The 55,709-nt window shown below is 60.4% G+C and carries 63 protein-coding genes, 1 tRNA gene and 2 pseudogenes (2 of these 66 only partly in view); 64 read left to right on the forward strand and 2 right to left on the reverse strand.

Going from position 1 to position 55,709, the window contains the following annotated elements; all coding sequences use genetic code 11:
• The 6 genes from K2Q04_RS09015 to K2Q04_RS09040 all read left to right on the forward strand — a co-directional run.
• Positions 1-93, forward strand: the 3' end of a protein-coding gene (locus K2Q04_RS09015) for a DUF177 domain-containing protein (RefSeq protein ID WP_291162168.1). Its footprint begins 426 nt before the window's first position; only the last 93 of its 519 coding nucleotides appear in the window; its start codon lies beyond the left edge, outside the window; its stop codon occupies positions 91-93.
• A 210-nt stretch (positions 94-303) separates the two neighbouring features.
• Complete coding sequence (plsX, locus tag K2Q04_RS09020; protein ID WP_291162170.1) at positions 304-1,389, forward strand: phosphate acyltransferase PlsX; 1,086 nt, start codon at positions 304-306, stop codon at positions 1,387-1,389.
• 2 nt (positions 1,390-1,391) lie between these two features.
• Positions 1,392-2,369: a beta-ketoacyl-ACP synthase III gene (locus K2Q04_RS09025; protein WP_291162172.1), complete on the forward strand. Its 978-nt coding sequence runs from the start codon at positions 1,392-1,394 to the stop codon at positions 2,367-2,369.
• Positions 2,370-2,496: 127 nt separating this feature from the next.
• Positions 2,497-2,802 (forward strand): integration host factor subunit alpha, encoded by a 306-nt coding sequence (locus tag K2Q04_RS09030; RefSeq protein ID WP_092868132.1) that lies wholly within the window; start codon positions 2,497-2,499, stop codon positions 2,800-2,802.
• A gap of 73 nt (positions 2,803-2,875) precedes the next feature.
• Positions 2,876-3,403, forward strand: coding sequence for a MerR family transcriptional regulator (locus K2Q04_RS09035; RefSeq protein WP_291162175.1), 528 nt, complete (start codon positions 2,876-2,878; stop codon positions 3,401-3,403).
• 25 nt (positions 3,404-3,428) lie between these two features.
• Complete coding sequence (locus tag K2Q04_RS09040; RefSeq protein ID WP_291162178.1) at positions 3,429-4,163, forward strand: phosphopantetheinyl transferase; 735 nt, start codon at positions 3,429-3,431, stop codon at positions 4,161-4,163.
• A gap of 28 nt (positions 4,164-4,191) precedes the next feature.
• On the opposite strand, the gene K2Q04_RS09045 is transcribed toward K2Q04_RS09040, so the two are convergent.
• Both K2Q04_RS09045 and K2Q04_RS09050 read right to left on the reverse strand, forming a co-directional pair.
• Positions 4,192-5,481 carry a hypothetical protein gene (locus tag K2Q04_RS09045; RefSeq protein ID WP_291162180.1) on the reverse strand — a complete coding sequence of 430 codons (1,290 nt, stop codon included), beginning with the start codon at positions 5,479-5,481 and terminating at the stop codon, positions 4,192-4,194.
• 8 nt (positions 5,482-5,489) lie between these two features.
• On the reverse strand, positions 5,490-6,848 hold the full coding sequence (locus K2Q04_RS09050; protein ID WP_291162183.1) for an amino acid permease: 1,359 nt from the start codon (positions 6,846-6,848) through the stop codon (positions 5,490-5,492).
• Positions 6,849-7,150: 302 nt separating this feature from the next.
• Here K2Q04_RS09050 and K2Q04_RS09055 point away from each other — a divergent pair, with 302 nt between their 5' ends.
• The 58 genes and pseudogenes from K2Q04_RS09055 to K2Q04_RS09330 all read left to right on the forward strand — a co-directional run.
• Positions 7,151-8,182: an alpha/beta hydrolase gene (locus K2Q04_RS09055; protein WP_291162186.1), complete on the forward strand. Its 1,032-nt coding sequence runs from the start codon at positions 7,151-7,153 to the stop codon at positions 8,180-8,182.
• Between the two features lie 199 nt (positions 8,183-8,381).
• Positions 8,382-8,459 (forward strand) — tRNA-Pro (locus K2Q04_RS09060).
• Between the two features lie 724 nt (positions 8,460-9,183).
• Positions 9,184-9,666: a hypothetical protein gene (locus K2Q04_RS09065; protein ID WP_291162189.1), complete on the forward strand. Its 483-nt coding sequence runs from the start codon at positions 9,184-9,186 to the stop codon at positions 9,664-9,666.
• Positions 9,667-9,737: 71 nt separating this feature from the next.
• Complete coding sequence (locus K2Q04_RS09070) at positions 9,738-9,977, forward strand: hypothetical protein (protein WP_291162192.1); 240 nt, start codon at positions 9,738-9,740, stop codon at positions 9,975-9,977.
• 14 nt (positions 9,978-9,991) lie between these two features.
• Positions 9,992-10,876, forward strand: coding sequence for a hypothetical protein (locus K2Q04_RS09075; protein WP_291162195.1), 885 nt, complete (start codon positions 9,992-9,994; stop codon positions 10,874-10,876).
• A gap of 104 nt (positions 10,877-10,980) precedes the next feature.
• On the forward strand, positions 10,981-11,403 hold the full coding sequence (locus K2Q04_RS09080; RefSeq protein ID WP_291162198.1) for a GNAT family N-acetyltransferase: 423 nt from the start codon (positions 10,981-10,983) through the stop codon (positions 11,401-11,403).
• 9 nt (positions 11,404-11,412) lie between these two features.
• The gene (locus K2Q04_RS09085; protein WP_291162201.1) at positions 11,413-11,709 is read left to right on the forward strand and encodes a helix-turn-helix transcriptional regulator; all 297 of its coding nucleotides are present in this window, start codon (positions 11,413-11,415) and stop codon (positions 11,707-11,709) included.
• Positions 11,710-11,781: 72 nt separating this feature from the next.
• Positions 11,782-12,207 (forward strand): hypothetical protein, encoded by a 426-nt coding sequence (locus K2Q04_RS09090; RefSeq protein WP_291162204.1) that lies wholly within the window; start codon positions 11,782-11,784, stop codon positions 12,205-12,207.
• Positions 12,204-12,536, forward strand: a complete 333-nt coding sequence (locus tag K2Q04_RS09095; protein WP_291162206.1) for an RNase adapter RapZ — start codon at positions 12,204-12,206, stop codon at positions 12,534-12,536. Before K2Q04_RS09090 ends, K2Q04_RS09095 begins: the two co-directional genes overlap by 4 nt.
• 56 nt (positions 12,537-12,592) lie before the next feature.
• Positions 12,593-13,477, forward strand: a complete 885-nt coding sequence (locus tag K2Q04_RS09100) for an aminotransferase class I/II-fold pyridoxal phosphate-dependent enzyme (protein ID WP_291162209.1) — start codon at positions 12,593-12,595, stop codon at positions 13,475-13,477.
• Positions 13,398-14,414 carry a hypothetical protein gene (locus K2Q04_RS09105; RefSeq protein ID WP_291162212.1) on the forward strand — a complete coding sequence of 339 codons (1,017 nt, stop codon included), beginning with the start codon at positions 13,398-13,400 and terminating at the stop codon, positions 14,412-14,414. Before K2Q04_RS09100 ends, K2Q04_RS09105 begins: the two co-directional genes overlap by 80 nt.
• An 8-nt stretch (positions 14,415-14,422) precedes the next feature.
• On the forward strand, positions 14,423-15,526 hold the full coding sequence (locus K2Q04_RS09110; protein WP_291162215.1) for a hypothetical protein: 1,104 nt from the start codon (positions 14,423-14,425) through the stop codon (positions 15,524-15,526).
• Positions 15,527-15,629: 103 nt separating this feature from the next.
• Positions 15,630-16,304: an XkdF-like putative serine protease domain-containing protein gene (locus K2Q04_RS09115; protein ID WP_291162217.1), complete on the forward strand. Its 675-nt coding sequence runs from the start codon at positions 15,630-15,632 to the stop codon at positions 16,302-16,304.
• Entirely contained in the window at positions 16,285-17,580 is a 1,296-nt protein-coding gene (locus K2Q04_RS09120) for a hypothetical protein (RefSeq protein WP_291162219.1), read from the forward strand. The genes K2Q04_RS09115 and K2Q04_RS09120 overlap by 20 nt, the downstream gene beginning before the upstream one ends.
• 36 nt (positions 17,581-17,616) lie before the next feature.
• The gene (locus tag K2Q04_RS09125) at positions 17,617-18,591 is read left to right on the forward strand and encodes a phage major capsid protein (protein ID WP_291162221.1); all 975 of its coding nucleotides are present in this window, start codon (positions 17,617-17,619) and stop codon (positions 18,589-18,591) included.
• Positions 18,592-18,674: 83 nt separating this feature from the next.
• A complete protein-coding gene (locus tag K2Q04_RS09130) occupies positions 18,675-19,211 on the forward strand; it encodes a hypothetical protein (protein WP_291162224.1) in 537 nt (178 codons plus the stop codon).
• Between the two features lie 3 nt (positions 19,212-19,214).
• Complete coding sequence (locus K2Q04_RS09135; RefSeq protein ID WP_291162227.1) at positions 19,215-19,793, forward strand: hypothetical protein; 579 nt, start codon at positions 19,215-19,217, stop codon at positions 19,791-19,793.
• A gap of 7 nt (positions 19,794-19,800) precedes the next feature.
• Complete coding sequence (locus K2Q04_RS09140) at positions 19,801-20,454, forward strand: hypothetical protein (RefSeq protein WP_291162230.1); 654 nt, start codon at positions 19,801-19,803, stop codon at positions 20,452-20,454.
• Positions 20,451-20,966 (forward strand): hypothetical protein, encoded by a 516-nt coding sequence (locus tag K2Q04_RS09145; protein WP_291162232.1) that lies wholly within the window; start codon positions 20,451-20,453, stop codon positions 20,964-20,966. The genes K2Q04_RS09140 and K2Q04_RS09145 overlap by 4 nt, the downstream gene beginning before the upstream one ends.
• A 94-nt stretch (positions 20,967-21,060) precedes the next feature.
• Positions 21,061-21,321 (forward strand): hypothetical protein, encoded by a 261-nt coding sequence (locus K2Q04_RS09150; RefSeq protein ID WP_291162235.1) that lies wholly within the window; start codon positions 21,061-21,063, stop codon positions 21,319-21,321.
• 32 nt (positions 21,322-21,353) lie between these two features.
• Positions 21,354-22,121, forward strand: coding sequence for a hypothetical protein (locus K2Q04_RS09155; protein ID WP_291162238.1), 768 nt, complete (start codon positions 21,354-21,356; stop codon positions 22,119-22,121).
• Positions 22,122-22,150: 29 nt separating this feature from the next.
• On the forward strand, positions 22,151-23,755 hold the full coding sequence (locus K2Q04_RS09160; RefSeq protein WP_291162240.1) for a hypothetical protein: 1,605 nt from the start codon (positions 22,151-22,153) through the stop codon (positions 23,753-23,755).
• Positions 23,756-23,912: 157 nt separating this feature from the next.
• Positions 23,913-24,266, forward strand: a complete 354-nt coding sequence (locus tag K2Q04_RS09165; protein ID WP_291162244.1) for a hypothetical protein — start codon at positions 23,913-23,915, stop codon at positions 24,264-24,266.
• A complete protein-coding gene (locus K2Q04_RS09170) occupies positions 24,266-24,589 on the forward strand; it encodes a hypothetical protein (RefSeq protein ID WP_291162247.1) in 324 nt (107 codons plus the stop codon). Before K2Q04_RS09165 ends, K2Q04_RS09170 begins: the two co-directional genes overlap by 1 nt.
• A gap of 60 nt (positions 24,590-24,649) precedes the next feature.
• Positions 24,650-24,838, forward strand: coding sequence for a hypothetical protein (locus K2Q04_RS09175; protein ID WP_291162250.1), 189 nt, complete (start codon positions 24,650-24,652; stop codon positions 24,836-24,838).
• A gap of 86 nt (positions 24,839-24,924) precedes the next feature.
• Positions 24,925-25,419, forward strand: coding sequence for a hypothetical protein (locus K2Q04_RS09180; protein ID WP_291162253.1), 495 nt, complete (start codon positions 24,925-24,927; stop codon positions 25,417-25,419).
• 20 nt (positions 25,420-25,439) lie between these two features.
• Positions 25,440-25,838 carry a hypothetical protein gene (locus tag K2Q04_RS09185; protein ID WP_291162256.1) on the forward strand — a complete coding sequence of 133 codons (399 nt, stop codon included), beginning with the start codon at positions 25,440-25,442 and terminating at the stop codon, positions 25,836-25,838.
• Between the two features lie 9 nt (positions 25,839-25,847).
• The gene (locus K2Q04_RS09190) at positions 25,848-31,439 is read left to right on the forward strand and encodes a phage tail tape measure protein (RefSeq protein WP_291162260.1); all 5,592 of its coding nucleotides are present in this window, start codon (positions 25,848-25,850) and stop codon (positions 31,437-31,439) included.
• A gap of 34 nt (positions 31,440-31,473) precedes the next feature.
• Positions 31,474-32,574, forward strand: coding sequence for a hypothetical protein (locus K2Q04_RS09195; protein WP_291162263.1), 1,101 nt, complete (start codon positions 31,474-31,476; stop codon positions 32,572-32,574).
• Entirely contained in the window at positions 32,574-33,782 is a 1,209-nt protein-coding gene (locus K2Q04_RS09200) for a DUF2460 domain-containing protein (protein WP_291162266.1), read from the forward strand. Before K2Q04_RS09195 ends, K2Q04_RS09200 begins: the two co-directional genes overlap by 1 nt.
• Complete coding sequence (locus tag K2Q04_RS09205; RefSeq protein WP_291162269.1) at positions 33,779-34,486, forward strand: DUF2163 domain-containing protein; 708 nt, start codon at positions 33,779-33,781, stop codon at positions 34,484-34,486. The genes K2Q04_RS09200 and K2Q04_RS09205 overlap by 4 nt, the downstream gene beginning before the upstream one ends.
• Positions 34,483-35,064 carry a phage BR0599 family protein gene (locus K2Q04_RS09210; protein ID WP_291162272.1) on the forward strand — a complete coding sequence of 194 codons (582 nt, stop codon included), beginning with the start codon at positions 34,483-34,485 and terminating at the stop codon, positions 35,062-35,064. The genes K2Q04_RS09205 and K2Q04_RS09210 overlap by 4 nt, the downstream gene beginning before the upstream one ends.
• A complete protein-coding gene (locus tag K2Q04_RS09215; protein WP_291162275.1) occupies positions 35,064-35,495 on the forward strand; it encodes an NlpC/P60 family protein in 432 nt (143 codons plus the stop codon). The genes K2Q04_RS09210 and K2Q04_RS09215 overlap by 1 nt, the downstream gene beginning before the upstream one ends.
• A 1-nt stretch (position 35,496) precedes the next feature.
• The gene (locus K2Q04_RS09220) at positions 35,497-38,067 is read left to right on the forward strand and encodes a phage tail protein (RefSeq protein WP_291162278.1); all 2,571 of its coding nucleotides are present in this window, start codon (positions 35,497-35,499) and stop codon (positions 38,065-38,067) included.
• On the forward strand, positions 38,064-39,710 hold the full coding sequence (locus K2Q04_RS09225; protein WP_291162282.1) for a DUF2793 domain-containing protein: 1,647 nt from the start codon (positions 38,064-38,066) through the stop codon (positions 39,708-39,710). The genes K2Q04_RS09220 and K2Q04_RS09225 overlap by 4 nt, the downstream gene beginning before the upstream one ends.
• On the forward strand, positions 39,710-40,771 hold the full coding sequence (locus K2Q04_RS09230) for a hypothetical protein (RefSeq protein WP_291162284.1): 1,062 nt from the start codon (positions 39,710-39,712) through the stop codon (positions 40,769-40,771). The genes K2Q04_RS09225 and K2Q04_RS09230 overlap by 1 nt, the downstream gene beginning before the upstream one ends.
• Before the next feature lie 10 nt (positions 40,772-40,781).
• Positions 40,782-41,837 carry a hypothetical protein gene (locus K2Q04_RS09235; protein ID WP_291162287.1) on the forward strand — a complete coding sequence of 352 codons (1,056 nt, stop codon included), beginning with the start codon at positions 40,782-40,784 and terminating at the stop codon, positions 41,835-41,837.
• Complete coding sequence (locus K2Q04_RS09240) at positions 41,834-42,142, forward strand: hypothetical protein (protein WP_291162290.1); 309 nt, start codon at positions 41,834-41,836, stop codon at positions 42,140-42,142. The genes K2Q04_RS09235 and K2Q04_RS09240 overlap by 4 nt, the downstream gene beginning before the upstream one ends.
• 106 nt (positions 42,143-42,248) lie before the next feature.
• The gene (locus K2Q04_RS09245; RefSeq protein ID WP_291162292.1) at positions 42,249-43,421 is read left to right on the forward strand and encodes a peptidoglycan-binding protein; all 1,173 of its coding nucleotides are present in this window, start codon (positions 42,249-42,251) and stop codon (positions 43,419-43,421) included.
• 17 nt (positions 43,422-43,438) lie between these two features.
• Positions 43,439-43,588 carry a hypothetical protein gene (locus tag K2Q04_RS09250; protein WP_291162295.1) on the forward strand — a complete coding sequence of 50 codons (150 nt, stop codon included), beginning with the start codon at positions 43,439-43,441 and terminating at the stop codon, positions 43,586-43,588.
• Entirely contained in the window at positions 43,585-43,875 is a 291-nt protein-coding gene (locus tag K2Q04_RS09255) for a hypothetical protein (protein ID WP_291162297.1), read from the forward strand. Before K2Q04_RS09250 ends, K2Q04_RS09255 begins: the two co-directional genes overlap by 4 nt.
• Positions 43,876-43,989: 114 nt before the next feature.
• Entirely contained in the window at positions 43,990-44,277 is a 288-nt protein-coding gene (locus K2Q04_RS09260) for a hypothetical protein (RefSeq protein WP_291162300.1), read from the forward strand.
• A 17-nt stretch (positions 44,278-44,294) separates the two neighbouring features.
• On the forward strand, positions 44,295-45,437 hold the full coding sequence (locus K2Q04_RS09265; protein WP_291162303.1) for a hypothetical protein: 1,143 nt from the start codon (positions 44,295-44,297) through the stop codon (positions 45,435-45,437).
• A pseudogene (locus K2Q04_RS22200) lies at positions 45,385-45,558 on the forward strand (dATP/dGTP diphosphohydrolase domain-containing protein); the annotation flags it as partial. The gene K2Q04_RS09265 and the pseudogene K2Q04_RS22200, both read left to right, overlap by 53 nt.
• Positions 45,559-45,679: 121 nt before the next feature.
• Positions 45,680-45,955, forward strand: coding sequence for a hypothetical protein (locus K2Q04_RS09270; protein ID WP_291162305.1), 276 nt, complete (start codon positions 45,680-45,682; stop codon positions 45,953-45,955).
• Between the two features lie 149 nt (positions 45,956-46,104).
• Positions 46,105-47,250, forward strand: a complete 1,146-nt coding sequence (locus K2Q04_RS09275; RefSeq protein ID WP_291162307.1) for an AAA family ATPase — start codon at positions 46,105-46,107, stop codon at positions 47,248-47,250.
• Position 47,251: 1 nt separating this feature from the next.
• Positions 47,252-47,740, forward strand: coding sequence for a hypothetical protein (locus K2Q04_RS09280; protein WP_291162309.1), 489 nt, complete (start codon positions 47,252-47,254; stop codon positions 47,738-47,740).
• A 147-nt stretch (positions 47,741-47,887) separates the two neighbouring features.
• Positions 47,888-47,980 (forward strand): annotated as a pseudogene (locus K2Q04_RS22205) (hypothetical protein); the annotation flags it as partial.
• 15 nt (positions 47,981-47,995) lie between these two features.
• Positions 47,996-48,385 (forward strand): hypothetical protein, encoded by a 390-nt coding sequence (locus K2Q04_RS09285; protein WP_291162311.1) that lies wholly within the window; start codon positions 47,996-47,998, stop codon positions 48,383-48,385.
• 68 nt (positions 48,386-48,453) lie between these two features.
• Positions 48,454-49,263, forward strand: coding sequence for a hypothetical protein (locus K2Q04_RS09290; protein ID WP_291162313.1), 810 nt, complete (start codon positions 48,454-48,456; stop codon positions 49,261-49,263).
• 160 nt (positions 49,264-49,423) lie between these two features.
• Complete coding sequence (locus K2Q04_RS09295; protein ID WP_291162316.1) at positions 49,424-50,788, forward strand: DEAD/DEAH box helicase family protein; 1,365 nt, start codon at positions 49,424-49,426, stop codon at positions 50,786-50,788.
• A 28-nt stretch (positions 50,789-50,816) separates the two neighbouring features.
• Positions 50,817-51,149 carry a hypothetical protein gene (locus K2Q04_RS09300; RefSeq protein ID WP_291162319.1) on the forward strand — a complete coding sequence of 111 codons (333 nt, stop codon included), beginning with the start codon at positions 50,817-50,819 and terminating at the stop codon, positions 51,147-51,149.
• Between the two features lie 66 nt (positions 51,150-51,215).
• Complete coding sequence (locus tag K2Q04_RS09305; RefSeq protein WP_291162321.1) at positions 51,216-52,340, forward strand: hypothetical protein; 1,125 nt, start codon at positions 51,216-51,218, stop codon at positions 52,338-52,340.
• Positions 52,333-52,689 carry a hypothetical protein gene (locus K2Q04_RS09310; RefSeq protein ID WP_291162324.1) on the forward strand — a complete coding sequence of 119 codons (357 nt, stop codon included), beginning with the start codon at positions 52,333-52,335 and terminating at the stop codon, positions 52,687-52,689. The genes K2Q04_RS09305 and K2Q04_RS09310 overlap by 8 nt, the downstream gene beginning before the upstream one ends.
• Complete coding sequence (locus K2Q04_RS09315; protein ID WP_291162327.1) at positions 52,686-53,063, forward strand: hypothetical protein; 378 nt, start codon at positions 52,686-52,688, stop codon at positions 53,061-53,063. The genes K2Q04_RS09310 and K2Q04_RS09315 overlap by 4 nt, the downstream gene beginning before the upstream one ends.
• 7 nt (positions 53,064-53,070) lie before the next feature.
• On the forward strand, positions 53,071-53,979 hold the full coding sequence (locus K2Q04_RS09320; protein WP_291162330.1) for a hypothetical protein: 909 nt from the start codon (positions 53,071-53,073) through the stop codon (positions 53,977-53,979).
• A complete protein-coding gene (locus K2Q04_RS09325) occupies positions 53,979-54,512 on the forward strand; it encodes a crossover junction endodeoxyribonuclease RuvC (RefSeq protein ID WP_291162333.1) in 534 nt (177 codons plus the stop codon). The genes K2Q04_RS09320 and K2Q04_RS09325 overlap by 1 nt, the downstream gene beginning before the upstream one ends.
• A 127-nt stretch (positions 54,513-54,639) precedes the next feature.
• On the forward strand, positions 54,640-55,709 hold the 5' portion of the coding sequence (locus K2Q04_RS09330) for a hypothetical protein (RefSeq protein WP_291162335.1). It continues 46 nt past the right edge of the window; only the first 1,070 of its 1,116 coding nucleotides appear in the window; the start codon lies at positions 54,640-54,642; the stop codon falls past the right edge of the window.

A 55,709-nucleotide genomic window follows, 5' to 3' on the forward strand; every position in this document is an offset into this window, starting at 1 on the left:
GACGCCGAGTTCAATTGGGAGGACCCGAAGGCCAAGGACCCCGACAAGGTGAGCCCCTTCGCGGCTTTGTCCAAGCTCAAGCCTCCCGGCTGAAGTGACCCCGTTTCGGCGCTGGGAGGCGGCCGAAGTGGATAAAATGTCAAGCCAAAACCGGGGGATATGAGTGCTTCTGTCACGAGGCGCGATTTCGCCTTGTGGGCGGGCTCCAAAAGGCTATGGTCTCGCCCGATTTCGGGGAAATATAAGGCCCATGCCGGGTCTGGCACCTCCTCAGTGCCAATATGGCTTCAACGGCAATCAAGAATGGCGAGTCCAAAGACTATCGCGCTGGACGCAATGGGTGGCGATCACGGTCCGGAGGTTGTCGTCCCCGGGGCGGCATTGTCCCTGGAGCGCCAACCTGCGCTGAGCTTCATCTTCTACGGCGACCAGCCGCGCATTGAAGCCGCTATCGCGCGACATCCCTCACTGCGCGCCAAAGCGCGTATCGTGCACACGGATCATGTGATCGCGATGCACGAGAAGCCGAGCCAAGCCTTGCGCCGTGGCAAGGGCTCCAGCATGTGGCTGCCGCTCGAAGCCGTGAAGTCCGGCGAGGCTGATGCTGCGGTTTCGGCAGGAAACACCGGCGCCCTGATGGCCATAGCGAAGCTGGTGCTTCGGCCGATCGCCGGCATTGAACGCCCGGCAATCGCAGCCATTTGGCCGACGATCAAATCGGAATGCATCGTCCTCGATGTTGGTGCCAATATCGGCGCGACAGCCGGCCAGCTTGCTGATTTTTCGCTGATGGGCGCCGCGATGGCGCGCGCCGTATTCCATATCGAGCGGCCGTCCGTCGGCCTCTTGAACGTCGGCACCGAAGAGATGAAGGGCAACGAAGACGTCAAGGCCGCACACGCGCTGCTGAAGTCGATCGACGCCCTGCCGCTCGAATACAAAGGCTTTGTCGAAGGCGATCAGATCGGTCGCGGCACGGTCGATGTCATCGTCGTGGAAGGCTTCGCAGGCAACATCGCCTTGAAAACGGCGGAAGGCACGGCAAAGCAGATCAGCAGCTATCTTCGCGCCGCCATGACGAGTTCCGTGCTGAGCAAGATCGGCGCCTTCCTGGCGCAAGGCGGCTTCCGCGTGCTGAAGGAAAAGATGGACCCGAGGCGCGTCAACGGCGGTACGTTCCTCGGCCTGAACGGTATCGCGGTGAAGAGCCATGGCGGCACGGACGCCTTTGGATTTGCGAGCGCGGTGGATCTTGCTTACGAAATGGCCGATTCCGGTTTGATCGCGCGCCTGACGGCGGATATCGACGTTTTTCATCATAGGCTTTCCGGCGCCGCCGGCGGTTCGCAGCCGCAGAGCGCGACGGGCAGCCCACTCGGAAAGGCATAGATTTGGCAGTCCTTCGTTCTGTCATTCGCGGCGTCGGCGCACATTTGCCGAAGCGCATTGTGACCAATGACGACCTCGCAAAAATCGTCGATACGAGCGACAGCTGGATTCAAGAACGATCCGGCATCGTCTGCCGCCATATCGCCGATGAAAATGAGTTGACGTCGGACCTCGGCGCCGCGGCAGCCAAGCAGGCATTGGTCCGGGCAGGGATCGATCCCGTCGACATCGACCTCATCGTCTGTGCGACGGCAACCCCCGACCGCACGTTCCCAGCAACGGCAGTCAGAATCCAGTCGATGCTCGGCGTCACGAAGGGCGCAGCGTTCGACGTACAGGCGGTGTGCTCGGGCTTCGTCTACGCCATGACCATTGCCGACAACTTCCTGAAACTCGGGCAATCCAAGCGCGCGCTCGTCATCGGCGCCGAAACCTTCTCGCGCATTCTCGATTGGTCGGATCGTTCGACGTGCGTTCTATTCGGCGACGGCGCCGGCGCGGTCGTGCTCGAGGCGCAGCCGCAGCACGGAACCAACGACGACAAGGGCATTCTCTCGACGAGAATTCGCTCGGACGGCCGCTTCGAGGATTTGCTCTACGTCGACGGCGGCCCGGGATCGACCAAAACCGTTGGCCACCTCCGCATGAATGGCCGCGAGGTTTTCCGGCATGCCGTCCAGAAGATTTCGGGCGTCATCGAAGAAACGCTCGTCGAAACAGGCTACGCAGCCGACGAAATCGATCTCTACATTCCCCACCAGGCCAACAAGCGCATTCTCGACGGTATTGCGAAAAAGCTGGGCGTTGCGCCCGAGAAAATCGTGATGACGCTCGACAGGCACGGCAACACGTCGGCCGCGTCCATCCCATTGGCTCTCAATGACGCCTTCGAGGCCCACCGCGTTAAGGAGGGCAGCCTCATCCTGATGGAAGCGATGGGTGGTGGCTTTACCTGGGGCGCCGTACTTGCCCGCTGGTAGGCAAATTGGTGCACTGCAGCGTAGAAAGTCGTGATTTTTCAGTCGCTTGTTCGCCCCTCCCGTTGACCCCGCGACCAACCGCCGCTACCATAACCGGTCAGAACGGATGTTCGGCTGGGAGAACAAAATGGCGGGCAAGACGTTGACGCGGGCAGATCTTGCTGAAGCCGTCGTCGAAAAAGTTGGGTTGCCGCGCAACGAGAGCCAGGATCTCGTTGAGCGTGTCCTGGATGAGATTTCGGGAAGCTTGGCGGAAGGCGATGCGGTTAAGCTTTCGTCCTTCGGATCCTTCGGCATCCGCCAAAAAGGCGAACGCGTCGGACGCAATCCGAAAACCGGCGAGGAAGTTCCGATCACGCCGCGGCGCGTCTTGGTGTTCCGCCCATCGAACATCATGAAGGACCGTATCAACAAGGGTCACGCGAAACGTTAGAGATCCGATTGCATCGCGACGGAACTGAGCGTTCAATCGTTCGTAGCTACGGTACTCGCGAGGGCACGATACCATGAACAAGTCTGCGGAGGCATTTCGCACGATCGGTGAAGTGGCTGACGAGCTGCAGATTCCGAAGCATGTTCTGCGCTTTTGGGAAGGACGATTCCCGCAGATCCGTCCGATGAAGCGCGGAGGCGGACGGCGTTATTACCGCCCTGAGGATATGGAGTTGCTGCGGGGCATCCGCGCGCTGCTTCATGCTGAAGGCTACACGATACGCGGCGTCCAGAAGATCCTCCGGGAACACGGCGTCGAGCAGGTCAAGGCCGCGGCTCACCGGGTTGCGGCAGCGCAGGCCGCGGCGGCTCCGGCCGAGCCGGCGAGCCGCAAGCGCGGAAGGAAGCCCGTAGCGAGAGCGACGGCAACGGCCGCACAACCCGAAGACAAAGGATCCGAAAAAACCGTCGTCCCGGTCAAAGTTCAGATTCTGGCTGCAATCCGCGAACTCGAAATCGCGCGCGCCATTCTCCGCGGCCAGCCGCTCAATGCAACGGATGGTGCCGACGATCTGAAGAAGCCGCGTGCAGGCCGGTCGTAAGCATCAAGCCGCGGTGCAAACAGACATGCCCGCTCATAACGAGGGCCGCGACAAGGCCCCCAACGATCTTGAGGTATTCTTCGTCGATCTCGTCAAATCGGCGGCGCTTCTCGAAGCCGAGGAAGAGGCGACACCCCGACTTTCCGCATCCGACGACGAACGCGCGAGCGCCATGGCCGATCGCGAGGCAGCGCGGCATTGGCGTGCCACGCGCATTGCGACCCGCATCGTGCTTGAACGCGCTGGAGGCGACGCGTTCCGGAGATTGAATTTCGAGATCGAAACCGGGGGCCGCCCGAGACTAGCCGGAGCTCCGCATTTCAACGTCTCTCACACCGGCGAAGCCGCACTCATCGTCGTCTCGAAAGAGATGCAGCCCGGCGTCGACCTCGAGCGAAGGGAACGTCGCCTCCGGATGTCGGATGAGCGACGGCAGCGGATCATCAGCGCCGCCCAACGAATGGGAGCCCGACAGGCATTGTCGCCGGCGTCCGACACCGACGTCATCGTGGCGTGGGTCCGCCTTGAAGCTGCCGCCAAGGCGCTTGGTTCGGGTATCGGCCGATTGCTGACGGAGCATGGCGTCGTCGGAGGCAGTCGCGCGGTCCACGCGCAAGACTCAGAATTTGATCTCCAGATCCGGGATCTGGTCGTCGGAGATCAGTTCGTGGCGGCAGTCGCAGCCCAACGTCTTCCTGAAAGAATAGACGTGACTTTGTTCCCGGCCGATAACCTCGGCGGGTTCATAAGCGGCAAATGACAGCCAGTGTCCGGAACGTGATCCGCAATCAGGGAGCGTAGCCGAATAGCTTCGGCCACGGATTGCTGACCGTCTTCTGCTCCCGGTTATGCCGGTTGCGTTGCCGGGGGGGAGTATCGGACTTCGACTCAGCCTTTGCATTCGTGACCGAACCGCTCTCGGAGTCCGACGCGCTCTGCTTGCCCGTCGCCGGAGCGGCCTCGAAAGCCGTCGCGGACGGATCTTTGACTGCGAGCAGGATGTTCGACTCCGTCGGCCGCCAGCGGTAGCCGAGGCTGAAATCGATCGGTTTCGCGTTCCCCTTTGCGAAAACGTCCTTGAGCCTCGCCTGATATTGCCCGCCGAAGAGGCTGATGGGACCCACGTAACGGCCGTAGGGATGAAGCTGCCAGCCTTGCGCGAAGAAGCGTATCGGGATGCCGGAGTCGTCCTCAAGCAGCGAAACGCTGTGCGAAAGCAGGAAGTCGCGCACGGTCGAGAAATGATCCGAGTGCATCAGGTACGACGCGCTCTTCAAGAAGCTGTCGCCGTGCCCGAGCGTTTCGCAGAAGGTGAGAAACCCGCTGCTCTTGATGCCGCTGTCGGACAAGTCCGTGCTGAAATAGTAGATCGTGCGTTTCTTGCCGACATTGGCGTCCGAGAATACGATCTTCGCGCCCCGGCCGGTGGCGTTCGCGATGTTCTCTTCGACCGGATGCAGTGTGCCGTCGCTCTGCAGATCGAACAGCGAGATGTCGTAGATCGTCTTGCCGGAGCGCGCCAGGAAGGTCATCAGCACAGGCAGTGTGCCGTTGAGCTTGGCGCGGCTGAAATCGACGCGCATGAATTTCGTCTGGAAGAAGCTGTAGCTCAGAACAGAGCTCAACGACGAGCGAAGGTCCCGGAGGGAACTCGCAATCTCGCCGCGGGAAAACTTGCGCAGATCCGGGATCTGGCCCGGAGGCTCGAGACCCGCCATCACATAAGTGTCGGCCGACGGAAAGAATGCGTCCGCATATAGAAAGTCCGGCCCGCTGAAGAGATAGAACAGCACCGGCTGAGGGTTATTGAAATCGCGCGCAACCATGGTGCGGATCTTCGACAGCTGGCGCCGCTCAAGTCCGTCCCAGGCCTCGTCGAAACTGCGGGAGTATTGCTTCCAATACCCTTCGTTCGTGTACGCCGTAAGGGGCGACCCCGCCGACGGTTGCAACCCGGCGATGAAACGGGCCGTATCGTTGATACTGGCGCTCGGTTCGGCCTGCGCGGAAAAGGGAATGATCGCGAACGCAACAGCCACGACGGCGGCGATCGCAACGGAGACGCGCATTCTAGCCATGTTTGGTCCTATTGAGGTCTTGCATCAACCAACGAACGCCGTTGCGAAAAGGCATAAACGGCCAAACCCGTCAGCATGATGGCAAGACCAGCCAGCGACTGCAGAGGACGCTCGACAACGAGGTAGTACATCATGAAAGCGGTCACGCCGAGGAAGATAAACGGCGTCACCGGATAGCCCCAGGTTCGATAGGGACGGGGTAGATCGGGTTCGGTCCAGCGCAGCACGATCACGCCGAGCACGGCCAGGAAAGAGCAAAGCGTGAGGCTGAACTGGATCGTGTCGAGAACAGCCTCAAAGCTCTGCGTCATGAGCAGCACAGTGACGATACCGAGCTGCAACAGAATTGCGGTCTTGGGAACGCCGTCGCTCGTCGTGTACGAAAGCGCCCGCAGCAGCGCATGATCTTTGCCCATCGCCATCGTGACGCGAGGTCCGATCCACGTCATGGCGCTGATCGAGGAAATGAGGCCGATGCAGATCAGCCCTCCGACGATCCGTCCGCCGAATTCGCCGAAAATGTGTTTGCCGGCGACCAGCGCGACGTCGAGCTGTCCGGCCATGGCTGAAATCGGCGTCGTGTAAAGGAACACGGCGTTGAGAGCGACATAGCCTGCGATGACGATCAAAGTCGCTGCAACGATCGAGCGCGGCAAACTGACGGAAGGTTCGCGAATTTCGCCGGCGATATAGGTCGCAGCGTTCCAGCCGGAGTAGGCGTACATCACGAAGACAAGGCTGACCGCGAACGGCGCGCTCGCGACATAGGTCCAGTCGTCGGCCGAGGGGGCGAAGGAAATGGGCTGTGGCGTCCCGTAGGCGAGCCCGGCGATGATCAGCGCAACGATGAGCGCGCCTTTGATCAGCGTCGAGATGTTCTGGAATTTGCTGGAGTGCTTGATGCCGCTGAGATGCACTGCGGTTACGATCCAGACGACGGCGAGCCCGAGAAAAAGCGGCGGAATGTCAGGCGAGATCGCTTTGAAGTAGACGCCGAAGGCCATCGCCGCGAGCGCGATTGGGGCCGAGAACCCGACTGTCGCGGATATCCAGCCTGCGAGAAAGCCGACGGCCGGATGATAGATGCGCGAGAGGAAATTGTATTCCCCGCCTGACCGTGGAAACGCCGCAGCCAACTCCGCATAGGCGAGGGCGCCACAAAGCGCCGCAACGCCTCCGACGATCCAGAGCAACAGCACCGAGAATGCAGAGGGAATGCTCGCGACCTGAAAGCCAAGGCTGGTGAAAACACCGATGCCGATCATATCGGCAACGGCGAGAGCGGTGGCGGTGACCGTGGAGACTGTCCGGATATCGAGACCGGAACCCATCGAAGACGGTGCGCGGATGCTGGCGGCAGATGTCATGAAATAGCTTAACCGTGGCCGACTCGGGGACAGTATTGACTCGGATGCACAGCAACAACTGCCGACAGAACATGTTGAATCCGCGTTGCTAAAATACATCTAGCGCGTTGCGCGCAAGAACCTGTGCGTGGATTCGCCAAGTGCAGCATAACGTCATCCCTTCGGCATTCGGGCCGGCGCATCTCACGAATTGAACAACTTTGGACTTTACAGCCACACGTCAATTCGTGGGCGAATCGTGGCTGACTCTTCTGTGCGAGGGTAAACGCAACTCTAATGAACGACGACGGAGTGTCGAGCGCATGGCGCCGGCGGCAATAAACGACGGGCGACGGAAATTTCTTGCGCAAGCTCTCGGCGCAAGCGTGGCCTGGACGCTGAATGTTTCGGATGCTGGCGCAGCGAGCAAGACGGGCAAGCATCCAGTCGCGCCTTCCAAGACTGAAGTGAAATCGAGAAGCGGCCCGACCAAGGCCGCAAAGACGAGCCTTGTGCCGTTCGATACGGCGCCCTTTCCGTATCATGGAACGATGCCGGGCTCCGCCGCACCGTTTCTGAATGTCGATGAAGGCGGCCGCAAAGGTCATCGCACGGGATCGGGGCGCGTCTATTGGGAAGATCAGACCTACAACGATAATCGTGTGCTGTTGCACATTCCGAAGGGCTTCGACATTCGCCGCCCCGCATTGATGATGGTCTTCTTTCACGGCCACGGCGCAACGCTTCAACGCGACGTTCTCGAGCGCCAGAAAGTTCCGGATCAGATCTCGGCATCCAACGCGAATGTCGTTCTTGTTGCGCCTCAGCTTGCGGTCGATGCCGCGGATTCGAGCGCCGGAAAATTCTGGCAGCCCGGCGTCTTCGGGCGTTTCATCGGCGAGGCCGGACAGCAGCTTGCGCGCATGCACGGCGACCGCAAATCGCTGCGAACTTTTGCGAGCATGCCGGTCATCGTCGTCGCCTATAGCGGAGGATACGTGGCGGCGGCTTCCGCGATCGAGCGCGGCGGTTTGAAGAAGCGCGTTCGAGGCGTCGTCCTTCTCGATTCACTCTATGGCGATCTCGACAAGTTCGCGCATTGGATAGAGGCGGATCCGTCGGCCTTCTTCGTAAGCGTCTATCTCGGCTCGACGCGCAATCAGAATGCCCAGTTCGAAAGTATTCTCGCAGCCCACGATGTCGACGTCAGCCCCGAGATAAATAAACGCCTTGCAACCGGCGGCGTTGCCGTGGTTCCGGGAGGCGACGTCCGCCACCGCGATCTCGTGACCCATGCCTGGGTCGAGAACCCGATCATCGATATCTTGAAGAGATTGCCCGAATATCGGCGTTGATGGCCGAGGTTTCGTGCTGTTCGCCGCCCGATACAACGTAATCAAGGGCCCCCGATTAGCCAAGATACGCGCCCGCCAGGTACATCCTCCTTGACGGGGGGGAGTGTTCCGGGTACCCAACGCCGAGATCGACCGGCCAGATCGACCGGGTGGCCCTCCTGACGCGAAGTTCAGGCTGGAGCCATCGAGATTTCCAAATCGGAGCGTAGCGCAGCCTGGTTAGCGCACCAGTCTGGGGGACTGGGGGTCGGAGGTTCAAATCCTCTCGCTCCGACCAATCTAAAGCCCTGAAAAACAAGAAGAAAAGCCGTTCTCCTGGGTGTTCTCCTGGGAGAACGGGACCAGAACAAAACCTCCAAAAAGTCCCGGAAAGTCCCGGACCGGGCACAAGAGTCCCGGAATAATCCCGGACTTTTCCCGGCCTCGAGCCGGCCGCAGCCCGCTTCATCCCGATCGCTGATCACCGTTCAACGAGGCGCGTTGACAATGGCTCTCCGTCTGAAAGGCTGCCCGCCTTGTCGCGCGTAATGGAGACGGAAATGGCTAAGTCTAAGGGACCTGAGAACGATGGCGTTCTGGCGTACGCTCGTAGGTGGTCCGAGCATTGGCAGAACCAAATCGATCTGTTCACGAGTGGTGTAAAGACAACCCACGAAGTGCGGAACGGAGTGCGAGTGGACACTACTGAGGAGAGCTTAGTCTTCGCGGTAGAGAAGCTTGGCGAGATGAATGCCCTGGCCGAAAGACAAGAGGCGCATCACAGAAAGTCCTAGCTGCGCCCGACTCGTGACCGCCGTGCGGAGCCATCCCCTGAAAAGGGGATGATTGCCTGACGCAGGCACGAGGGGTTGCCAGGCCGAGCGAAATTAACGAGCCAGAAAGGTGCGGAGCGGGAAACCACTCCAGACAGAAATGGTGCGGCCGGGAAGCCTGCGCCACCGAAAAAGGCCTAGGCACGCCCTCAAGAGCGTGCAATTAATTGCAGTTGTAGAGGGGGAGTCATGCTTGCGAACGAGACGCTTTTTGGTGAGAAACCGCAGCCTCCAGACGAAGGGCTTGCGAGCGAGCGGGTGAGGCTCGATCGTGTGCAGTACGCGGGGCAGTTCCGGGCGATATGGTCGTTGGCGCTACCGGGCCGGCATCCGGTCTGGGACGAGTATCTGATTTGCCTGTACGACTTACCCGCTTCGGGCGAGGTGCCCGTCATCAGATACAGGGAGGACGTAACGCACGAACTCATAGTCGTGGCCCTCGCGCCCGAGGTCAGGATCGACTTCGACCGGGACGTCTTTGCTCAGTCGCAGCTCATACCGCTCATGGGACCGAACCACGGCTATCAGTTCACGGCTGAGAGCGACGACGCAGCCCTTTCACGAGCCCGTGTCATCGTCTGCAGCGTGCTCGCTGGAACGCTGTCGCCCGAGGACGACGCCAGGGAGCGCTGGGACATGCTGTTCGACGACGGGGTACGGCTGGTCACTTAGACCAGCCACGTTAACCGCTCTCGGCGAATACCGTTGCCTAAGTAGTGCAATTAATTTCACTGGAGGATAGGATGGCTGCAAAGCCAACGAAGTTAGACAAGCTGCTCTTGAAGGTCATGCAGGAGCTAACGGAGGCGATGCCTGCCAACGGGTTCATCGTCGTCTCGATGGGCGAGAAGCACGGCAAAGACCATCTGCTGACGTACTCGAACCTGCCTGACGACGAGGTCCAGCACGTGGCGGCACTGATCCTAGACGTCGGGTCTGTACCCGAGGTGTCAGCTCCGAAGGACCGCAAGATGCTGCATTAGGAAAGGATGTTCCGATGACGACGATTAGCGCCGAGACAATTCTGCGCTCCCGCAACCGCTCACGCCCCGACAAGGTGCTGACGACACTGCTGCTACGCTATCCGCGCTGGATACACGCTGAGTTCCTGACGCACCGAGCCTTCAGCCGGAACGCCGCGAGTTCCCGCGCAATACCGGTGGAGAAGATCATCGCCGACATCATGGCAGATCCGGCAGTGCCGCTGTATTGGGGCAAGAACCAGAAAGGGATGCAGGCCTCTGAAGAATGCAACGCCGAAGTCTACGTCCCGGTGCTAGAGCCCAGGCACTCGGTTTATAACGTTCCCAAAATGAGCAATTCCGAGGCTTGGCTGGCAGCTCGTGATCTGGCCGTAGAAGCTGCTGAGGGGTTTGTCGCTGCCGGGTATCACAAGCAGATCGTGAACCGTCTTCTTGAGCCGTTTGCCCATATAACGACGCTGGTGTCTGCAACTGAATGGGACAACTTCCTGGAGCTGCGCGATCATGCTGCGGCCGAACCGCACTTCCAGATACTCGCCCAGGCGATCCGAAAATGTCTCGACCACGATGTGCAGGAGCTGTCGCCCGGTGATTACCATCTGCCGTTCGTCACGGCGGAAGCGCGTCTGGCTGCTGGCACGTCATGCACGGGTTTGCACGACCTGAAGGTCCTGTCCATCGCCCGATGTGCCTCGACCAGCTACAAGACGGTCGATGGCTTCGAGATGACGCAAGAGAAGGCGCAAGACATCTACGCCAAGCTCGTCGGATCGAGGCCAGTACACGCATCGCCGTCCGAGCACGTGGCGTTCGCCGACTTCTGGGACGAAACAAGCTGGACGGGCCGCCAGCTCCACGGCAACTTCGTCGGCTTCTGCCAATCTCGATTTGGGCTGTAGACAAGATGTGCAATTAATTGCAAAAGGAGGAGTCCTTGGACCGCTGACCCCCCGGTCCTAGTGTCGACAACGGCCGGCACCCAGCTGGCCGTAGGGGACCTTACGTGAGCAAGATCGTCTACAACCGCAGTTGTGCGAATACCGATGCCTTCGCTTTGTTGGTCGAAGGCTGGAACGAACTCGTCCAGGATGGCTTCACGCCGGATGGACTGGCTTCGCCACCGATCTCGGCAGAGAAGGAAGTCCTCTTTGCCGTCAGCAAGGAAGGCGACATCGTCGGCACGATCGCCTTCGACTACGTGGCCGGCCGCGACGCCCTCGTCATAGCGCTGGGCTACGTCGAGGCCTCAAGCCGCCGCAAGGGTGTCTTCACCGAGCTCTACGCCGCTCTCAAAGCCCGCGCGACCGAAGCCGGTGTCAAACGTATCCTGATCCCCGTCGCCCCGAACAACGCAGTAGCTCTCGCCGTCCTGGCGAAACTCGGTTCCGTTGCCGAGTCCGTGCTCTACGCGGCCGATACCGCTTAAGGCCGACGCATGGACAACTTCTGGGGACAGCTGGTCAAGAAACTCAGGGAGGAGCAAGGCGTCTCCCAACGAGTGCTCGCCAGCCGTACGGAGGTCGGCCGCTCGGCGTTGCGTCGGTTGGAAGCCGGCGGCGCTCCAGGCACGATCGACGTCATCGAACGCCTGCTCGATTACCTCGGCTACGAACTCGAAGCCATCAAGCGCGAAGACCACGCCACGGCCCTGAAGGATCAGGCCCAGGCGGAGGCAGACACGAAGCGCCGTTCCCGTATTGCCCTGAACCGGATACTGGCAATTTCACTTTAATCAGTGCAATCAATTGCACCTCGCCGCCACTCCGTTAGAGTGTTCTGAAGTCCACGGAACAAGGAGTGACAGGTGGAGCAGCTAGAAGCCCTTAAGCTCGTTAGGGCGATGGCCCAGCAGTACATGCTGAAGGCCGATGACTACAGCTCGCTCGGCGTCGAAGCCGTCGCAGAGGTTACTAAGCTTATCAAGGAGACAGAGGAGGCCGCCGAGGACCCGATCAAGCACGGCTTGGATTTCCTCGAGACGCACGGCCTGTTCGTCTACGGCACGCTGCATTCTGAGAGCGTCATAGACAACGCCGACTTTTTGGTCGCTGACGATCACCCGTTACACGCCATCGACGAGAAGCAGAAGGCGGCGCTGATACCGGCGATCATGGAGCTTTGCAACGTCAAGGGCGACTTGATCGACCTCGATATCGTCTATGGCGAGTTCAGGGACATGGTCACGGAGCAGCTGATTAAAAACATGGATGATGGAGTGCTGAAAGTATGAAGATCGTATCGTTTGGCTACCGCCGCGGCTTGCCGCTCGGCGACATGGACCGGATTTTCGACTGCCGCGTGATGCGGAACCCGCACAACGACCCGAAGCTCCGCGACCAGTCAGGGCTCGATGGCGAAGTCCAAGGCTTCGTTGCGCAAGATCCGCACTGCATCCCGATGCGTGACCTCGCAGTCGAAGCCGTGAAGAACGGCGCGCAAACGATCGCGTTCGGATGCTACGGCGGACGTCACCGCTCGGTCGCAATGGCAGAGCTCGTTGCCGACCAGCTGCGCGGCCGTAACCTTGATGTCGAAGTCGAGCATCGAGACCTCGAATAGGCGTTGCCTTCGCCTGGCAGTTAGTGCAATTAATTGCACTTCTGCTAGGAGGGTGCATGTCGTTGCCGTTTGCTCGACCGGATATCGGAGACGATGAAGTCGAGGCTGTTGTTGAGTGCATGAAGTCCGGCTGGCTAACCAGCGGCTCGAAAGTCCAGGAATTTGAGGCGAAGTTCGCGGCCTTCACGGGCGCTAAGCACGCAATCGCCGTATCGAGTGCCACCGTCGGCGCTCTGCTGATCCTCGACGCCTTGGGGATCGGATTAGGCGACGAGGTCATCGTCCCGGCCATGACGTTCTCAGGCCCCGCCATGATGGCGCACAGGCTCGGTGCCAACGTCGTCCTCGCAGACTGCTTACCCGGCAGCCACCAGCTCGATCCCGCAGATGTTGCCCGCAAGATCACGCCCCGCACCAAGGTCGTCATGCCCACGCACTTCGCAGGCGAGGCGTGCGATCTCGAGGCGCTGCAATCGCTGTGCGCCACGCACGGGGTGCTACTGATTGACGACGCAGCCCACGCTCTTCCGACCGTCGACAAGTCCGGCGATCGCGTCGGCTCCGGTGCATCGTCGCTCGCCACGTTTTTCTCGTTCTACGCCACGAAGACGCTGACGACCGGCGACGGCGGCATGATCACGACCAATGAAGACTGGCTCGCCGAGCGTATTCGCCCGCTCCGCAGCCACGGCATGAGCCGGCCGGTGTTCGACCGCTACTCGCGCCTCGGCGCTTCCTGGCAGTACGACATTGAGCTACACGATGCTGAAGCTGCCCGACGCTCACACGCCTTATGGCGTTCCGCGCTGGGTCAGCCAGCTCCCGTCCGTACTCGGCTCCCGCAAGGCCGAGGAGTTCAACATGGAGTTCTTCGACAACGGCGGCATCCCGCCGGTTCTGATCACGCTGCAAGGCGGCACGCTGCAGGAGCAGACCCGTAAGGCGCTCGAGCAGAAGATGACGGGTGGCGCTTCCAAGCAGAACCGGGTGCAGATCCTCGAAGTCGAACCGTCCGGCGGCTCGATGGAGCATCCGACGCAAGCGCGTGTCACGGTTGAACGCTTCGGCGGCGATCGCCAGAACGACTCCATGTTCGAAGGCTACGACGACAAGTGCGAGAACCGCGTCCGTCGCGCGTTCCGCTTGGCACCGATCTTCCTCGGTATGTCGGAAGATTACTCGTTCGCCTCGGCTTACGTCAGCTACACGGTCACAGAGGCTCAGGTGTTCAAGCCCGAGCGCGATGAGTTCGACGAGGTCATCAACAACAATCTTATCGTCGTTATGGGTTTCAGCGACTACAAGATGACGTCGAAGCCGCTCGTGATCGAAGACGTCAATCTGAAGCTCGAAGGCCTGCAGGTCGCTATCGGCACGAACCGCGTCGACATGGCCGACGTGATCTACGAGCTGAACGAAGCAACCGGCCTCAGCCTCAAAGTCACCGAAGAACCGGAGCCGCCGGCAGTACCGTCCGGCCTTGAGTCGACGCACACGGTCGACAATGCGGGCAATCTCGTACCGATAAAGCCGGTGCACGTCGAAGCGCCCAGTAACACGAACGCTCCTGGCGGAATGCCGACGGGCTCCTCGAGCAAGGTCAGCTCAAGCACGACCACGACCAAGTCGGACCAGCCGCTTGGCGTCCTAGCGCTTGCCAAGGACACGCTGACGTCTCTGCGCGAACGCGATTTCGGCCAGCTGACGAAGAACCTCGTGCTTATCAAGTCGCTCGATCCGCGCGGCTTGAGTGCTTTCCATATAGCCTGCGCCGAGCTGCAGTTCGTCAATCCCGCACACGATGTCGAAGGGCTCGGAGAGCTCGCCGGCTGCACGATCGCCGTCATGAGCAAGAGCTGCGGCTGCGACGCCCACTGAGGTGATGAATGCCGTCTATGAGAGCCTACCTGTCGCTCGAAGCATCCGTCGCCTCGACGATGCACAGCGAATGGCGTAAGTCCGCCGAAACGCTCATGGAACAGATGCACCCGCTTGTGGAGACGGGGAAGTTCGATGAGGCACACGCAGCCGTCGATCGTATGTCGATGCGTGGTGTCGTCCAAAAGTCGCGGAACCGGCTTGAAGAGCTCGGCACCAGCGCGCTGCTTTTCGGAGCCCACAACGCTGCCGGCAAACTTTCAGAGACGCAGTACCTGAAGGGCGAACCGATCCCGCACGCTCTGCAGGATGCCTGCACGCAGCTTGCCGTCATGATCGAGGACAACGGTGGAGAGTTCATTCGCAAGGCGCTCCATGAACTAATCCGGGACGAAGAGCTTGCCGCCAAGGCCGAGCTGCATAAGGGCGACGAAGTCCATGTGCAGAAAGCCGCCACCAAGACGCTTTCCGAGCGCCTGAATGACGCCGTGCTCGGTACAGGCAGGGCCGTTATCGATGTCGGTGCCAACCTGACGACGAGCCGGCTTGTGACGTTCGGCTTCCTGGCTGAAGCTCAGTCACGCTCGATCACGTCGTACCAGATCTCCGAGGAGCTGGACGATAAGACCTGCCCTGTATGCGAGTACATGCACGGCAAGACGTTCGACGTTGCCCAGGAGTATTCCCGGGTTCTTTCAGCGCTCACGACGCAAGACCCGAAGGAACTCCGGTCGACCGCACCGTGGCCGAGCCAGACGAGGGCTGGGCTAGCCAGCTTGAACGGAATGAGTAACGAGGAGCTGCAGGCGAATGGCTACGGCTCGCCGCCGTTTCACCCGTTGTGCCGTGGCAGCCTCGTCAATGTCGGCACGGTTGAGGAAACGATACCGCTCGGCCGTATGGAGCTGCCGTCCGCACCGGTTTACGTGCCTCCGACGCCAGAACCGGAACTAATGCCGGCCATCTTGCCGTCGAAGCCGTTGCACCTTTTGGACCTGATCAACGATCTGCGCGATCAGGCGGCGCGGGAAAAGGCGCTTCTAGCCTGGTCCGACAACGATTTGGATCTCGTCGAGAAGATCCTGCGCGAGGCAAAGCTGCTGTCAAACTGACGTGGGTCGCTAACGGCCCGCCGTTTGTGCAATTAATTGCAAATGCTCAGAACGCATGGGATACGTCCGGCGTGACATTCGTCATGAATGGGGGCGGAGAAGCGTGCTCGCTAAGACTGCTAGTAACGGTGGCGTCGCTGGTTATGCCGGCAAGTCAACGGTTTCGGCTGTCCAAGAGAGCAACACATCCGTCACCATTAAGAAGTTGGACGAGGAACAGCAGCTCGTTTTCGGAGAAGTCTACGCTCCCGGTTTCCCTGACAGTCAGGGCGACTTCATGAGTGTCGAGACGATCCAGAACATGGCTCACGAGTTTCTGCGCAAGGGCCGGGTCGCCAATATCGACCTGAACCACAACCAGGAACTTAGCGGCTGCTACGTCGTCGAAAGCTTCATCGCACGTGACGATGACAAGACCTTCATTCCGGGAAGCTGGGTGCTGGGAGTCAAAATCCCCGATCCCGAGATCTGGAACTTGGTCAAGTCCGGAGAGCTCAACGGGTTCTCGCTCGACGGCGCGGCGGTGCAAGTCCCCACGGTACTCGAGATCGAGATGCCCCAGGTGCTGACGGGCAAGACCGAAGAGAACGACGGTCACAGTCACACGTTCGAAGTCCGGTTCGACAACGAAGGAAACTTCCTTGGCGGCACGACCAGTCCCGGTCCGGACGGGCACGTACACAAGATTGCTCGCGGCACGATCACTGAGAAGAGCAGCGGGCATGACCACAGGTTCTCGTTCGTGGAAGGCATCCTGAATGTCCAAGCATCAAATTGAAGCGAACGAGCTACTCGGCGCGGACGTGAATTTCGTTTCGCTGGTCAAGCGGGGCGCCAATCGCATCCCGTTTCGGATTACAAAAGAGGACGGTAACATGATCGACCTGCACAAGATCGGCCGGGGTTTCTTCAAGAAGGCCGACCCTAAGCCAGAGATCGTCGCCGCCATCGTGCAGAAGGGAGCCGACCTTGCAAAGGTTGCCGCGATCTTCGCCGCTGCCGGTCTCGAGCTCAAAGATTTCGCCAAGTCCGAAAAGGACGGCATCGTTTCGTTTGCCAAGGCTGACGCAGAGTCGGCCGAAGGTGCAGCTCTCCTGAAGGTTTCCGAAGAAGTCGGTCTCCTGGTGAGCGGTTTGAAGAAGGCGTTCGGCACTGATTACGACTCGACGTCGTTCAGTGAGCGCGTTGCGACCGAAGGGTTTTACTCGTCGGCTTGCGTCGCGGTCGACGTGCTCAAGTCGGTTGTCAGCAACATCCTGTACGAGGCGGAAAGCTCCGCGGACGCTGCCGCAGACGTCGGCTCGGCCGTCGATGAATTGAAAACGTATCTGGTCGCTCTGACCAACGGTCTCCCAGTCCAAGCCTTCAAAGCCGATGTCGAGGTCTCTCGCGCAGGCTCGCTAGCTAAAGCAGACGCATCGGCCTCTGAAGCCGCAGAACTTGAAAATGCGGAAGTTTCAAAGACTGAGCGCGACGCCGAGAAAGTGTCAGTCTCGGAGCCGGCCAAGAAGGGTGAGTCAGTATCGGAAAATCCGGTCGCTGGCAGCACGACTACCGACACCAGTCTCGGCACGAAGCGCCCCGACAACAATATCGACGAAGACCCGGCTGAGGGCAATGCCACACCGCCGGCTTCCGGCGGCAAGTCGAACGTTGGTGAGAAATCTCCATCGAACGACGTGGAAGGAAACCCCGCCGTTACGAAGTCTTCCGAAACAGACAAGGACAAGGACCAAGAGCTTGACGACAGCAAGAGCGGTGCCGGCGCAGAAGATCGCGGCCCGAAAGCTCCTGCAGTCAAGACCGACGAAAGCAAAGTGCTCGAGGCAATCGCAGCACTGCGCAAGTCGGTGGACGAAGCCATTGCTGCCGTCAAGCAAGACGTCGCAGCGGTGAGCGACCGAGTCGATCAGGTGGCCGTCCAGGCCAAGAAGACCGACGAGGCACTGCACGGCACTGTGTTCAACGAAACTGTTGGAGACGCGGCTAACGTCAAGAAGGCCGACGCACCCATCCCGCTCTTGGACACGGCGTATTCTCGCAGAACCGCTTAATGCGGAGGCGTATTTAACCTCAAAGGGGAAGCATAGATGTCTTCAAACTCCAGTCTCCTCCGCAAGGCGGACCTCGCAATCGAGGACTTGCGGGCTGATGGCGGCGAACTCCTGCCCGAGCAGGGCGCGTCGTTCATCCGCAAGCTCATCAAGCAGCCGACGCTCGTTCGCGTCTGCCGCGTCGTTGAGATGACGGCTCCGAAGCGTAAGATCAACAAGATCGGCTTCGGCTCGCGCATCTTGCGCAAAGCTACTTCGGCAGTTCCTCTGACCGAAGCGCAGCGCGCGAAGCCGACGACCGAACAGATCGAGCTCGACGTCAAAGAGCAGATCGCGGAAGTCCGCATCCCGTACGACGTTATGGAAGACAACATCGAGCGCGCTGCTGCAGCGAACAACGAGTCGTCTAACACCGGTCCGTCGGGCCTCCGTCAGACGATCATCGACCTGATCGCCGAACGCGCCGCGCTCGACATCGAAGAGCTCGCGCTCCTCGCAGACAAGAACTACACGTCGTCCAACGCGGACGACCAGGCGTACCTCGCTCAGCTCGACGGCTGGCTCAAGCGTACCGACGCTGACGGCAACGTTGTCGACGCCGAAGGAGAGTCGATCTCCAAGGCGATCTTCAAACAGGGCCTGAAGACGTTGCCGTCGCAGTACCAGCGGAACAAGGCTGCTATCCGTCACTTCGTCTCGGTCAACAACGAGACTGAGTACCGCGATACGCTCGCTGACCGCGGCACCGCACTCGGCGATCAGATGACCCAGGGCACGTCTCCGACGTTCGCCTACGGTTCTCCGATCGAGGGCGTCGCTATGATGCCGGAAGACAAGGGCCTGTACACCGACCCGCTGAACCTGATCTTCGGCATTCAGCGCCAGGTGTCGATGGAGTTCGACAAGGACATCACGTCCCGCGTCTACATCATCGTGTTGACGACCCGTATCGACTTCCAGATCGAAGAGACGGAAGCGATCGTCGAATACACGAACATCGGCACGGTCTGATCTTAGCGGTCTGACGATTGTGCAATTAATTGCAACAAGGCCCGGGGTCATGTACTCTGGGCCTTGTTTTTTGGAGGTGTAGGATGCCAACGATTGAACTGAAGAAGCATCGGCGTTTGAACGTCGGTGGCCAGATTTACGAAAAAGGCAGGGAGCTCGAGGTCGACGACGATACGGCTGAGCTGTTCTCACACGACGACCGCTTCAAGGTGAGCGGCTACGGCGACGAGACCCCGAAGCCAGTCAGGGTTCCGCCGAAGTCTATGAACGTCAAGATCAGAGAAGCGGCAGACTCGCTCGACGTAGATGTGGAGAAGAACTTCACGGACTACGGCTCTCCGTCCGCCGACGCGATCTCGGAAGTCCTCCGCCAGAAGGTCGTGCAGGCCGACGTCGACCGCGCCCTCGGCATCAAGGCTCCGAAGGCGCCCGCCAAGGTCGAAGAGAAAAAGACCGACGAGAAGAAGGTCGAAGAGAAGAAGCCCGGCGTCGTCATCAAGCACAAGAAGGCTGAAGAGCCGAAGCCCGCTGAGACGCTCACCAACGGTGTTCCTGGTGTCCAGGCCTCGGCCGGCGCCGACGTCAAGGACCCGACCACCGAAGGCGCTATGGAGGCTTAAGCCATGCTGCTGACTTCCGTTCAAACGATCCGCGAAGAAATCGGTTTCGACGACATGAAGGACATCAACGCCGCCATTACGATGGCGTTGAATGCTGCCGAGACGCTAATCGCCTCAACTCTTCGTACGACGTTTGAACGGAAGACAGTCACCGACCGCTTCTGGGTGCCGGAGCCGAGCTTCGTGCAAGGCGCGCACCGGCGGACCGAGTTTCTGCTGAGTGCCGGCTTCATCGCCGATACGCCCGCCATCACCGGCGGCCCAGCCAACATGCTCCTCGACAAGGAGAAGGGCATAGCCCGGGATTTTTCGACGTTCTACGTCCAGCAGATCGTGGAGTTCACGTACACCTGCGGGTTTGAGAAGTCCGACGAACAGAACGGCGAAGAGGCAGACACGTATAAGGACGTTCCGGCCTGGCTGCAGCAAGCGGCGAAGCTGAAGACGCTGCTCCTCGTCGCCAAGCTGCCCGCGGTAACGGAAGCCGGTATCAGCCTCGAGACCAACCTGCTCGACCAGCAGTACGCCTCGCTGATCAACTCGCACATCCGATACGCACCCGCCGCAATTCTGCCGATCTGAGGCCGACGTGGCGACAGACATCAGTTTCCAACTCGAGTTCCGCAACAAGCGTTTCAACGCGGCGTCGAAGGGGCTCGCGGCTTTCGCCAAGGAGCTGAGCGCCAGCTGGGATGGCTCGGCGCAGGTGCTGAGCTCGGAACTCAAGGACTTCCTGCAGTCGGTCGCTCAGGCGCTGGCCGACCGTCACAGCAGCCCCTGGCCGGGCGGCACCGGCAAGCAGACGCTCTCTAGGCGGTCCGGCAACTTGACGGCCTCGATCCTCGGCTCCGTCCGCGTCGAAGGTACGGCGTGGGCCAATATCGAAGGCCACATAGCCGCCGCATTCCCGGGTGTCGTCCACGAGTACGGCGCAACGATCCGCCCGAAGTCGGCGAAGTTCCTGACCGTCCCTCTGCCTGCCGCTCTCGATGGACGCGGCGTACCCCTGAAACGCTCGGCCCGCGATTGGCAGCACACGTTCGTCGCCAAGAGCCGTGCCGGCAACCTGATCATTTTCCAGAGGCGGGGCTCGTCGGTAGTCCCGCTTTACGTGCTGAAGACCGAGGTCAAGATCCCGCCACGGCTCGGCATGCGGACGACGCTCGACGCGGGCATCCCGTATTTCGTTGACCGCGCTGCAGACCAAGTAGTGAAGGCGATGCTCAAAGGAGCGAGCGCATGACGACGATGACCGGCGACAGCATCAGGCTGCGCATACTGAACGCTATCAAGGACGCCGCCAAGGCGATCGATGTGCCGGACACGACCGATCCGAATTACGTGGCAGGTCCGGCGGACTGGCCGTTGAAGTTCTCGACCGTGGCGCTCGGTCCGCTGGGAGACGAGGACAACCGCAAGCGCTACTCGCTCGGCATCGTGCCGGGACCTGAGAAGCACTCGCACCTGTTCCCGTTCATCGTCTGCGATCAGCAGATCGGCCTCGAGTTCCGGGCGACGAAGAACAAGGGCGACGACGATCCGCTGGTCATGGCTGAGCACCTGATGACAGTCGTCAAGCGCCTCGCCCTGAAGGACAAGCAGTGGACCGGTCTCGCGATCGACACGGAGCTCGTCAACAACGAGATCGACCTCGTGAGTTTCGGGGACCGCTCGATCGTCGGCGTGCTTTTCATCGTGGTCAAATACCGCCACTCGCAGTTCGATCCGAGAGATCCAGACGCCAGCATAATCTGAGCTGGGCCGATTACGCACCGGACGCCGTGACTTTCGTTGCGCTGTATGTGCATTTGCAATTAATTGCAATTGTCAAGACAGCGAGGAGAGATCCGTGCGCAAGCCTGTTCGCCTAGCGAAGAAGCCCGAAGAAAAGCTCGAGAAGGAAGTGCCCGAACCCACGCTCGTGGACGAGCCGTTCCTGCCGAACATCATTTTGGCTGAACCCGTGAAAGTCGAAGCGCCTGCTCCGGCTCCCAAGCCTGTCGCCAAAGCCGCTACTGCACCGCAGCCCGTCAGCCAGAACAACGGCGACGGCTACGGATCAGGCGGCGTCTATCGGTCCATCGGAGGCGGCAAGCGCATCAAGTGCTGACCGCCGCACCAACCAAGGAAAGGTGCTCCTAAATGGCTATCAAAGTTAGAAGTTCGCATTTCGTCGGTACGTCGAAGGTCTTCGGCCGTGAGAAGGACGCTCTTGCAGCCATCCTGCGCGGCCTCGCAGCCGACAACGCGGTGATCGCCGTCAGAACGGCTATCGCTGACGAGTCGCTCGCCATCTCTGGCCTGAAGTTTACCGACAACTCGACCGGTACTGCAGGTACGGCCGTCGGCTCTCCTGCGCTTCCGAAGGAGGCTATCGCTGCAACCGGTTCGCTCGGTGCCGATCTCGCGGCGTTCAACGCTGCCATCAGCAAGTTGACGAACGCTATGGCCGTCATCACCGGCCGGGCGAACACGCTCCGCGCTGTCGTCGGTCTGCCGAACCTCGTGTCTGCAGGTACCGTCGCAACCGCGGGCACGATCCCGGCACAGGACAAGTCGGTCGCGGGCGCCAGCGGCTCTTCGGCTGCTTCGTTCGTAAGCGCCAAGGCAGTCCTCGAGAAGGTCTCGGCCAACCTCGGTCGCCTCGTCGAAGGCGTCAACGACACGCTCGTTGCTTTCGGTGCCCCCGCGATCCCGACGGACGTCGAAGCTCCGATCTCGGCAACTGGCGTCCTATCGCCGGGTACCGCGGTCGCTGCCGCCGCCACCGGTTCGGTCGCTCTATCGAAGGCTGATGCCGACGCGTTCCTGGCAAAGACCGCGAACGACGTCGCAACCATCGCAGCACTCTGGGTCGCTCGCGTCGACACGCTCGCCGTCGCGCCGCTCAAAGTTGTCGCTGGCAAGTAACAACTCGCTCGAAAACGGAGAACTGAGATATGTCGGTTAAACTTACGCGACGGGCAGTCGTTCAGGCCCAGATCGAAAGCGCCTACGGCGTCCCGGAGACGCTCGGTGTCGACGACGGCCTCCTGGTCGCTGAGCCCGAGTACACCATCAACCCGACGACGCTCGAACGTAACATCGCGACGCCCGACCTTTCGCCCGAAGCCGTCGTGCTCGGCCGTAAGCTCGCGTCGATGACGTTCCAGACCGAGCTTCGCGGCAACGGTAAGGCCACCGGCAATGCTGCCGATGCGCCGATCATCGCCCGCCTGTTCCGCGCTTGCGGTTACTCGATGACGGAAGTCAAGTCGCCTGAAGTCCACGGTCCATTCCAGATCGGCCAGCATGGCACGGTCGTCGACTGGGCGGTTGCTTCGGGTACGGCGGCAACGGCTGTGCTGACCTTCACGGCTCAGCCTGACGACGCTGCCACCGTGGAAGTTGCGGGCAAGACTTACACGTTCCAGATGGCGCTCACCAACGTGGCCGGCAACGTCCTCATCGGCGCTGCTCTGGCTGACACGATCCAGAACCTGCTCAACGCCATCAACGGCGCTGGCATGCCTGGTACGGCCTACGCCGCTGCAACCGTCAAGCACGCGCTTGTCAGTGCGACCGCTACCGCAACCGCTCTCACGGTAACCGCCGTCTCGCCCGGTTCGGCCGGTAACGCGCTCACTGTGGCCTCGTCCGGCACAGACGCGGTCTGGGGAGCAACTACGCTCGCTGGCGGCACGAACGTCGCGTCGAACACAGACTTCATCGGTTACGCGATCGAAGTCGTAACGGGAGGTGCTTCGGGTGATGCCGAGGTGCAGGTCGTTGTCGCCGCTTCGCCGAGGCAGGCAGCTCACACGTACGGCCCGTTCGTCGTCACCAGCGGTCAGCCGGTAACTGTCGACAACGGCCTCGAGCTGACGCCGACCTTCACTGGCGATCTGGTCGTCGGAGAACGCTGGAGCTTCTGGCTCCTGCCTATCGGCCTTCGTCTCGATCCGGTCTCGGACAACTTCGAGTCCGTGACGCTCGCAATGAACAAGGACGGCGTGCTGCACACGATGCCGGGCGCCTTCGGTACATTCGAGATCACGGCAGAAGCCGGCCAGTACGCGTCGATCAACTGGACGTTCACGGGTACGTGGGTCGATCCGATCGACGCTCCGCTCGCGGTGCCGAACTACGAGAAGACACTGCCCGCTCAGGTCGAGTTGGCCCGTCTGCGTATCGACAACTTCTACGCCATCGTTGCCAAGTTCACCTACGACCAGGCGAACGAAATCAACGTCCGGCCCGACGTGTCGAGCGCTGAAGGCTACATCGGTACACGTATTACGTCGCGTGCTCCGAAGGGCGGCATCGATCCTGAAGCCGATAGCGTCGCCAACCACGACTTCTGGGGACGTCTCGGCGCTGCGAAGCGCATGCCGTTCCAGATGCGCGTGGGCAAGAACGCCGGTAACATCGTGTGGATGGTAGCGCCGTCTACGCAGTACACCGGCCTGACCTACCAGGACCGCGACGGCATCCTGTCGTACGATGCAGAGCTGAAGTTCTCGCGCTACAACGGTAACGACGAGTTCATGCTGTTCTTCATGTAAGTCGTGCAGTTAATTGCAAGAATTGTGAGAGGCTCGGGAAACCGGGCCTCTTCATTTTTAGGTAAGTATAATTTGGGGTATTTAATTGCACTCGTTCGGCACCGACCGACTTTAAGACGAAAGGAAGTTTCAACGTCTGAACGGTACAGAGCTAGTCATGAAGCAGGAAACAAAAGACGCGATTAAGGGAGTGGTGGTCCTTGCGGGTGTGGCCTGGTTCGTCACCGGCATCTACAAGGAGTTGAAGAAGCCGGACCCTATTCTGCAGGGCGATATACATCCTTGCTTTGCAGCTGGCGGTAAAGGCTTGGCCGCGGTCGAGGAGTACATTCGCGAGAAGCGAGGGACGCACGCCTACACGGTCACGATTTCCAACTGTGAAGAGAATGGCCAGCATCGTTGGACGGTGATCGCCAACGGCGACAAGATCGATTGGAAGCTCGTCAAGTACATGGGCTACTACGACCAAACGACATGCAAGCCGACGATAGACTGGATTGGAGGCGCCTAATGAGAAACATTGCAGCGGCACTGATCCTGCTTGCGACGCCAGCCATCGCTCAGGAGTTCGAGCCGATGGGCAAGGAGCAGGAAGCTGAAGCCATGCCGCTCCAACGGGAGCTGGCGACCTGCTGGAATAAGACGACAGCTAAGCCGTACAAGACCGATGCAGACCTCTTGCAGATGATCGAAGTCGACGTCATCGAGAAGTGCGGCTCGATAGCAGCGAGGCTCAAGGCTGTGCTCGGCACGTCCAGGATGGAAGCCTTCATCGCTGAACTGACGAACGCCACCTGGGCAACGCATCCGGGTTCAGAAGACAACCTGCTCTAGTGGCCTCTGAGTGACCCGCCCGGCTTGACCTGAAGAGCAAGGTCAGCGCCGAATGCCGCAATGAGCGGCTACGTCACCAAAGTCTATATCGTCCAGAAGTTTGATCGCGACGGCACACCCAGAGAGGTGATTGCCGCGAAGCTGACGTTTTCCTCCGCCCACCAGCTGGCGAAGGACAATGCTCCCGCCAAGGTGATCTTCGCGATCGCCGACAAGACCCTCCAGGTGAACGTCCCGGCGCACGAGTGAGCCACCCGATGTGCAATTAATTGCAAATGTCGGCTGTTCGGGTACGGTGCTGCATCGACAACCGCCAACAGCCCTGGAGGCAGATCATGGCAATTAAAGCGCTGACCCTGAGCGAGACGTTCGAGCATGTCTCGGATACCGACCCGAGCAAGATCAAGAAGACGGTACCGGTCGATCCCAAAGATCCTGCCAAGGGCACGAAGGAAGAAGTCACGATCGAGGAAGGTGCGACCGTATTCGGCCTGAAGCCGCTCGACGTGTTCCTGATGGGCCACATCTACGACAACGCCTCGACGCTCACCGGCAAGCAGGGCTCGGAAGACATCGGCATTCACACGCGCGTCAACCAGACGAACATCGAAGCCGTCAAGTTTGGCCTCGCGTACTTCAAGAACTTCAAGGACGAGAAAGGCAATGACCTCGTCGTGAAGCCTGTGAAGGCGCACGTCAACGGCCGCGAGTACGACGCGGCGTCCGACGAGACGCTCAAGCATCTCGGCAACCGGCTGATCGCCGAGCTCGCCCGCGAGATCAAAGAGAAGTCCGAAGTCACCAAGGACGACGAAAAAAACTCCGACTAGGCATCAGCGCGATCCGTCGGATGCCCGACCGGCAATGCACCGGTTGCACGCGACAGAAGGAATGGGGGTGCGAGGCCAAACGTTGGCGCACTCCCAATCCAGACGAACCGGACGGCAAGGAGAACTGGGTCAAGCCAGCCTACTTGTCCGTCTCGCTGGGGGATGAAGAAAGCTTCGCCTGCCCTCGGCAAACGATACGCGAACACCCGGCCGCCTGGTCGAAAATGCTGATGTTCTACTCGATGTTCTCGAAGGGGCATCTGCCGGACAAGGGAGCGATCGTCGACCAGTCGAACGTGATGATCCAGCTGTTCCGGATCATCGAAGAAGCGAACGCAGAATGCGATCGCGAGGAGAGAGAACGGGAGCAACGGCGCCAATCGCGTGAAGCGAACAAGCCCGGTGCCCGCAGAAGGTGAGGGTCAACGGTGGCGGCAAGCGCGGGAGAGCTCGAGTTCCTTGTGAAGATGCGAGACGATGCGTCCGCAGCTTTCAAGCGCTTGTCCGACGCCGTCAACCAGACCGCCAAGACGTCCGACACTCTCAGCAAGTCGAACGATAGCGCCGCCAAGTCATTCGATCAGCTCATTGCGAAGGCCAAGGAAGCCGCCGGCGCTCTCGCTGGCGTCTGGGCCTCGAACAAGGTCGCGAAGACCAGCATCGCCGCCTTCTCCGAGTATGAGAAGGGCCTGACGAGTGTCGCGCAGACCACGGGCCAGACGAAGGCCGGACTGGCTGAGTTCGAGGGCGAGTTCAACAAGCTCAGCAAAGAGCTGAACATCGTACCGGTCGACAAGCTGGAGCACTTCTCCGAGATCGCGGGCCAGCTCGGCCTGCGTGGCGCCAAGGACATCCTGACGTTCACGTCGAATGCCGCCAAGCTGTCTACCGTGCTGAAGGTCACTGATGACGGCGTCACTGCAATCGGCCGAATGCTGTTCGCAACCGGCGAGCTCGAGCACAAGGGCGGCCAGGCTGTCACCGATTTCGGTAACGCTCTTGCCGCCGTCAAGCCGCAGACCAAGGCGACCGCCGAAGAACTGGTTCAGTTTGCATCGTCTCTCGGCACGAACACGGCACAGTTCCGCATTGCGTCGGAGTCTCTGCTCGGTCTCGGTGCGACTGCGGCTCAGGTGAACTTGCCGCTGCAGGTCACTGGTACGGCTGTCGGCCGCGCTTTCACGCAGCTGAAGGACGCCGCGCTCTCCGGTTCGCAGGGCATGCAGCAGATTACGCGAGCGACCGGCGTCACGCAGGAGCAGCTCCAGGACCTGTTGAAGTCCAAGCCGGAGGAAGCCTTCCTCGTCCTGCTCGAGGCGATCAAGAAGACGAACAAGGAAGGGTCGTCGACCCCGTTGCTGGCTTCGCTGACGTTGCAAGGCGCCGAGTACAACCGCGTCTTCACGTCGTTGTCCGAGAACATCGACACCGTCCGAGAAAAGATTGCGCTAGCGAAGCAAGGGTCGAAGGGCGGCGGCACGCTCGACCGGATGTTCGGTGACTTCCAGGAGTCGACGTCCGGCTCAACGGCGGGCCTGACCCGCGCGTTCGAGGGTGTCGTCCGTGACATCGGCAAGGCGCTCGCCCCGCTGTACAACGCCATCGTTACGCCGATTACGGCCGCCTTGGACGCTGTCGACGTAGCGTTCCGCGCGTTTGACAAGGTGACAGCCGGCTGGGGTCCAACGATCGTCACGTCGCTGGCGGTTATCGGGCCGGGCATCGCTGCTGCTGTCGGCGCTATCAAGCTGCTTGGTCCGGCTGCGCTCGGCGTCCTAAAGGCGTTTTCCGGGTGGAATGCGATCAAGGCGATCGTCAGCACCTCGCTTGCCATACTGCCAAGCCTCATCGGCGGCATTACGACGGCGTTCGGCGTACTCCGCGCCGTCATTATGACGTTCAATCCGTGGGGCGCGCTCGCCGCTGCAGCCGTGGCAGCCGCCGTGCTGATCTACGAGAACTGGGACAAGCTCAAGACCCTGCTGCCCGACTGGCTGTCGAACTCTATCGAGTACGTTGGCAGGGCGCTGTCCGACCTGTGGAATTACATCAAGGACACGGTCAAGGGCTGGTTCGCCAGCGAAGCTGACAAGCCGGCGATCGGCGTGAAGCCCGATGAAAAGAGCCTCGAGGACACCAAGAAGAAGATCGAGGAGAAGCTCGGCGGCACGGAGCACAAGTTCACGCTCAACACCGAGCAGCTGAACGCCCTGAAGTCGCTGTCTCCGCAGATCGAAGGTCGCGTCAACCTGAACCTGCAGGATAACGCCCTCGAAGCGGCGCGCAAGCAGCTGAAGGCGGCAGGCGGCAAGTCGTTCGTTGAAGGAAACAGCGGGCTCACGGTAACGGAAGAAGACGTCCGTCGGGCCGAGAAGATTTACGAATACCAGAAGAAGATCGCTGAGAACCCGCTATTCGAGCAGACGCAAAGCCTGAACGACCAGATCGCTGAAGCACAGGCGCTCACGGCGGAAGCCAAGAACGAGCTGGAGATCCGCAAGGAGATCCGTGACACCGCCAACCGGACGGGTATCGAAGAAGAGAAAATTACCGCCGAGATCAGCTCGCGGATGCGTTTGCTGCAGCAGTCGCAGCAGCGTTCGGCGCTTATCGATCAGGCGCGGACGATCCAGGATCAGGTCCGTTCGCTAGGCGCTGTCACGGCGCAGGAGAAGTCGCGCGCCGACATCATCAAGCAGATCAATGATTTCGAACGCGAGCACGGCAAGCTCCTGGATGCCGACAAGCAGAAGCTCGTCGATATGCTGGCGACGTACAACCAGCAGGCCGAAGCCGTTCGCCTCCTGAACTCGCTAGATCCGCGCGGCCAGGCCGAGCAGCGCTACCAGTCGGAACTGAAGACGCTCGAGGTGCTGCGGCAGCAGAACCAGATCAGCGAGCAGATGTACCGCACGTCGGTGCAGCGTCTGAACTATCAGCGCTCGCAGAACGACCCGACGACGAGGCACATTCAGGACCTTCGTGATGAACTGCGTTTGTCGTCGATGTACGGCGACCAGCAGAAGATCGAGCAGATCGCGCTGCAGGAGCGGAATACGCTGCAGCAGCAGGGCGTCGTTCTCACGAAGCAGCTCAATGAGCAGATCGAGCGTTACGCCAAGGCGAAGGTCGAGGCTGACCGGGCGAACAACTCGGGCTTGCAGGGCTGGGCGAAGGCTCAGGGCACGATCGAAGACAACCTGAACAAGATCCAGGAGAACTTCGCCGACGGTCTTGCCGACGCGATCACCGGGGCTTTGTCGGGCCAGCGTGGCGGCTTCCGTCAGATGCTTGCGAACATGGGCAAGCAGATGCTCTCGATGGGCGTCCGCCAGATGATGGCGCAGTCGATCCTCGGCGCGGGCAACCCGGCCGGTAAGGCGGCGACCAACCAGGCGAACAGCGCGCTCAGCCAGATCGAACAGCTGTCGAAGTCCGGCATCAACGCGCCGCAAGCGACCGTCAACGCAACGACGGCGATCATCAACGGCCAGGTACAGGGTGCCGGGACCGGCGGTTTCGCGCCGTCTAACAACCAGATCAACCAGGGTGCGCAGACCCCGCAGTTCTCGCCGTTGCCGCCGGCTTCGAGCCTGTCGTCGACTGGACCGTCGTCGGCTATTCCGTCCTTGGCTCCGGCCTCGGCCGCGAGCGCGCTACCGTCTCAGGCGGCAATTACGGACGCGGCTCAGAAGGTAGCAACGACCGCTCTGCCGAACTTCGCGGCTTCCCCGGCCTTTGCCGATGCCGCAACGAAGGTCGCGTCGACGGAGCTGCCGAACTTTGCCTCGTCGTCCGCGTTCACGCAGGCCGCTGCCGAAGCGACAAAGGCGACCAGCCCGGTCTTGAAGGACATGTCGGGTGATGCGTTGAAAGCGTTGCCGGCACAGCCCATTCCGGCAACGGCTCCGTCTCAGATTGCGGCGGGTTCAGAGGCGATGAACATTCAGCAGGTCAACGGCCTGAAGAGGTTCGGCGCTCCGATGAAGCCCGAGAACTTTGTCGTCCACCACACGGGTCCGGGCATCAAGACGCCTGACCAGCTCAACAACGTGCTCAATGCGCGCGGTCTCGGCGTGCAGTACACGGTCGACCGTGAAGGCAAGGTCTCGCAGCTGACGCCGCAGCCGAACAACAAGGCCTCGCACACGCTGCCGTCTGACCTCAACACGCAGAGGCATCCGTTCCAGTCGCTCGGTGCCCCGAAGGGTGTCTCGAACGACAACTCGATCGGCATCGAAGTCATGGCGGCCAACGACAAGGCCGTGACTGAAGCGCAGAAGGTTGCGACCGCGCAGCTCTACGAGAAGCTTCAGAAGGAGTATCCGAGCCTCAAGAACGTCTACGGCCACGGTCAGGTGAACCCCGGCCACAAGGAGCCTGATGAAGGCAAGACGATCACCGACTTCATCAAGCAGAAGCAGGGGCTGAAAGATCAAGGCGTCACGCAAGCGCCGACCGCCGCTTCGCAGGCTCAGCCGGTACAGCTCGATAAGGGCAGCCTGGACGCTCTGACGAAGGGTGCGATCCCGCCGAACGCCTATGACCGCTCGATCCCGGCGACGATCCGCACGAACAATCCGAGCGGTATGTGGCCGGCCGATTGGCAGAAGGGCAAGTACACGGACCTGCCGGGCCAAGCGCTGCGCGATGGTCAGGGCAACAAGATCGCCCAGTTCCCGACGCCGCAAGCCGGTGCCGCGGCTCAGTTCGATCTGCTGAACCAGCCGAAGTACGCTAACAAGTCGCTCGACAGCGCGATCTACGGCTGGTCTGGCGGCAACAATTCGTCGTCTTACTCGCGGACGCTTGCCAACAAGATGGGCGTCACGGGCGATACGCGCCTTGGCGACATCACGAAGAACCCTGACAGCGCCATCATGCTGGCGAAGGAGCAGGCGCGCTGGGAGACCGGCCGTCAGTACCCGATGTCGGACGATCAGTGGCGCCAGGGCTACCAGCTCTATCAGCAGAAGAACGGCCTCGGTGGGGACATGGCCGGTGGTGCGGCCGGTGTCGACACTTCGCAAGTCAACGAGCAGATGAAGCAGTTGAACACGACGATGCAGCAGACCGGCACGTCCGTTCAGACCGCGGTTCAGCCGATGAAGAGCCTCGAGCAAACGACCCAGACGGTTGGGCAGGCATCGCAGCAGGCTCAGACCAGCATTCAAGGCATAGGCACGTCAGCTCAGTCGGCCGGCACCGCCGCGACGACCGCGTCGCCTTCGTACATGCAGCTCGGCATGAGCGCTCAGCAGTCCGGAACGCAGGCACAGTCGGCCGGATCGCAGTTCCAGTCCGCTGGCTCGCAAATCCAATCGGCAGGCTCCAGCGCGCAAATGGCGGGCTCCTCGGCCGGTGGTGCAACGGGTGGCTTCGGAGACCTAGGTGGTTCGCTCGGTGGCTTGATGGGTCCGTTGTCCCAGGTGCAGGGCGGCATCGGCTCCTTCGGCTCGTCGATCATGGGTCTCGTCCAGCAGCTCATGTCCGGCATGGGCGGCATGGGTGGCGGCGGTGGCGGCTTTGGCGGACTGTTCGGAGGACTTGGTGGTCTCTTCGGCTTCGCTGAAGGCGGCGAGATCAGCGGCAAGGGTACAGGCACGTCAGACTCGATCCTCGCCCAGGTGTCGAACGGCGAGTTCATCGTCAACGCTGCCTCGGCGCAGAAGAACCTGCCGCTGCTGCACGCCATCAACAACGACAATATGCCCGGCGACATGCCGAAGTTCGCAAGCGGTGGTGAAGTCGGTGGGAAGTCCTCGGGCCTCGGTATCGGGGAACGGGCGATGACGCGTGGCTCGGCCCAGCCGTCTGCCCAGATTGCGGCCCTGTCGAACCAGGTCGCAACGCTCAGCAAGGTCGTATCGAACGGTAGCGGCCGCGGGGATCGCGTCTCGAACATCAGTCAGAACATCACGGTCAACGCCAACGACGCCGGCAGCTTCCGCCGCTCGGAAGGTCAGCTGACTTCGGATGCCTTCCAGAAAATGAACAGAGCCGCTCGACGCAACGGCTAGTTTGTGAAATTAATTGCAAAATGCGGAGACGACGATGGCCTTGATTTGGATGGACGGGTTTGACAGCTACGGACCAGTAGTCGCGGCTAGAGGCGTCTACAACAATGCCGCCTTTAACACGCTGATGCTCAGCTCCGGCTATGTGTTCTGCCAGGGCGTCGGCGTCGAAAACGACACGCGCACCGGCTACGGCAAGTCTCTGTGGATGACATGGGACAGCTTGGGCACCCCGTCCGACTGGAGACTCGCCTTCCTTCCGAAGGACGAGATCATCGTTGGGTTCGCCTTCAAGTTCACTTCGACCGACCTCGCAAACATCATCGAGTTCCAGTTCGATGACCGTCTCGGCACGGTCACGCCGCAGATGCGCGTATATGCGAATGCCGAAGGTGGCATCTCGCTTTCGGCTGACGGCGGTACGACGCTTACTGCCGCCTCGGGGCCGAACATCATCTTCCCGAACGTCTGGCAGTATCTCGAAATTCGCTACCGCCCGAACAAGACGGAAGGGACGATCATCGTCAAAGTCGAGGGCCAGACGTGCATTCAGTTCGACGGCAAAACGAGCCAGATGACGACGCCTAACCAGGTCAACATGATCAGGTTTCGCACACCGGCTGGTGAGTTCAACATCGGCACGCAGCAAAACCCGGTCAAGAGATATGACGATCTGTACGTCTGCGATACGCTCGGCTCCGGCTTCAACACGTTCCAGGGCGACGTGATCGTCCACTCGGTCAAGGTAGTCTCTGACCAAGGGCCGAACTCGCTCTCGCAGTTTGGTGGTGAAGTCGGTCACTACGCGGCGGTCGATGAATTTCCGCCCGATGACGACGTCAGCTACCTGTACACGAACACGCTGGGCGACCGGGAGATGTTCGGCATTGACGCGCTTCCGGCCAACATCGTCGACGTGCTCGCCGTCTCGACGCATGTCAGGGCAAAGAAGGATGCACCGGGCACCTCGGCCTTGCAGTGCGTGACACAGTACCAGACGCACGAGGCGCGCGGCGCCGTTCAACCGCTGGCGGTGCAGTACACGACGAAGAACCAGTTCCTCGAACAATGCCCGGACGGCACCGGCTGGACGAAGGCGAAGGCTGAAGCTCTCGTCGTCGGATTTGAGGTCGCCTGATGTCAGGACGCGTAACGAGCGTAGAGAGCCGGCAGCTTGGAAAGGCGCCACCGCCGAATACGCGGGTGACCGAAGTCAAGGCGCAGGCGCTCGGCAACAGTGGTGAGCCGAACCGCAGGTTCACAGAGGTTAAGTGCCAGGCCATGGGCCGCTTGGATCGCAGCGTTATTGATCCAGGCAACGGCGTCAGGCCTCGCAACTTTTTGTTCAACGTGTCCGCCATCGAAGCGCGGGTCATGTTTTCGAGGACTCCGGATTTCAGGTGGATTGAGATGCTGGTCTATGAAGTGTTCCCGTTCGACATCAGCTACAGCTCGATCGGAGCGACACGCTTCACGACCGATGTGACGGTTGTCGACAGCGGTGACGATCAGCGTAACGCGCGCTGGTCCCAGCCGCTGATGGAGTACGACGTTGCCTACGGCGTTAGAACGATGGAGCAGCTGCAGGGGCTGATCGCATTCTTCCGTGCCGTCAAGGGCCGGCTGTACTCGTTCCTGTACCTCGATAACACCGATTATAAGTCGACCCAGGCTGTTCGCGAGGAGGCGCGCTCGACGCCTGACACGCACTGGACCGATCAGCCGCTCGGGACCGGAGACGGCCTCACGAAGGTGTTCCAGCTTCAGAAGAAGTATGAGACGCCGATGGCTGAATACGCCAATTACCGGCCGATCTATAAGCCGAAGGACGGCACGGTGCAGATCGGCGTCAACGGCAACCGCGTGCTGAACTGGACGGTCGACCGGAATACCGGGAAGGTGACATTTACGTCGCCGCTCGTCGTGTCGGGCCTGACGAACGTCCACATGGAGCACGTAGCCGGTCCCACCTGGAAGATCATCTCGACCGTGCCGTCGATCTTCGCTGGCTTCAGCGTTGGCGACAAGATCGTGACGTGGGGCTGGGTGAACCCGCTCAACAACTCGCAGGAGAAGGACGCGCTCGTCATCGGCACGATCAATGCCGCGCGCAACGAGATGACGTTCACAGCTCCGCTGCTTTTTGGTGCCGTCGAGACGGCGCTCAAGGACGTCAACGTCATGGTGCATCCGGCTCCGAAGGCTGGGACCGTGCTGACGGCCGGCTTCGAGTTCTACGTTCCGGTGCGCTTCGATACCGACCGCCTGCCGGTCAGCCTCGACTATTACGGCATCGGTGGCGCAGCCGATGTGAAGCTCGTGGAAGTGAGGCCGCAGAGCGAATGAAACGGATCTCGCCACAGATTTTCGATGAGCTGCGGTCGAAGTCGTCCAACATCGTCGTTGGATGGCTCGTCGAGCGCGGAGACGGCCTGAAGCTCGGCTTCACGACGGCCGATACGGAGTTCACGTTCGAAGGCGTAGCGTACTCGCCGACCAATCCGTTCAGCACGTCCTCGGTGCAGTCGAAGAACAACTTCTCGGTCGACAACGTCAACACGGTCGCCCTGATGAACGAGCAGATCACGAAGGGTGACTTGCTCGGCGGGCGCTGGGACAACGCCAAGGTCAAGTTCTTCTGGATCAGGCCCGACAAGCCGGAGTGGGGCGTCGTTCCGATCCGCGGCGGTAAGTTCGGCACGATCACGACCAAAGGCCAGACCTTCGAGACGGAGCTGCGCTCGGTGCTCCAGACGCTGCAGCAGCCGTTCGGAGATTTCTACACGCTCGAATGCTCAGCGGACCTCGGTGACGCCAAGTGCAAGGTGAAGCTCGACCCGCCGAAGTGGGCAGCCGGTCAGGTGTACGTCGCCAAGATCGACCAGGAAGCCGGCATCGGTGACATAGTCAAGCCGACGACGCCCAATGGCTTCTGGTACGTCTGCACGAATGCGCCGAACACGGTGAAGTCGAGCGTCAATAAGGGCGAAGTCTCGAACCAGATTTACGACAAGCTTCTCGGCATCAAGAAAGCGAACGGTCTGAAATGAGCTTTGGCGGCGGCGGTAACGAACCGATCGACAACTACAAGCCTGGCAAAGGCATGTCCCGCGTTGTGACGACGCGTGCGTTCGATATGAAGTACGGCATCTCTGCCGGTGCGGAGCCTGCTTGGCCGACAACGGATAAGGCGACGTTCACGGATGCCAACGGCATAACGTGGCAGGCGATCAGGGCGCGGCGTATCACCAGCACAGTGACGGGTGTCTTCGGACGGACAAACTTCTCGGCGCAAAGCCTGAGCCCGTATCCCGATGACTTCTTTCAGTACGGCGTCCTTAAGTGGCTGACCGGTGAGAATGCCGCCTTGCAGGTCGAAGTGCACGCCTACAAGAAGCTGCCGGCACCGAACTTAGAACTGTTTGAGGCGACGCCGTTCGAGATCGTCGAAGGCGACACGTTCGAGGTCGTGCAGGGCTGTGCCAAGACGCGGACCGCCTGCAAGGTGACGTTCAATAACAATCACAATCATCGTGGCTTCCCGGATATGCCGACCGAAGAAAAGGCGCTCGCAACGCCGAACTTCTCGCAGCAGGGCAAGCCCAAGCAAGACAGCGGAGGCAGCTGATGGCAAAGCGATCGGAGATCGTTGCTGCCGCCAGGGATTGGCTCGGCACGCCGTACCGGCACCAGGGCCGCGACCGCAGAGGGATCGACTGCATCGGCTTCACGTGGGCCGTTGCACGGGACTTGGGCTACGAGTCAGACATCCCGTCGAATTACTCGTCCTCGCCCTCGGGCAACCAGCTGATCATCGGCTGTGAGAAATGGCTCGTCCGGCAAGAGCGTATGCAATTAATTGCAGGCGACATTGCCATAATGTGGGGCAGCACTCGAGGCGAAGCGCAGCATTTCGCGATCATCGGTGAGACGAGCGCCAGGCTGACGCTCATTCACGCCTGGTCGAAGCACCAGAAGGTCGTCGAGCACGGTTATGACGATTTCTGGGAGCGGCGCCTGATGGCGATTTACTGCTTGCCAGACACGACGGAGGGCTGACGTGGCACTACCAATTCTGCCGCTTCTGATGAGCGTCGGCGGCATGGTGCTGCAGATGCTGTTCGCGCCGAAGCCGAAGGACCAGTACGGTCCCCGGTTGTCGGACCTGAACGTGCCAGCAGTATCGCCCGGCAACCCGATCATTCGGCATTGGGGTACGATGAAGCTGACGACCCAGGTCATTTGGGTGTCGCATCTCATAGAGACGAAGCACGTCCAGAAGGCCGGCGGCAAGGGCGGCATGATGGGCGGTGGCCCGAAGCAGATCACGTACACGTATTCGGTAGACATCGCGCACGCCGTCTGTGCCGGTCCGGTGCATAAGCTGAACCGCATCTGGGCGAACCAGAAGCTGCTCTGGGTGCATCCCGATCTGCTTAAAAATGAGAAGCAGGCTTTCGAGGACGCCTATTACGCTGAAGGCACCCGGCTCCTCGACAACGACGTAGACCTCGAAGAGGCGTCAGTCGGGGCGTTCTTCTTTGCCTTCAACAATTACGAGCAGCACGAATACGATCTGTCGACGCGCAAGGAAGCTAAGAAGTTCATTAAGGAACATCCGATCGACCCGCCGAACGTGCCGAACGAAGCGCGCGTTAGCCTGATGATAGACCAGATGCTGTCGCCGCTCGACAAGGACAGCACGTACCGGAGCCTGAAGACGCGGTTCGACAATCTCGACATTTATCTTGGCTACGAAGACCAGCAGCCGAACTCGGTGATCGAAGGCTACAAGGGCGTCGGCTTCGTCTCGGGCTTCCGTGGCGTCTGCTATTTCGTCGTGCAGAACCTGCAGCTGGAAGACTTCGGCAACGCAATCCCGCAGTTCCAGGTGGAAGTCGTCAAGAAGGACGGCACCACGTATCTGCATGAGATCGTGACAGACCTGTGCCTCGGCAGCGGGCTGGAGAACGACGAGTTCAACGCGACGTGCGGTCTGCCCGTTATCCCGGTGCTGGGCTTTGCCGTCACGAACACGTCGTCGGCCCGATCGGTGCTCGAGGATCTGCAGAAGATTTACCCGTTCGATGGCCAGGAGACGAGCTACGTGCTCCGTTTCGACTGGATCGAACGCCGGCCGCGGGCTCTGATCCGGCGAGAAGACTTCGCGGCTCACATTTCCGGTGAAGACGTGCCGTCGATCGAGGACGTGTCGCGGACGCAAGACCTGGAGCTGCCGAAGCAGCTGAACCTGAAGTATCAGGAGCCTGCTCGAGCGTACTCTGCGAACACCGTCAAGGCGACGCGCCAGATCACGATCTCGAACCAGGTCGAAGACTATGACATTGCCATCGCTCTGAGCCGCGTCGAGGCGAAGTCGCGCATCGAAGACACGTTCGTCAACCGGCTGATGGCTCGGCGCACGTACAAGATCGTGCTGCCCAGAAAGTACGTCGTGATCGAACCCGGCGATCCGGTGCTGGTGCCCGAGGAGCACAACCCGAACCGCTTTTACGGGATGCTCGTCACCTCGGTGACTATCGGAGCAAACGGCGTCCTGGAGTTCGAGCTGGCCGACCATCATTACCACACGCTCGTCAGCGCCACGGTCGAGTCCGACACCGAGGAGGGTGGAGGCACGATTGATTACTCGGCCCGCACTTACGCCTACATGCTCGACTGCCCTCTGCTGACGGACACGGAGAAGGACAATCCAGGCTATTACGTCGTCATGTCCGGCGCTCGCGGCACCTGGCAGGGCGGCACGCTGCTGGTCGACGTTTCCAGCGGTGGCACGGTCACGGCTTACGGCTTGACGCAGGAGGGCCAGGTCAACGGCTCGAACTGGTACACGGTCGTCAACGCCGAAGACTCGGCTCCGCACGGTTTCATCATGAACCAGCTCGGCCCGGCCGTGCCCGGCGTCTGGGATGTCGAGAACAAGATCATGTTCTGGAACGTCAACCAGATCGCGCTGTCGTCGGTGGCGAAGTCTGACCTGATCCAGAACGCGTTCAACCTGCTCATGGTCGGCGATGAACTGATCCAGTTCGCCAATGCCACCGACAAGGGCAACGGCGTCTGGCAGCTCGATACGCTGCTCCGCGGGCTTCGCGGCACGGACTGGGCAGTCGATAAGCATCTGGTCGGTGAACGCTGCCTCCGACTGACCCAGACCGTCACGAAGCGTGTCGAGCACGATTTCTCGCTCCTGAACAAGGAAGGGACGTATGAGGCGCTCTCGTTCGGTGACAGCACGGAAGACGTCGAAAGCTTCAAGTTCACGAACACCGGCAACAGCTTCCGGCCGTACACGCCGAACGTGAAGGTGGCCGAGAAGCGGGCGACCGATTTCTACATGCGCTGGATTTACCGTGCCCGGCAGAACGGGGTCTGGACGGATGGGGTGGATACGGCCCTAGACCAGCCATACGAGAAATACGAGATCGACGTGATGAACGGTGCTACGGTCGTCCGGACTGTGCAATTAATTGCAAATCGCGAGTGGACGTACACCGAAGCGATGCAAGTAGAGGATTTCGGCGAAGCTCAGAATAGCGTCACGCTCAATCTGTTCCAGATGGGCGAGGTCGTCGGCCGGGGCTTCAAGAAAGTGGTGACGATAGCATGACCGGGACGCCATTTTTCAACCTGCCTTTGATGTCGACGAACGATGCCCAGAAGGAGGTGTTGTTCAACGAGGCGATCATCGCATTCGACGTCATGGCGGCACGCATCGTCAAGAGCATCCGCACGACGCCTCCGGTCAGTCCCGTAACCGGCGACACGTACCTCGTCGGTGTCGGCGCGAGTGGCGCCTGGGCCGGCTCCGACAACAAGATCGCCTTCTATTTCAACGGCTGGCAGTTCCTGCCGACTGTTGCGAAGATGAAGATGTGGGTCAGCACGCCGGGCAGCTATTACACGTTCTCGGGCACCGCCTGGCTCGCCGATGCCACGCCGCCGATCAACACGCTCGACGACTTGGCCGACATTTCTCTGACGCCGCTACTCAACGGCGACATGCTGAAGTGGGACGCCGTGGCTTCGAGGTGGAAGAACTCGCCCTCGTCGTCGCTCACGTCGTTGAATGCGCTGACGGACGTCGAAGCTGGCACGCCCGGTGACGGCCAGGTGCTGTCGTATAATTCCACGGCGCACAAATGGGTTGCGGCAAGCCTGCCGACGCACACGGTAGTCGACCGGCTGCAAGACTTGACCGATGTCAACTGGACCGGTGTCGGGAACAAGAAGATCCTGTCTTGGGACACGACGACCAACAAGGCGAAGTGGGTCGATCCTGTAAACCCGGTTCCCTCGACGCTCGCCGCGTTGTCCGACGTCAACATCGCTGGCGCAACAGCCAACGATGCGCTCGTCTACAACGGCGCGGTTTGGGGACCGTCGAAGCTCACGTACAATTATTCGTTCAAGAACATGACCGATGGACCGGGCACGCTGGCAGGCCATGCCGGCGAGTTCATGGTCGTCGATATCACCGAGAGCTTCCTCAAGTTCGTGTCTGTCGGCGAGCTGCTGGGCAACTCTGACATGAGGACCCAGAACCTTGCGGACATGGACGTCATCAACGGCGACAACGACCTAAATAAGGTTCCGCAGCTCTACAAGCAGAGCGGCAAGTACCGCTTCAAGTACACGACGCTGCCGACAATCCCTACGTATGCCGTGAAGAAGGACGGAACGAACGTCACGGCGGCGATGGCCTCGCTCAACTTTGCGGGCTTCAACGTCGCAAACAGCTCCAACAACGTAACCGTTTCGCCGATCCCGCTCGTCTGGCAGACGCAGAACGAAAATGTCAGCGGCCCGCAGGTGTCGAAGATCAACTTCCGTGGGCCGGGCGTTGGCGTCACGAACGTAGATGGTGTTCTTGAAGTCGAGGTAGCCGGTGCCGACTCGGGCGCTGGCGGCACGTACGACCTCGCCGTCTTTTATCCAGGCACGCTGGCTTCGGTTAGTCAGGAAGTGTTCCGTTTCCCGGCAATTCGGCCGTTCCGCATCCTCTCCAACTTCAACGGCTCGCGCGGTTCGTGCGTCGTCAACCCGTCGTCCGAGGTCACGTTCACGGCGAAGAAGAACGGCACGAACGTGGGGACGATCAAGATCAGCAATACGGGCGTCTTCACCTTCAGCACGACCTCCGGCGGCGTAATCAACTTTGCGGCGGGCGACGTGTTCGAAGTCGTTGGACCCGCGATCCCAGACGGGGCGCTTGCCGATTTCTCAATCGCGATTGCGGGAGTTAAGACCTGATGGCTATTCTTGTGATGGACGGCTTCGACGTCTACAACGACATCACCGATTTGATTAGTTCCCCTGGCTGGACCTCGACGAACGGCAACCCTGTACAAGCTCAGGGTGGCTCGCTACCTCGAACGGGCGGTGCGTTTGGTGGGGCGGCCGTGCAGTTCGGCACGAGCAGCGTCGCCTACCCGCTTCAGAGGCAGTGCCCGTTCGACTACGACAAGACGTATGTCGCCAGCTTCTATTTCAAGACGACTGGGTTTCCGACCACGACGTACCCGCTATGCGGCGTCTACACGTCTTCGGGCACTCGGCTGTTCGGGCTGTTCATCACGAACACCGCCACGATTTCGGTCAGTGACCAGACCTCGAACTTCAGCGCGGCGGCAGCTTCGGTCCTGACTGCCAACTCGTTTTATCATATCGAAGTCAAGTTCAAGCTCGGCACGGCGGCGAACACCGGCACGCTGGAGATCAGGGTGGGCGGCACCGTGATCTACACGCTCACCGGCTTGAATTTGTTCAACGCGAGCCCGGCCAGCGGTTTCCGTATTTTCAACCCGGCCACAGGCGTAATTGGCTGCTGGTATGACGATCTGGTCATTCTCGACAGCACGGGTGATGCGAACAATGATTATCTCGGCGGCATCCGCATCGACACGATCCGCCCGAACGCGGACACGGCTCAGGCCAATTTCGCGCTGACGAGCGGAGCATCAGGCTACGCCCTGATCAACGACGCGTTCGGCTCGGCCGATACGACGGGGTATATCGAGTCGTACACAGTCGGCGCCAAATCGGAGTTTGAATTGTCTAACCTTGTCGGTGGTTCGAACGGCATCATGGCCGTGCAGCCGCGGATCAGAGCCACGAAGTCCGATGCCGGCTCACGTACCTATCGAGGCTATCTCAAGTCGGGTGCTGTTGCCGCGAACGGTCCGACGATCACGCCCGCTATCGGCTGGCTGTGGCACACGAACGGTATCTTCGAAAAGGCTCCAGACACCGAGGACGCGTGGACCGACAACGGCATCAACGCCTTGAAGCTCGGCCTCGAAGTCGTGTCGTAAGGAGGCGCAGATGGCGATCAGATTTTTCGACGGCCTTGGTAGTTACAAGACAACAGCTGAATTGAGTGCGGCCAAGAATAGCATCCTGTCAGGTGCTACAGCCATAAACACGAGCGGTGGACGCTTCGGGGGCGGTTGCGTCACAGTCGGGCCTCCTGCGTCTAATCCGTTGACGATTAACTTCGCCTCAGCCCTCAACACGCCCATTTACGTTGGCGCGGCGGTCAACTTCATCCAGGACGCTTCGCTCTCCGCGCGCAATTTTATGAACTTCTTTAGCTCTGGTGGGGCTGCAATGGGCTACGTCGGAGGCGTTCCGGCGACCGGCCAGTTGTACGTTGGCAACAAGTCCAACGTCATTCAGGGAGGCATCACGGTAGGTAATGCGCTTCAGCCGAACAGTTGGCACTGGCTGGAGGTGCGCTTCGTTCCGGGGTCGACCACGTCTAACGGCTCGATTGCCGTCCATGTCGACGGCTTGGAGGTCCTCAATGTGACTGGGATCGACACCAACCGCGGAACCGAGACGCTCGGCTCGATCCTATTTGGTGGCATTGTCAACAGCACCTCGAGCGGTAAGGTCGATGACCTCGTTATCTGGGATGAAACCGGCGATGTGGCGAACACTTGGCTTGGCGATATACGGATCGATGAACTGGTGCCGACTTCAAACGGCGCAGACCAGGATTGGGCAGCAAACACCGGACCGGCATGGGACGCTGTAAACGATACGCCATCTGCCGCCGACGACGACACCACGTACATTGCATCGAGCACGGTTGATGCGAAGTCGTCGTTCAACATTGCGCCTTTGAGCGGCGTTTCGGCCGCCGTCTATGGCGTGAAGGTCAGGGCACGGTCGAAGAAGTCGGATGCCGGAGCCAAGACAGTCAAGACCCTGATGAAGTCTGGCTCAACCGAAGTCCTAGACGCTGCCGCAGTCGATCCGACAACGGCCTACAACGCCGTCCATGGCGACATGAAGCTCGTCAATCCGGACACGTCTGCGGTGTGGGATGATGCGTCGGTGAACGCGCTCAAGATCGGAGTAGCGGTGGCGTCATGACGGATATCCGCACCACAGCACTTGAAGCGGAAGTCCTTCGGAAGCCGTCGCCAGAAGGACGTGTCACGGCGATAGAGGCCGAAGTCCTCAGAAGCGTGATCACGCCAGCTCGCGTCACGTCGGCTGCGGTTGAGGTTATGTCGACCCGCACAAGTGCGGCGAGGGCGTCATCGGTTGCGGTCGAGGTTCTTCGCGTGGCCAGCGTGAAGACGGCTCTCCAGACCACGTCGGCTGCAGTGGAGGTCCTCCGGAAACATCCGCCGATCTTGAACCGGCGTCGGGCCGTGGTGGTTGTCATCGGCTAGCCGGGCCGCCATCGGTACCAGCGACCGTCAACAGACGTGCAATTGATTGCGATCCCGGTTATCGGGCGTTTGTGCAATTAATTGCAATCGACGTCTGAGGTTCCCGATGGTCACGAAAAATGAGCTTTTCAGGTTAGCTCCGGGAGCCCGCCATGACCTGGTGCAGGCGATCGTCGACAATTGGGGCGTCGCCGTAGCTGCCGGGCTGACGAAGCCCAGGCGCATCCGCCAGTTCCTCGCCAACATCTGCGCCGAGACAGGCGGCCTCTCGATCCTCGAAGAGAGCATGAATTACCGGACGACCGCGCGTCTCCGCCAAATCTGGCCGACCCGGTTCAAGACGAACGCGGCAGCAGCGCCTTTCGTAGGCCAGCCGATCAAGCTCGCTCAGAAGGTCTACGGCGGCCGTATGGGCAACGCGCCGGCCCCGTCGCTCGACGGCTGGACGTACCGCGGTGGCGGCATGATGCAGACGACCGGCCGCGAAGGCTATCGCGACATCGGCTTCGAAAACAATCCCGACGCACTCCGTAAAGACCCGGCGATCGCCTTCAAGACGGCGGTGCAGGAGTGGGTAGATTACAAGCTCAACCCGGCGGCTGACCGCTACGACACGGTTGCTGTCAGGAAGCGCATCAACGGCGGACTCAACGGCATCGCCGAAGTCCGTCACTTCCTGCAGGTCGCTGAGGGTATCTGGCCGGACGATGCTCGGCTGGTGACGGAGTATACGTCTCAAACGCCCGCACAAGCAGATACGGCAGCCAAGCTGGAACGTGAACGCGTCCGCGCCGTCCAGAAGAGGCTGATCAAGCTCGGTTACACCGAAGTCGGTGAAGCTGATGGTCTCAACGGCAAGTTCACGCGTGCCGCGATCCTCGCCTTCCGTGACGACAACGGCCTGCCGCCCGGCGACATCGACGACACGCTCAAGCAGGCGCTGGCAACGGCTCCAAAGCGCCGGATCGCAGACGATCTGCCGAACCTCTCGGCAAAGGCCGCCCGCAGGTTGGCGCCCGAGCTGAAGGCGAACTTCATCACGAAGATCTTCAGCGCGTTCTCGGCGATCACCGCTGCCATCAGCGCTTTCTTCAAGGGCGTCCTCGATCAGTTCGCGGATGCCAAGAGCATGGTCGAGCCGCTCCAGGAGTACCTCTACGACGTACCCGGCTGGGTGTGGCTCAGCATCGTCTTCTCCGCCTCCGTAGGTCTCTGGCTGGTCGCTCACAAGGGCGAAGTCGAAGGCATTGAAGCTGTCCGAACCGGCAAGCGCCGCTAACAGAAAGGTACTGAAAGATGCTTGAGTTCCTAGTCGTCGTGCACTTCGCGGCCCTCGTGGTCTGCAATCTCCGCAAGCCCAGCTCGACGTCGACGAGCAAGTTCGCGAAGGCGTACCCGTACATCCGTCTCGTCGCCGGCCTCGTCACCGACAAGGTGGGCAAATGACCTGGCTCTATGGCGGACTGAGCGCGATCATCATGTACGTCGGCGTGCTGGCGTACTCGAACATCAACAAGATTGCGACGCTCTCGACCGAGCTCGCCGAGGCGAAGCACAAGCTCAACCTGACCGATTACCGGGAGGCCAGCTTCCGTCGAATGACCGACCGTCGTGATCGAGCGATCGCGGCGTCTCAGTGCGCCAAGCAGATCCAGTACTGGGTCCGCCACCCGGACGAAATCCCGAAGAAGTTTGCCCCGTTCAAACAGCTCGAGCCCGAAAACACAAGGTAAGCCGTGAGCAATTGAGCAGGCAGGAGGGCGGCCATGGTCGTCACGCTCGTTGGGACGTCACTGGCGGTCTTTTACACGCCGCCGTCGAAAGAAGCCAGGTTTGGGAAGTTTAAGATGCCACAGATCAAGGCTGAAATTTCGATAGGCAACATCCTGTCGATGGCGGTGTCGATGGTCGCACTGTTGTCGATGGTTGTTACCGTTGCCGTATTCGGCACGCAGCTCCGTTCCGACGTCGATCGCCACGAGCGGTCGATCTCCGACATCCATCTCCAGCTCGCCAAACAGATCCAGACGAACGAACAGAACATCAAGGCGCTGGCCGAGATCAGCGTCGACCTGAAGTACATGCGCGAGGCGCTGAGCCGTCTCGAAAATCGCGAGTCACGTAGAGCACCGTAGGAAGAAAAGGCGTTGGAATGGACCCGATTGAAGCTGTCGACACGTACGGAAATCCGACTCTCGCCGCCAACGCTTTAGGCCTTCCTCGCTCGACGTTCATGCACCGCTACCGCAAGGCGTTGCTGGCGCAAAAGAAGAGCGCTCGTAAGGCGGACGGCGGCTTCGAGGCGCCTGAAGAACCACCCGTGGACCTGCCGATCGAAGAGATCCTCGAGCAGGCGTCCAAGCGCTTCAAGCTGATGAAGGGCATCGACGACGCTTCGAATTGGCCGATCATCAAGATCCGCGAGCAGAAGCCGATCGGTATCCTGTGGTTCGGCGATCCCCATCTCGGTGATCCTGGCTGCGATATCGACCTGATCCGCAAGCACGCGGCGCTCTGCGCGGCGACCGAAGGCCTTTACGGGGCCAACATCGGCGACACGACCAACAACTGGATGACGCACGGCAAGCTCTCCAAGCAGTGGGCCGAACAGGACTCGTCCATCGCAACCGAACGCCGAATGGCGCGCTGGCTGATGACGGAAGCCGGTGTCCAGTGGCTCGTGTGGATCATCGGCAACCACGACGCCTGGAATGGCGGTGAGACGATCCTACAGGGCATGAACGTCCGCGGTATTTTCATGCGGAACTGGGAAGCCAAGTTCATTCTCGAGTTCCCCGACGGCACGCAGATCAAGATCCACGCGGCGCACAACTTCAAGGGCTTCTCGGACTGGAACCCGATGCACGGCCCGCTCAAGGCGTCCATCAAGGCGTCGGACGCGGACCTGTACATCGCCGGCCACTTGCACACGCCTGGCTCAATGCAGCTCGATCTGCCGGGCTCACGCCGCTTCCCGCTGTTGCTGCGCGTCGCCAGCTACAAGCGCTTCGACAAGTACGCCAAGCTGAACGGCTTCCCTGACCACGAGGTCGGTTCGGCCGTGGTGACGATATTCAACCCGGCAGCAAAGGACGTTGCCGGAAAGATCACGCACTTCTTCGACGTCGAGATGGGTGCTCGCGTCCTGAAGGCCATGAGAGATGGAGTTGACGTTGACCTTGCCAGTAGCCGTGAAGAACGACCACGGAAAAAATCCGCTAGAGCTGCTGCCGCCGGACGCGGTGTGGATAACGTCGCTCGTGCTGATGGTCGGCGAAGCAAAGTACGACGCTGACAACTGGGCGAAGGGTATGAGCTGGCGCCGCATGATCGGTGCCTTGAAGCGTCATACGACGGAGCTCGAGTCCGGAGTAGACTTGGATGCCGAGACGGGACTGATCCAGTCGGCGCATATCGCCTGCTGTGCTCTGTTCCTTGCGGCGTATCAGTTGCGGCAGATCGGAACGGACGACCGGGTGAAGGTCGCGCTGCCCGAACTGCCCGAGAAGACGAAGCAGCTTATTGCGGATCTGCGCCGTGCAAAAGAAGCCCGTATCGCTAAAAGTGTACCGGAACTTCCAGGACAAGAAGCGCCGGGCAAAGCTAAAGGCCGAGCTTCAGGAGGCGGCAAAGTTCGCGTCCGAAATGCCGGAACTGGCGGGGTACGTCGTAATCGCAATCAACCAAAAGGGCGAGTGCGGCACGCTGTTTGACGCCGGGCCGATCCTGCCCGCGGTGCTCCCCGCCTACGTGCAGGAGATGCTGCAGCGGGCTGTCTATTCCGACCCCGAAGAAGCGGAATTTACCGAGTAGTAATTGCAATTAATTGCATTTTTACTTGCTCTCGCCCGCCTGCCTGACATACTCGATACGGTGCCTTCCAGGATGGGAAATTCACCGCAATGCTTAGTATGGCCATCAAGGCCCAGTTGCCGATTATCGCTGTCTCAACCCGAGATGTAATGAACCTGCACGAAGTCGTGCACGAGCTCACCAAACGGACGCCTGTGGCGTGGAACCCGAAGGTCCCGGTCGATACGGGCAAGGTCTACACGCACATCAGCGTGCCGAAGCAAGAGCTGCCGCTCCTCGAGCTTTACGCGACGTTCGTCAAGGCCGAGTGCACGTTGATCATCGTCAACCCGACGCAGGTCAAGGAGCCGATGTTTAACGCCGGCGAGGTGCCGGTGCCGCGCAAGCTGCTCTCGAAGTTCATGAGCCAGGTCGTCGAAGACTCGAAGAAAGCCGAAACGCTTCTCCGTGGTCTTGGCGGCTGCACGATCAAGGAGGCTGCCGAGTTCGCGCGCTTGACGATGGCGCGTGACGCGAGCCTGACCGTAGACGGCCTCATGGAGACGCGCAGAAGCTCGTTCATGGGCGCCAACGGTCTGACCCCGGTCGATAGCAAGCAGAGCTTCTATGACCCGCCTGACGCGCTTGTAGGCTGGGTTAAGCGTGAACGTCAGTTCTTCCTGACCGGCACCGATCCTCGGCTCATTCCGCGCGGCCTGCTGTTCGACGGTCCGCCCGGTACCGGCAAGACGTCCGGCGCGAAGTGGCTCGCTGAGCAGCTCGGCGTTCCGCTCTATCGCATGGACATCGGCGGCACGAAGTCGAAGTGGGTCGGCGAGTCGGAAGCACAGATGCTGACGAACCTGGCGCGTGTCGATCATGAGGCGCCTGCCGTCGCACTGTTCGACGAAGTTGAGAAGGTGTTCTCCACGACCGGCAACGACGCATCGGGGACGACGACTACAATGCTCTCCCAGCTGCTCTGGTGGCTCGCTGAGCGGCGTTCTCGCGTCCTGGTAGTCATGACGACCAACAACGCAAAGGCGCTCCCACGCGAGCTCTATCGCGAAGGGCGCGTCGACGAGGTCCTGTGGATGAACGGTCTCGACCTCGAGAAGTCGCGGGCGTTCGTCGAGCGGCTCGTTCTGACGTTCCCGACGCTCAAACTTTCTTCCGACAGCAAGACGGCATTAGTCGACAGTGTTCTGAAGGATGCCACGGTCATTCCAAACACGAAGCCGGTGATGTGGGCGCAGTCGGCTTTGACGAAGGCGACGTACACGAAAATCAAGAAGATCAGCAACAAAGGAGCATGACGTGACTGAAGCAGCGAAGGTGCCGATGATGCTCGGCACGAGCGGTAAGGCGGACTACTTGGCGTTCGCTAAGAAAGGAAACATTGCTCTGGGCATCAAGCCGGAGTCAGCGCTGCCCGGAGAGTCGATGCGGGTGCCGAACACCGTGTGGTTTGGAGCCCGTCTGCGAGCCGCTCCAGGCTGGGGACTGTTCTCGGGTAAGGAAGGCGCAGACAACGTCGTATCGTTCCAGAAGACCTACGCGAAGCCCGGCGACGCATTCCCGAATGTCACCTGGGAGAAGTCGGACAATGACCGCGCGTCCACGACGATAGGCATCCTGTTGCCGGGCTCGTCCAGGACGGTCGAAGACGCCATATTACGCAACAGGCGTCCTGACCGAGGAACACCACGAACGGCTCGTTGCCGACCTCGTAGGGTTCGCCCAGGACGCTGGTATCCAGCCGCACTGGATTTACACGGCGCTCGGAGCCAACTTTGGCCCGGGTGAAGTCGATTACATTCGCCGCTTCCGGCAGCACATGAACGAGGGCAAGCTCGCTGGCGTCTGCTACACGGGTGCCACCAACGCATTCGCGATGGAGCAGCACCTGGCGGCGTTTGCCCGCCCGCGATCGCCGACGCACTCGACCTCCGGATCGACACGTACCAGAAGCGCGTCTGCTTCCCGATCAGGGACTTCAAAGGCCGTCTTGTCGGCTTCCACGGTCGCGCCGTCGAAAAGGGTGTAGAGCCTCGATACCGTATGTACCTGCAGGGCGGGCACAACAACCCGATCTACTGGCTCGGTGAGCACTGGGTCGACCTCGACAAGCCGCTCGTCGTCGTTGAAGGACCGTTCGACGTGGCGTCCGTCCGGCGCGTCTACAAGAACGTCGCGAGTCCGCTGTTCTCGAACCCGAGTTTCGAAAAGCTCCGGCGCATGGCGAGCTGCCTCGAATGGATCACGTTCTATGACCGCGGCACAGGTGGCGACGCCGGCCGCGCGAAGGTGTCGGCCTGCCTCCATCAAGACCACGTCGTCCAGCACGTCTTGCCGCCGGAAGGCCGGAAAGATCCCGGCGAAATGACATTAACTGAACTGAGAACTTCTCTTCTCACGGTGCTGCCGGAGAGCGCACTCACTGTTGACTAGAGTCGCCTTTCTCGTAAAGTGAAAGGGTGCAATTAATTGCACTTTGCGAGTAACATTGGAGCCAACAGATGGCATTGAGTTTTGTACAAAAGAAGAGCGCACCCGCGCAGTACAACGTCGTCACGAAACCGGCTGAAAGTCCGAAGAAGACAGGCACCGTTCTGTCGTTCCTGAAGACAGGTCAGTCCGCTCGTGAGGCGCTTACGCAGGAAGAGGCGAAAGCCGAACTTGCGAAGCAGGAGCAGGGCAAGCTCTGGCGTTTCTGGATGCCGGACGGTGAAGACCGTCGCGTCACGTTCCTCGACGGCGAGATGAGCGATGACGGGCTGCTAGATGTGCCGATGTTCTATCAGCACACGATCCGGATCAACGGCAACTGGGAGAGCTTCGTTTGCACCGCAGACGCTGACACCTCGCAGCCGTGCCCGTTGTGCGAAAGCGGCGACAAGCCGTCTCTCGTCGGCGTCATGACGGTGATCGACCATTCCGAGCACAAGGTGAAGAACGGACCGAACGCCGGCGCCATCATCAAGAACACGCGCAAGCTGTTCCTGGCGAAGCGCAACACGATCAAGCAGCTGACGAAGCTCGCCGCCAAGCGCGACGGTCTCGCCGGTTGCACGTTCGACGTATCGCGTACCGACGACAAGCAGCCGTCGGTGGGCAACCAGTTCGACTTCGTCGAGAAGTTCGAAAGTTACGACGACATTGCCGACAAGTACGGCTTGAAGATTGAGGATGCGCAGCCTGCCGACTACACGCAGGAAATTCGCTACCGCAAGCCTGAAGAGCTGATCGAGTTGGGTGTCGGTAAGGCCGTCAAGAGTGCCCTCGGAACGAAGAAAGTTTCGTCGGCGGCAATCTCTGACGAATTGTAAGTTAATTGCACAAATTGGACGAGACAAACGCTCCAAAGAGTGCAATTAATTGCAGACGCGAGCCGTAGCCTGTTGAGGGGTCCGGGCGGCGGCTACTGCGACGGGGAGAGGTCGGTTTCGGCTCCGCCTCTCCCCTTTCTAGCTTGGTCAGGAGGACCAGTTGGCCGCTTTATCAGAACTCATTCGCCACGATGAACCGCTGTCGGTCGGATCGACGGCTGTGTATCCGTATAAGTCGAACCTAGAGAAGAAGTATCGCTTTACGTCTCGCTTCGGTGAGGAAGTCCTGCTGCACCGGGTCGAAGGCAACGTCATCCACCTGCCACGTGCGCTGTGCCCTGTACCCGCAAACGATTTCCGGGACGACGGAGACGTTGTCGTATTCCCGAAAGGCCCAGAGCCGCGCGAATACCAAGCGGCGCTGTTCGAAGAAGTAGGCCAGCTCTGCCTCAACCGTCTGTCGGGCGTCGTTGTCGCCATGACCGGCTGGGGCAAGACGGTGCTCGGCTACCATGCCGCCTACACGATCCAGCGCAAGACGCTCGTCATCACGACGAAGGAAGACATTTACGACCAGTGGATCAAGGGCGCTGAGAAGTTCCTCGGCCTGAAGCCGCACGAGATCGGGGAGATCCGCGGCGACAAGTGCGAGGTCATCGGAACCAAGTTCGTCGTCGCGCTCATTCAGTCGATGTCGAAGGAAGACAAGTATCCGGACTGGATCACGAAAGGCTTCGGCCTCGTCATTTACGACGAGACGCACCGGGTGGCTGCAAACCAGTTCTCGGCCGTGGCCGACCTGTTCCCCGCGAAGATGAGGCTCGGCCTCTCGGCGACGCCAGAACGCGCCGACGGCAAGGAGATCCTGGTCCACGCCCACATCGGTCCGATCCGCGCCAAGGCGCAAGTCGAGCAGCTCGTGCCGAAGGTGCTGCGCTTCACGTCGGCTTGGGAATGCCCGCGCGTCTTCCGTCACGATCCCGAGACCGGCAAGAAATCGGTCGTCCGCCTGCCGCATCAGCCCGGCAAGACAACGCACATCGAGAAGAAGATCGCAGCCGACCCGGTACGCAATGCCTTGCTCGGCGAGCTGATCGACATGGTGCACAAAAAAGGGCGCAAGCTGGTGGTTTTCTCCACCCTACATGCACACCTGGAAGCCCTGAAACAGATCTGCATAGACGTCCACGGCGTCCCAGCAGCAGACATAGCGCTTTACATCGGAACCCAGTCGAAGGCCGACAAGGCGATACGCAACGCGCAAACGGTGCGCCCGATCCTGCTGACGACGTACGGCATGATGGGTGAGGGCACGGACATTCCGTGGCTCGACACGTGCTTGCTCGCGATGCCGCGCTCGAACGTCAAGCAGCCAGTCGGGCGTATCCGCAGAGAGTACCCGGATAAGCGCGAACCGATCGTCATCGACGTCTGCGACCACGATAGCCCGGTGTTTTCAGGTTATGCCTCAACCCGGCTCAAGTGGTACAATCAGATCCAGTCAAAAGTCGTTGATATGCAATGAAGATCCCTAGGAAAGTCAGGAGGAAGACGTGGCACTGAAATTCAAGAAACCTGCACCTGTCGAGGCGCACACGACCGTAACGACGAGCCAGAAGGGCGTCCAGGTTGCGGAAGAGACCAATGTCGAGCAGGTCGAGATCCCGCCCGCTGCTGCAGCGAACACGGGCTCCGATAAGCCGTTCTGCGAGGTTGGCTTCGACGCGAGCTACACGATGAACTTGGGCGATTACAACTCGACCCGCATCGGCGTCAGTCTGAAGATCCCCTGCCTCCATCCCGAGATCGACGAAGTGTTCGAGTACGGCAAGGGCTGGGTGAACAGCAAGATGGAAACGCTGATCAGCGAGATCAAAGGCGAGTAGGACGGCAGGGCGCCCGTTTGTGGCGTCCATACTGTGCAATTAATTGCAAATGTTCGGGGGAATGCGGTGGTAGTCAAGGTCACGAAGGGCGGCAAGAGTGAGACGCTCAAGGCGTCCGAGCTGTTGAAGACGTTCCAGAAGGACTTCGGCGACGGCATCGGCTCGTTTGGCGGCAAGCTCGTCAACGCCGAGCGCATTCCGACCGGCATTTTCGAACTCGATCTAGGCCTCGGCGGAGGCTTCCCGCGGGGCAAGGTGTCGATCATTTTCGGACCCGAAAGCTCTGGTAAGACGAACGCAGCGCTGCTCGCGATCGCCAACCATCAGCGGATGTACCCGAAGCTGACGTGCGCCTTCGTCGACATCGAGCACGGCTTTGACCCGGCCTGGGCGGCGGCGCTGGGTGTCGACGTCAAGAAGCTGATCGTGATCAAGCCGTCCTATGCCGAGCAAGCGGTCGACATGGTCGAAAGCCTGCTCTACGCCACCGATTGCGGCCTCGTCGTCGTCGACAGCTTGGCGGCGCTCGTTACCTCGTCGGAGATCGACTCGAGCGCGGAGAAGGCGGTCGTGGGCGGTGCTGCTCTCGTCATCGGCAAGCTCACCCGCAAGACCACGCTCGCGCTCAGTGAAGCCGAGAAGGAAGGGCGCTACCCGACGCTGATCTACATCAACCAGATCAGCTACAAGATCGGCGTCATGTTCGGTGATCCCGAGACGCAGCCGGGCGGCAAGAAGCCGTTGTTCCAGGCGTCCATCATTCTGAGGCTCTACGGCAAGAACAAGATCGACGGCAAGGTCAGCCAGACGATGCCCGTCTCGAAGGAGACGACGTTTATCATCCGGAAGTACAAGACGCCGATCTACGCCGTGTCCGGCAAGTTCGAAGTCGCCATGTGCCGTTACAAGGGCCTGAAGCCCGGCCAGAGCGATGACTTCGGCGCGGTGTCCGACATGCTCAAGAGCTACGGCCAGTTCGACAAGTCGAAGACCGGCAAGGGCTGGTCGATCGCCGGCGTTGAGTATCCGACGATCGCGGACTTCAAGGAGAAGTTCTACGGCGACCCCGACTTCGGCAACCAGATCCGCCAAGCCCTGATCGACCGGGTGACGAAGGACAACGGCCTGATGGAGCAAGGGGACGGCAGCGAGGACCTGCACGACCCCGTTACCGGAGAGCCCGATGGCTAGCATCCCGTACCTCTCGCGGCGCAACCAGCACCGTATCGGAGCTGCGGGACGTAAGTCCGAGAAGAAGCTGGCCAAGCGCTTAGGTGGCCGAGCCCGGCCGGCATCAGGCGCAATGGTCGGAGCCAAGGGTGACATCGATCTGAAGACGATCCTGCTCGAGGCAAAGAGCACGACGAACAGTCAGATCGCACTGAAGCTCGGATGGCTGATGAAGATCGCTCATGAAGCACGCTGCGAAGGCAAGGACCCGGCGCTCTCGGTTTCGTTCGTCCATGATGACGGCGAGCCGGTGCGCGACGGTCAGTGGGTGCTCGTTCCGATGAGCCTATGGGAGGAGAAGCTCACATGAAGTGGGCACGTAGCGCGTTCGTTGAGGCTCAGGCTTCCGAGCACAAGAAGTCGATTGTCGTCGAGCAAGCACCCACGCCGACGATGACGATCCTGAATGCTGAACCAAAGGACGTCATCCTCCCGCTGAAGCCGAAAGGTACGTTGACCCTACCAAAAAATAACCCGGCGCCTGTCGCCCTTCCTGTCGGCTTAGCGTTAGACTCGTTGGTCCACCACGGCCTCATAGCCGAAGAGATAACAGTCCAGAACAAGCCGGCAGTTGCGCTCGTGACCCTGCGTCTCGAAATAGCCGTGAGTCACTTCAAGCCGTCTGAAGCGTACGAGGAACTGCTGACGTGGTGGGAGAAACACAAGAGCGGCAGCAAGCCGTAGGAGCCATATGACGATCACGTTCCTGAAGAAAGCCAAAGACCTCACGCCGCAGAACTCGATCAAGTACTGGCTTCACCAGCACCTGTCGCGGATCGATGATGGCCGTCCGCTGTCACGCATGCACGCGTCCGAGTTGACCCGTCCCGAAGGTCTCTGCCCGCGGATGTACGCGATCGCCGACCTGACGAAAACGAAGCCGAAAGATGAGTGGCTGAACGCCTCGAGCTTCATGACGTTCCAGATCGGCCGTGATCAGGAGAAGAACATCGTCCTCTGGTTCGCTGAGATGAACAAGGCGGTCTGCCATTGGAAGTGTGTCGCCTGCGGTACGGTGCACAAGTTCACGATGCGCCCGCACGCCTGCAAGTCATGCGGCACGAAGAAGTTCGATCCCCAAGAGGTCCGCTTCGAAAGCGCCATCACCGGCGTCTCGTGCGGCGTAGACATGCTCGTCGCTATGGGCGGGCCGAAGCTTCGCCCGGTCGAATTGAAGACGATCGACAAGGACGAGTTCAAGAACCTGAAGGCACCGCTCGCCGAGCACAAGTGGCGGACGCAGCTGTACCTCCGCACGATCGATGAGTGCACCGATCAGAACGCGTCGCACGTCGGCACGGATAAGGCGACGATCCTCTACGTATCGAAGGGTGGTTTCGGTTGCGCCGACCCGGAACTCAAGAAGTGGGGCCTGCAGGAAGGGTTCTCGCCGTTCAAGGAGTTCGAGATCACGCGGGACGACAAGGCGACTGAGCCGCTCGCGGAGCGCGCCAAGGTCGTCAAGGACTTCCGGGACGGCAAGGTCGGCATGCCGTGTGGCCTATGCCCGTCGTCAATGTCTCAGCGCGCCAAGGGCTGCATCGTCAAGAAGCACTGTTTCTCGGGCGATTTCCCGCCCACGTATGACTGGAAGGCATGATGTCACTGTATCGCGCTATCGGTATCGATCCGTCCATCTCTGGGACCGGCATCGTTTTGTTGCAGGAGAACGGCACGAGCAAGCCCGAGCTACTGGTCGAGCACGAGATCAAGCCAGAGGGCAAAGGCCTGGAGCGGACACGCTCGATCGCCATCAACGTGCTGAAGCTCGTCCACAACTGGCAGCCTGACGCCATCGTGCTCGAGGGCTATTCGCTGGGCAAGAATCCGAACTCCACGATCCCGCTCGTCGAGCTCGGCGGCATCCTGCGCCTTATGATGATGATAGACGGCCTCAAGTGGTACGACCCGCGAGCAAGCAAGCTCAAGAAGTTCGTCACCGGCAAAGGCAACACCCAGAAAGACCAGATGATGATGTACGTCCTGAAGCGCTGGGACCACACGAGTATGACCAACAACACGGCGGACGCCTATGGGCTCGCCTGCATGGGGCTAGCCGTTAAGAACCGCTTGCCCGGGATAACGCAGGAAATGCGGGCCGTATCGGCCGAGATGGAGCTTCGTTGTCACTGAATGGTGCAATTAATTTCACCATTATCGAATGTCTCTTATTGCAATTAATTGCACTAGCCGTAGGATGAAATCATCGGAACCCGCCAAGGAGTGGCGCACCTCAATCCCTTAAACCAAGGAGAACGGCATGTCTGCCGCAAGTCTTAGTTTGCTTACCGGCGGCAAGAAGGCCGCAATCGACGAAGAGTTGGGCTCAGCGCCCGCAGCCGCTACAGCCGCTACAACCGGCGCACCTGAAGAAGGTGTCGAAGTCGATATCGACGTTCTATCGGCCGAAGAGGTTGAACAGGTCGTAAAGGACTTCTCGCTCGATGTGCCGCAAGACTGGGCCAGCTTAACGCTCGAGGGCAAGAAGGTGTGGCTGAAGAGCCAGGCCGAAGACGCCCCGGAAGCAGCAGCCGCAACGCCACAAGAGTTCAAGTGCGCCGGTGTCGTGCAGACGACAGGCAAGCCTGAGAAGCCCAAGAAGGAAAAGGCGGCAAAGGCTGCCAAGCCAAAGTCGACCGGAACCGAGGTTGCTCTAACGCAGCAGGCCGTTGACGGTGAGATCGTGGCGGCTGACGCGCTGACCGACCTCGTCCACGAAATCGAGACGATGAACGAGAAGGACGCTCTGCAGGCCGTCACGCTTCTGGCTGACGAGACCGAGAAGACGTTCTTCAAGCTCGGCGGCGTCCTCTCGGTGATCCAGACCAAGGGCTGGGTGGCCGGCTACCCGAACTTCCGTGAGTATGTCGAGAAGGGCCTGGGCATCCATTACCGCAAGGCGATGTACTGGATCTCGATCTACAACTCGCTCGTCGAGAGCAAGGTGCCGTGGGAGAAGGTCAAGGATCTCGGCTGGACGAAGCTGAAGATCATCGCCGAGGTCATTCAGCCCGACAACGTCGACAACTGGGTGGGAATTGCCAAGAGCCAGACCGCCCTGCAGCTCGGCGAGACGGTGAAGGCGACCCTGACCCAAGGCAAGGCGATCACCGACCAGTCGACGAGCTCCACCACGACGACGAAGACGTTCAAGGTGCACTCGGGCCAGAAGGAGACGATCGAAGCGGCCATCGACAAGGCGAAGACGGACTCGAATACGTCCGTCGACACGGTGGCTCTCGAGAACATCTGCCTCGATTACCTGGGCGGCGTCTCTATGAAGCAGCGGCTGATCAAACTAGGCCTCGAAGCCTCGTTGAAAGCACTTGA

The sequence above is a fragment of the Hyphomicrobium sp. genome (genome assembly GCF_019753045.1).
In the GTDB taxonomy this organism is placed as follows: domain Bacteria; phylum Pseudomonadota; class Alphaproteobacteria; order Rhizobiales; family Hyphomicrobiaceae; genus Hyphomicrobium_B.

What these genes read in the sequence shown, in the direction of transcription:
- K2Q04_RS09215 (WP_291162275.1), top strand. Translation starts at nt 35,064, where the DNA reads ATGGCAAAGCGATCGGAGATCGTTGCTGCCGCCAGGGATTGGCTCGGC.
- K2Q04_RS09315 (WP_291162327.1), top strand. Translation starts at nt 52,686, where the DNA reads ATGAAGTGGGCACGTAGCGCGTTCGTTGAGGCTCAGGCTTCCGAGCAC.
- K2Q04_RS09240 (WP_291162290.1), top strand. Translation starts at nt 41,834, where the DNA reads ATGACGGATATCCGCACCACAGCACTTGAAGCGGAAGTCCTTCGGAAG.
- K2Q04_RS09205 (WP_291162269.1), top strand. Translation starts at nt 33,779, where the DNA reads ATGAAACGGATCTCGCCACAGATTTTCGATGAGCTGCGGTCGAAGTCG.
- K2Q04_RS09325 (WP_291162333.1), top strand. Translation starts at nt 53,979, where the DNA reads ATGTCACTGTATCGCGCTATCGGTATCGATCCGTCCATCTCTGGGACC.
- K2Q04_RS09185 (WP_291162256.1), top strand. Translation starts at nt 25,440, where the DNA reads ATGCCCGACCGGCAATGCACCGGTTGCACGCGACAGAAGGAATGGGGG.
- K2Q04_RS09130 (WP_291162224.1), top strand. Translation starts at nt 18,675, where the DNA reads ATGCCAACGATTGAACTGAAGAAGCATCGGCGTTTGAACGTCGGTGGC.
- K2Q04_RS09195 (WP_291162263.1), top strand. Translation starts at nt 31,474, where the DNA reads ATGGCCTTGATTTGGATGGACGGGTTTGACAGCTACGGACCAGTAGTC.
- K2Q04_RS09165 (WP_291162244.1), top strand. Translation starts at nt 23,913, where the DNA reads ATGAAGCAGGAAACAAAAGACGCGATTAAGGGAGTGGTGGTCCTTGCG.
- K2Q04_RS09250 (WP_291162295.1), top strand. Translation starts at nt 43,439, where the DNA reads ATGCTTGAGTTCCTAGTCGTCGTGCACTTCGCGGCCCTCGTGGTCTGC.
- K2Q04_RS09100 (WP_291162209.1), top strand. Translation starts at nt 12,593, where the DNA reads ATGTCGTTGCCGTTTGCTCGACCGGATATCGGAGACGATGAAGTCGAG.
- K2Q04_RS09260 (WP_291162300.1), top strand. Translation starts at nt 43,990, where the DNA reads ATGCCACAGATCAAGGCTGAAATTTCGATAGGCAACATCCTGTCGATG.
- K2Q04_RS09070 (WP_291162192.1), top strand. Translation starts at nt 9,738, where the DNA reads ATGGCTGCAAAGCCAACGAAGTTAGACAAGCTGCTCTTGAAGGTCATG.
- K2Q04_RS09110 (WP_291162215.1), top strand. Translation starts at nt 14,423, where the DNA reads ATGCCGTCTATGAGAGCCTACCTGTCGCTCGAAGCATCCGTCGCCTCG.
- K2Q04_RS09065 (WP_291162189.1), top strand. Translation starts at nt 9,184, where the DNA reads ATGCTTGCGAACGAGACGCTTTTTGGTGAGAAACCGCAGCCTCCAGAC.
- K2Q04_RS09145 (WP_291162232.1), top strand. Translation starts at nt 20,451, where the DNA reads ATGACGACGATGACCGGCGACAGCATCAGGCTGCGCATACTGAACGCT.
- K2Q04_RS09035 (WP_291162175.1), top strand. Translation starts at nt 2,876, where the DNA reads ATGAACAAGTCTGCGGAGGCATTTCGCACGATCGGTGAAGTGGCTGAC.
- K2Q04_RS09125 (WP_291162221.1), top strand. Translation starts at nt 17,617, where the DNA reads ATGTCTTCAAACTCCAGTCTCCTCCGCAAGGCGGACCTCGCAATCGAG.
- K2Q04_RS09105 (WP_291162212.1), top strand. Translation starts at nt 13,398, where the DNA reads ATGGAGTTCTTCGACAACGGCGGCATCCCGCCGGTTCTGATCACGCTG.
- K2Q04_RS09175 (WP_291162250.1), top strand. Translation starts at nt 24,650, where the DNA reads ATGAGCGGCTACGTCACCAAAGTCTATATCGTCCAGAAGTTTGATCGC.
- K2Q04_RS09135 (WP_291162227.1), top strand. Translation starts at nt 19,215, where the DNA reads ATGCTGCTGACTTCCGTTCAAACGATCCGCGAAGAAATCGGTTTCGAC.
- K2Q04_RS09235 (WP_291162287.1), top strand. Translation starts at nt 40,782, where the DNA reads ATGGCGATCAGATTTTTCGACGGCCTTGGTAGTTACAAGACAACAGCT.
- K2Q04_RS09245 (WP_291162292.1), top strand. Translation starts at nt 42,249, where the DNA reads ATGGTCACGAAAAATGAGCTTTTCAGGTTAGCTCCGGGAGCCCGCCAT.
- K2Q04_RS09225 (WP_291162282.1), top strand. Translation starts at nt 38,064, where the DNA reads ATGACCGGGACGCCATTTTTCAACCTGCCTTTGATGTCGACGAACGAT.
- K2Q04_RS09170 (WP_291162247.1), top strand. Translation starts at nt 24,266, where the DNA reads ATGAGAAACATTGCAGCGGCACTGATCCTGCTTGCGACGCCAGCCATC.
- K2Q04_RS09160 (WP_291162240.1), top strand. Translation starts at nt 22,151, where the DNA reads ATGTCGGTTAAACTTACGCGACGGGCAGTCGTTCAGGCCCAGATCGAA.
- K2Q04_RS09265 (WP_291162303.1), top strand. Translation starts at nt 44,295, where the DNA reads ATGGACCCGATTGAAGCTGTCGACACGTACGGAAATCCGACTCTCGCC.
- K2Q04_RS09055 (WP_291162186.1), top strand. Translation starts at nt 7,151, where the DNA reads ATGGCGCCGGCGGCAATAAACGACGGGCGACGGAAATTTCTTGCGCAA.
- plsX (WP_291162170.1), top strand. Translation starts at nt 304, where the DNA reads ATGGCGAGTCCAAAGACTATCGCGCTGGACGCAATGGGTGGCGATCAC.
- K2Q04_RS09320 (WP_291162330.1), top strand. Translation starts at nt 53,071, where the DNA reads ATGACGATCACGTTCCTGAAGAAAGCCAAAGACCTCACGCCGCAGAAC.
- K2Q04_RS09180 (WP_291162253.1), top strand. Translation starts at nt 24,925, where the DNA reads ATGGCAATTAAAGCGCTGACCCTGAGCGAGACGTTCGAGCATGTCTCG.
- K2Q04_RS09030 (WP_092868132.1), top strand. Translation starts at nt 2,497, where the DNA reads ATGGCGGGCAAGACGTTGACGCGGGCAGATCTTGCTGAAGCCGTCGTC.
- K2Q04_RS09045 (WP_291162180.1), bottom strand. Translation starts at nt 5,481, where the DNA reads ATGGCTAGAATGCGCGTCTCCGTTGCGATCGCCGCCGTCGTGGCTGTT.
- K2Q04_RS09120 (WP_291162219.1), top strand. Translation starts at nt 16,285, where the DNA reads ATGTCCAAGCATCAAATTGAAGCGAACGAGCTACTCGGCGCGGACGTG.
- K2Q04_RS09050 (WP_291162183.1), bottom strand. Translation starts at nt 6,848, where the DNA reads ATGACATCTGCCGCCAGCATCCGCGCACCGTCTTCGATGGGTTCCGGT.
- K2Q04_RS09085 (WP_291162201.1), top strand. Translation starts at nt 11,413, where the DNA reads ATGGACAACTTCTGGGGACAGCTGGTCAAGAAACTCAGGGAGGAGCAA.
- K2Q04_RS09255 (WP_291162297.1), top strand. Translation starts at nt 43,585, where the DNA reads ATGACCTGGCTCTATGGCGGACTGAGCGCGATCATCATGTACGTCGGC.
- K2Q04_RS09230 (WP_291162284.1), top strand. Translation starts at nt 39,710, where the DNA reads ATGGCTATTCTTGTGATGGACGGCTTCGACGTCTACAACGACATCACC.
- K2Q04_RS09210 (WP_291162272.1), top strand. Translation starts at nt 34,483, where the DNA reads ATGAGCTTTGGCGGCGGCGGTAACGAACCGATCGACAACTACAAGCCT.
- K2Q04_RS09285 (WP_291162311.1), top strand. Translation starts at nt 47,996, where the DNA reads ATGTACCTGCAGGGCGGGCACAACAACCCGATCTACTGGCTCGGTGAG.
- K2Q04_RS09310 (WP_291162324.1), top strand. Translation starts at nt 52,333, where the DNA reads ATGGCTAGCATCCCGTACCTCTCGCGGCGCAACCAGCACCGTATCGGA.
- K2Q04_RS09040 (WP_291162178.1), top strand. Translation starts at nt 3,429, where the DNA reads ATGCCCGCTCATAACGAGGGCCGCGACAAGGCCCCCAACGATCTTGAG.
- K2Q04_RS09075 (WP_291162195.1), top strand. Translation starts at nt 9,992, where the DNA reads ATGACGACGATTAGCGCCGAGACAATTCTGCGCTCCCGCAACCGCTCA.
- K2Q04_RS09275 (WP_291162307.1), top strand. Translation starts at nt 46,105, where the DNA reads ATGAACCTGCACGAAGTCGTGCACGAGCTCACCAAACGGACGCCTGTG.
- K2Q04_RS09095 (WP_291162206.1), top strand. Translation starts at nt 12,204, where the DNA reads ATGAAGATCGTATCGTTTGGCTACCGCCGCGGCTTGCCGCTCGGCGAC.
- K2Q04_RS09155 (WP_291162238.1), top strand. Translation starts at nt 21,354, where the DNA reads ATGGCTATCAAAGTTAGAAGTTCGCATTTCGTCGGTACGTCGAAGGTC.
- K2Q04_RS09200 (WP_291162266.1), top strand. Translation starts at nt 32,574, where the DNA reads ATGTCAGGACGCGTAACGAGCGTAGAGAGCCGGCAGCTTGGAAAGGCG.
- K2Q04_RS09290 (WP_291162313.1), top strand. Translation starts at nt 48,454, where the DNA reads ATGGCATTGAGTTTTGTACAAAAGAAGAGCGCACCCGCGCAGTACAAC.